General features: G+C 58.8%; 37 protein-coding genes, 4 tRNA genes and 1 riboswitch. Of the genes, 11 read left to right on the top strand and 30 right to left on the bottom strand.

What is annotated here, in order from left to right:
• Positions 1 to 86 precede the first annotated feature (86 nt).
• On the bottom strand, positions 87 to 914 hold the full coding sequence (cheR, locus tag AC1D2P_RS14865) for a protein-glutamate O-methyltransferase CheR (protein ID WP_010457158.1): 828 nt from the start codon (positions 912 to 914) through the stop codon (positions 87 to 89).
• A gap of 46 nt (positions 915 to 960) precedes the next feature.
• Positions 961 to 1,893, bottom strand: a complete 933-nt coding sequence (locus AC1D2P_RS14860; protein WP_077431459.1) for a chemotaxis protein CheV — start codon at positions 1,891 to 1,893, stop codon at positions 961 to 963.
• Positions 1,894 to 1,975: 82 nt separating this feature from the next.
• Between AC1D2P_RS14860 and flgA the strand changes: the two genes are divergently transcribed.
• The 4 genes from flgA to AC1D2P_RS14840 all read left to right on the top strand — a co-directional run bounded on the left by flgA (position 1,976) and on the right by AC1D2P_RS14840 (position 4,586).
• Positions 1,976 to 2,737: a flagellar basal body P-ring formation chaperone FlgA gene (gene flgA, locus AC1D2P_RS14855; protein ID WP_109785163.1), complete on the top strand. Its 762-nt coding sequence runs from the start codon at positions 1,976 to 1,978 to the stop codon at positions 2,735 to 2,737.
• 167 nt (positions 2,738 to 2,904) lie between these two features.
• Complete coding sequence (gene flgM, locus AC1D2P_RS14850) at positions 2,905 to 3,231, top strand: flagellar biosynthesis anti-sigma factor FlgM (protein WP_046031551.1); 327 nt, start codon at positions 2,905 to 2,907, stop codon at positions 3,229 to 3,231.
• A gap of 48 nt (positions 3,232 to 3,279) precedes the next feature.
• Positions 3,280 to 3,747 (top strand): flagella synthesis protein FlgN, encoded by a 468-nt coding sequence (locus AC1D2P_RS14845; RefSeq protein WP_046031550.1) that lies wholly within the window; start codon positions 3,280 to 3,282, stop codon positions 3,745 to 3,747.
• Between the two features lie 92 nt (positions 3,748 to 3,839).
• Positions 3,840 to 4,586 (top strand): flagellar brake protein, encoded by a 747-nt coding sequence (locus AC1D2P_RS14840; RefSeq protein WP_046031549.1) that lies wholly within the window; start codon positions 3,840 to 3,842, stop codon positions 4,584 to 4,586.
• Between the two features lie 65 nt (positions 4,587 to 4,651).
• Here AC1D2P_RS14840 and AC1D2P_RS14835 read toward each other — a convergent pair whose 3' ends face one another.
• From AC1D2P_RS14835 to AC1D2P_RS14820, 4 genes are all read right to left on the bottom strand, one after another.
• Positions 4,652 to 6,025 (bottom strand): MFS transporter, encoded by a 1,374-nt coding sequence (locus AC1D2P_RS14835; RefSeq protein ID WP_223522229.1) that lies wholly within the window; start codon positions 6,023 to 6,025, stop codon positions 4,652 to 4,654.
• Between the two features lie 69 nt (positions 6,026 to 6,094).
• A complete protein-coding gene (locus tag AC1D2P_RS14830) occupies positions 6,095 to 7,336 on the bottom strand; it encodes a glutamine synthetase family protein (RefSeq protein ID WP_477811486.1) in 1,242 nt (413 codons plus the stop codon).
• A gap of 199 nt (positions 7,337 to 7,535) precedes the next feature.
• Positions 7,536 to 8,228, bottom strand: a complete 693-nt coding sequence (locus AC1D2P_RS14825; protein WP_046031546.1) for a sensor histidine kinase — start codon at positions 8,226 to 8,228, stop codon at positions 7,536 to 7,538.
• Entirely contained in the window at positions 8,225 to 9,829 is a 1,605-nt protein-coding gene (locus tag AC1D2P_RS14820; protein ID WP_109785161.1) for a tetratricopeptide repeat-containing response regulator, read from the bottom strand. The genes AC1D2P_RS14825 and AC1D2P_RS14820 overlap by 4 nt, the downstream gene beginning before the upstream one ends.
• Before the next feature lie 605 nt (positions 9,830 to 10,434).
• Here AC1D2P_RS14820 and AC1D2P_RS14815 point away from each other — a divergent pair.
• A complete protein-coding gene (locus AC1D2P_RS14815; RefSeq protein WP_477757824.1) occupies positions 10,435 to 14,277 on the top strand; it encodes an autotransporter outer membrane beta-barrel domain-containing protein in 3,843 nt (1,280 codons plus the stop codon).
• A gap of 47 nt (positions 14,278 to 14,324) precedes the next feature.
• On the opposite strand, the gene AC1D2P_RS14810 is transcribed toward AC1D2P_RS14815, so the two are convergent.
• Positions 14,325 to 14,401: transfer RNA gene (locus AC1D2P_RS14810), tRNA-Arg, on the bottom strand.
• Positions 14,402 to 14,698: 297 nt separating this feature from the next.
• Here AC1D2P_RS14810 and AC1D2P_RS14805 point away from each other — a divergent pair.
• Complete coding sequence (locus AC1D2P_RS14805) at positions 14,699 to 14,929, top strand: hypothetical protein (protein ID WP_109785268.1); 231 nt, start codon at positions 14,699 to 14,701, stop codon at positions 14,927 to 14,929.
• Positions 14,930 to 14,952: 23 nt separating this feature from the next.
• Positions 14,953 to 15,132 (top strand): PA3371 family protein, encoded by a 180-nt coding sequence (locus AC1D2P_RS14800; RefSeq protein WP_109785142.1) that lies wholly within the window; start codon positions 14,953 to 14,955, stop codon positions 15,130 to 15,132.
• Here the strand turns inward: AC1D2P_RS14800 and phnN are convergent.
• The gene (phnN, locus tag AC1D2P_RS14795) at positions 15,107 to 15,679 is read right to left on the bottom strand and encodes a phosphonate metabolism protein/1,5-bisphosphokinase (PRPP-forming) PhnN (RefSeq protein WP_109785141.1); all 573 of its coding nucleotides are present in this window, start codon (positions 15,677 to 15,679) and stop codon (positions 15,107 to 15,109) included. The two genes, AC1D2P_RS14800 and phnN, sit on opposite strands and share 26 nt — an antisense overlap.
• A gap of 387 nt (positions 15,680 to 16,066) precedes the next feature.
• On the opposite strand from phnN, the gene AC1D2P_RS14790 reads away from it, so the two are divergent.
• The gene (locus tag AC1D2P_RS14790; protein ID WP_028620557.1) at positions 16,067 to 16,393 is read left to right on the top strand and encodes an Arc family DNA-binding protein; all 327 of its coding nucleotides are present in this window, start codon (positions 16,067 to 16,069) and stop codon (positions 16,391 to 16,393) included.
• Positions 16,394 to 16,495: 102 nt separating this feature from the next.
• Here the strand turns inward: AC1D2P_RS14790 and mgtE are convergent, their stop codons facing one another.
• On the bottom strand, positions 16,496 to 17,938 hold the full coding sequence (gene mgtE, locus AC1D2P_RS14785; protein WP_109785140.1) for a magnesium transporter: 1,443 nt from the start codon (positions 17,936 to 17,938) through the stop codon (positions 16,496 to 16,498).
• A 319-nt stretch (positions 17,939 to 18,257) separates the two neighbouring features.
• Between mgtE and AC1D2P_RS14780 the strand changes: the two genes are divergently transcribed.
• Positions 18,258 to 18,776 (top strand): cell envelope protein SmpA, encoded by a 519-nt coding sequence (locus AC1D2P_RS14780; RefSeq protein ID WP_223522225.1) that lies wholly within the window; start codon positions 18,258 to 18,260, stop codon positions 18,774 to 18,776.
• A gap of 19 nt (positions 18,777 to 18,795) precedes the next feature.
• Here the strand turns inward: AC1D2P_RS14780 and AC1D2P_RS14775 are convergent.
• From AC1D2P_RS14775 to ltaE, 7 genes are all read right to left on the bottom strand, one after another.
• Positions 18,796 to 18,872 (bottom strand) — tRNA-Arg (locus AC1D2P_RS14775).
• 71 nt (positions 18,873 to 18,943) lie between these two features.
• A tRNA-Arg gene (locus AC1D2P_RS14770) sits at positions 18,944 to 19,020 on the bottom strand.
• Between the two features lie 108 nt (positions 19,021 to 19,128).
• Positions 19,129 to 19,219 (bottom strand) — tRNA-Ser (locus tag AC1D2P_RS14765).
• A gap of 62 nt (positions 19,220 to 19,281) precedes the next feature.
• The gene (gene csrA / locus AC1D2P_RS14760; RefSeq protein ID WP_002554426.1) at positions 19,282 to 19,470 is read right to left on the bottom strand and encodes a carbon storage regulator CsrA; all 189 of its coding nucleotides are present in this window, start codon (positions 19,468 to 19,470) and stop codon (positions 19,282 to 19,284) included.
• Between the two features lie 188 nt (positions 19,471 to 19,658).
• A complete protein-coding gene (locus tag AC1D2P_RS14755) occupies positions 19,659 to 20,900 on the bottom strand; it encodes an aspartate kinase (protein ID WP_477811485.1) in 1,242 nt (413 codons plus the stop codon).
• A 91-nt stretch (positions 20,901 to 20,991) separates the two neighbouring features.
• The gene (gene alaS, locus AC1D2P_RS14750; protein ID WP_046031538.1) at positions 20,992 to 23,610 is read right to left on the bottom strand and encodes an alanine--tRNA ligase; all 2,619 of its coding nucleotides are present in this window, start codon (positions 23,608 to 23,610) and stop codon (positions 20,992 to 20,994) included.
• Positions 23,611 to 23,756: 146 nt separating this feature from the next.
• Positions 23,757 to 24,761 carry a low-specificity L-threonine aldolase gene (ltaE, locus tag AC1D2P_RS14745; protein WP_477811484.1) on the bottom strand — a complete coding sequence of 335 codons (1,005 nt, stop codon included), beginning with the start codon at positions 24,759 to 24,761 and terminating at the stop codon, positions 23,757 to 23,759.
• 196 nt (positions 24,762 to 24,957) lie between these two features.
• Positions 24,958 to 25,129, top strand: a riboswitch (FMN riboswitch).
• A 102-nt stretch (positions 25,130 to 25,231) separates the two neighbouring features.
• Here ltaE and AC1D2P_RS14740 point away from each other — a divergent pair.
• Positions 25,232 to 25,741, top strand: coding sequence for a 6,7-dimethyl-8-ribityllumazine synthase (locus AC1D2P_RS14740; protein ID WP_109785138.1), 510 nt, complete (start codon positions 25,232 to 25,234; stop codon positions 25,739 to 25,741).
• A 166-nt stretch (positions 25,742 to 25,907) separates the two neighbouring features.
• Here the strand turns inward: AC1D2P_RS14740 and astE are convergent, their stop codons facing one another.
• The 7 genes from astE to AC1D2P_RS14705 form a co-directional block, all read right to left on the bottom strand.
• Positions 25,908 to 26,918, bottom strand: coding sequence for a succinylglutamate desuccinylase (gene astE, locus AC1D2P_RS14735; RefSeq protein WP_046031535.1), 1,011 nt, complete (start codon positions 26,916 to 26,918; stop codon positions 25,908 to 25,910).
• Between the two features lie 11 nt (positions 26,919 to 26,929).
• On the bottom strand, positions 26,930 to 27,217 hold the full coding sequence (locus tag AC1D2P_RS14730) for a hypothetical protein (protein ID WP_046031534.1): 288 nt from the start codon (positions 27,215 to 27,217) through the stop codon (positions 26,930 to 26,932).
• A 26-nt stretch (positions 27,218 to 27,243) separates the two neighbouring features.
• On the bottom strand, positions 27,244 to 28,590 hold the full coding sequence (gene astB, locus AC1D2P_RS14725) for an N-succinylarginine dihydrolase (protein WP_460164302.1): 1,347 nt from the start codon (positions 28,588 to 28,590) through the stop codon (positions 27,244 to 27,246).
• 201 nt (positions 28,591 to 28,791) lie between these two features.
• The gene (gene astD, locus AC1D2P_RS14720) at positions 28,792 to 30,258 is read right to left on the bottom strand and encodes a succinylglutamate-semialdehyde dehydrogenase (RefSeq protein WP_109785137.1); all 1,467 of its coding nucleotides are present in this window, start codon (positions 30,256 to 30,258) and stop codon (positions 28,792 to 28,794) included.
• Positions 30,258 to 31,283 (bottom strand): arginine N-succinyltransferase, encoded by a 1,026-nt coding sequence (gene astA, locus AC1D2P_RS14715; protein ID WP_046031531.1) that lies wholly within the window; start codon positions 31,281 to 31,283, stop codon positions 30,258 to 30,260. Before astA ends, astD begins: the two co-directional genes overlap by 1 nt.
• Positions 31,284 to 31,367: 84 nt before the next feature.
• On the bottom strand, positions 31,368 to 32,387 hold the full coding sequence (gene aruF, locus AC1D2P_RS14710) for an arginine/ornithine succinyltransferase subunit alpha (protein WP_046031530.1): 1,020 nt from the start codon (positions 32,385 to 32,387) through the stop codon (positions 31,368 to 31,370).
• A 201-nt stretch (positions 32,388 to 32,588) separates the two neighbouring features.
• A complete protein-coding gene (locus tag AC1D2P_RS14705; protein WP_046031529.1) occupies positions 32,589 to 33,809 on the bottom strand; it encodes an aspartate aminotransferase family protein in 1,221 nt (406 codons plus the stop codon).
• Between the two features lie 286 nt (positions 33,810 to 34,095).
• Between AC1D2P_RS14705 and AC1D2P_RS14700 the strand changes: the two genes are divergently transcribed.
• A complete protein-coding gene (locus AC1D2P_RS14700; RefSeq protein WP_477757826.1) occupies positions 34,096 to 38,799 on the top strand; it encodes a dermonecrotic toxin domain-containing protein in 4,704 nt (1,567 codons plus the stop codon).
• A gap of 33 nt (positions 38,800 to 38,832) precedes the next feature.
• Here AC1D2P_RS14700 and argR read toward each other — a convergent pair whose 3' ends face one another.
• From argR to acs, 7 genes are all read right to left on the bottom strand, one after another.
• Positions 38,833 to 39,813, bottom strand: a complete 981-nt coding sequence (argR, locus tag AC1D2P_RS14695; RefSeq protein WP_477811483.1) for a transcriptional regulator ArgR — start codon at positions 39,811 to 39,813, stop codon at positions 38,833 to 38,835.
• A 246-nt stretch (positions 39,814 to 40,059) separates the two neighbouring features.
• On the bottom strand, positions 40,060 to 40,824 hold the full coding sequence (locus tag AC1D2P_RS14690; RefSeq protein ID WP_046031526.1) for an ABC transporter ATP-binding protein: 765 nt from the start codon (positions 40,822 to 40,824) through the stop codon (positions 40,060 to 40,062).
• Positions 40,825 to 40,851: 27 nt separating this feature from the next.
• Positions 40,852 to 41,964, bottom strand: coding sequence for a succinylglutamate desuccinylase/aspartoacylase family protein (locus AC1D2P_RS14685; protein WP_109785134.1), 1,113 nt, complete (start codon positions 41,962 to 41,964; stop codon positions 40,852 to 40,854).
• Position 41,965: 1 nt separating this feature from the next.
• Complete coding sequence (locus tag AC1D2P_RS14680; protein ID WP_077431439.1) at positions 41,966 to 42,664, bottom strand: ABC transporter permease; 699 nt, start codon at positions 42,662 to 42,664, stop codon at positions 41,966 to 41,968.
• Positions 42,661 to 43,350: an ABC transporter permease gene (locus AC1D2P_RS14675; protein ID WP_077431437.1), complete on the bottom strand. Its 690-nt coding sequence runs from the start codon at positions 43,348 to 43,350 to the stop codon at positions 42,661 to 42,663. The genes AC1D2P_RS14680 and AC1D2P_RS14675 overlap by 4 nt, the downstream gene beginning before the upstream one ends.
• 91 nt (positions 43,351 to 43,441) lie before the next feature.
• Positions 43,442 to 44,218, bottom strand: coding sequence for an ABC transporter substrate-binding protein (locus AC1D2P_RS14670; protein WP_077431435.1), 777 nt, complete (start codon positions 44,216 to 44,218; stop codon positions 43,442 to 43,444).
• 680 nt (positions 44,219 to 44,898) lie between these two features.
• A complete protein-coding gene (gene acs / locus AC1D2P_RS14665; RefSeq protein ID WP_109785133.1) occupies positions 44,899 to 46,854 on the bottom strand; it encodes an acetate--CoA ligase in 1,956 nt (651 codons plus the stop codon).
• Between the last annotated feature and the right edge of the window lie 244 nt (positions 46,855 to 47,098).

Genomic DNA, 47,098 nt, shown 5'->3' with positions numbered 1-47,098 from the left:
GGGGTTAGCGGTGTTGGTGGGAAATCATCAGGCAAAAAAAAACGGGAGCCCCTGAGGACTCCCGTTTTTGTATTGCCGGTGAACAATCACTTCGCCTGGTAAATGATCCCCGGGCTGCACTGGACCATCTGGTAATGATCCGGCAAACCGTTCAGCGCTTCGGACGCGCCGAGGAACAAATAGCCGCCCGGTTTGAGCGTGCTGTGAATGCGCAACAGGATGTCTTTCTTCACCTCTGCGGAGAAGTAGATCAGCACGTTGCGGCAGAACACGATGTCGAATTTGCCAAGGGCCGCGTAGCTGTCCAGCAGGTTGAACGAGCGAAACTCCACCCGGCTCTTGATCGGCGCCTTGATCGCCCAGCGTCCCGGCCCTTTTGGGTCGAAGTAACGCTGAAGACGCTCGGGCGACAGGCCTCGGCCGATGGCCAGGCTGTCGTACTCGCCGGTCTTGCAGTTGGTCAGCATGGTGCCGGACAAGTCGGTGGCTACAATCTGCGCACCCATCTTCAACTGACCCATGTTGACGCGCTCGAACTCATCGATGGACATCGACAGCGAGTACGGTTCCTGACCCGACGAGCACGCCGCCGACCAGATCCGCAGACGCTGACCGGGAGCGGCCTTGATCGCTTCAGGCAATACCTTGTTCTTCAAGACTTCAAACGGATAGGTGTCACGAAACCACAGGGTTTCGTTGGTGGTCATGGCATCCACCACCATTTCGCGCAAACCGCTGCGCGGCTGGGTCTGGATGCGCTGGACCAGCTCACCCAGGGATTTGATGCCTTGCTGTTCCATCAGTTTGTTGAGACGGCTCGAGACCAGGTACTGCTTGTTTTCACCGAGCAAAATGCCACAGGCTTTTTCCAGGAACACCCGGAACTGTTCGAAATCCAAATTACCCGTAGACAATGATGCCGCCTCTTAAATCGTGTTAACCACCAGGGGCAGAAGGCCCCTAGCTGATATCTGCTGCTTTGATCCGGTCGACTACCCGGGATGCCAGGTCATCAGGACGGAATTTGGCAAGGAAGTCATCGGCACCGACTTTCTTGACCATCGCCTGATTGAATACACCCGACAACGAAGTATGCAGGATGATATGAAGCTTTTGCATGCGCGGGTCGTTGCGGATCTCGGCCGTCAGGGTGTACCCGTCCATTTCCGGCATCTCGATGTCGGAAATCATCATCAGGAACTCTTCCTCCGGCTTTTTCCCTTCGTCGACCAGCTTTTTCAGATAGTCCAGCGCTTGCTTGCCGTCGTTCAACGCGACCACTTCGACACCGACGGTTTGCAGGCAACGGGTCACCTGCTTGCGTGCCACCGACGAGTCATCGACCGTCAGGACCTTCAAGGACAAGGCCTTGTGCTGGGTTTCGACATCCACCACGCCGACCGAAATCACTTCCGGTGTCGGGGCCACTTCCGCGAGGATTTTCTCGACGTCGATGATTTCGACTAACTGATTGTCGACCCGAGTCACAGCCGTCAGGTAATGATCGCGCCCCGTGCCCTTGGGCGGCGGGTGAATCTCTTCCCAGTTCATGTTGACGATGCGTTCCACCGAGCGCACCAGGAAACCCTGGGTCTTGGTGTTGTACTCCGTGATGATCACGAACGGATTGCTTTGATCTTTCAGCGCGCCGGAACCGGTCGCCATCGCCAGATCAAGAATCGGAATGGTCGCCCCCCGGATGTTTGCCACACCGCACACGACAGGACTGGATTTTGGCATCAGCGTGAGTTTGGGGCATTGCAGCACCTCCCGAACCTTGAACACGTTGATCCCGTAAAGCTGCTGGCCGTCGAGACGGAACAACAACAGCTCCAGGCGATTCTGCCCTACCAGTTGCGTGCGCTGGTTTACCGCATCCATTACACCAGCCATGCACAGACTCCTACACCAACGCTTAAGTGTGTTGCGACGCACGTTAATTGCTAAACGGCACGGCGCTTGCTTTTTAACTCTTATGAACACAGAACCGACATTTTTCCGACGCCTGACATCACACGCTCGCCAAGTGCTTTGCGCGGTGTCTGCCGTCTGCCTGTTCAACGCTGGCAGCCCTGCCCTTGCTGACGCAGTTACCTTGCCTGACATGCTTATCGGCGTCACTCAGGGCTTTCTTGAGTTCACCGTAGAAGACTATTTGGCGACCAGTCAAACCGAAGGTCGTTATGAGATTGAGGTCAAGCAGCTCGATCCACGCCTGCGCATGCCCATGTGCGACAAGGAATTGACAGCCACCCTGGAGAGCCCGGCGATCCCGATTGGTCGCGTCACGGTCAAGGTTCGTTGTGACAGCACTTCCCCCTGGACGGTCTTCGTGCCCGCTCAAGTCCGCCTGTTTCGAGACGTCGTCACCACCACTCGGCCACTCAAGCGAGCCGGCTTTATCGAGCCGGGCGACGTCATGCTGCGCGAACGAGACATCAGCCTGATCGGCCAGGGCTACTTCACCTCTACGGATCAAACGATCGGACAGAAACTTACCCGACCAACGGTCGCTGGTCAGGTCCTGACGCTGGTCCACCTCGAACAGGCCGAAGTCATCACCAAGGGCGACCAGGTGGTGATTACCGCTCGCAGCGGTACGCTCAGTGTGCGCATGCCGGGCGAAGCGCTGTCGAACGGCGGCTTGCGTGAACAGATCCGGGTGAAAAACCTTAACTCCCAACGGGTTATCAAGGCGCAGGTGATCGCGCCGGGCCAGGTGGAGGTCTCCATGTAAGGCGCTCTGCTTGGTAAAGCTATGGCGCGCTGCCTGGCTGTTCCCTAAACTGTGCCGCACGCAGAAAATGCGCTGGCGCATGCAAGCTCATTGATAAATGGGTCTAAAGTTTTTGCAGGGAGAGCCGAAAACATGGCAAGCGTCCAAATACCCAGAGGTTTTTTATCATGGTCATCGATTTCAGCCGTTTGAACAGTTCCTCGCCACTGCCCGGCAGTACGCGTACCAGCGCCAACAAGGAAGCTGCCGAAGCCGGCAAATCCGCGCCGCTGAATACGGCGGCTCAACAGGCCAGTACCGCCAATATCGGGGAATCGGTACACCTCAGCGATGAGGCTCAACAGTTGCAGAAGGTCACTGACAAGCTGCGCGATCAACCTGCCGTCGACAACGCCCGCGTGGCCGAGTTGAAAGCAGCGATTGCCGATGGCAGCTATAAAGTCGACAGCAACCGTGTAGCCAGCAAACTGCTCAACTTCGAAGCCCAGCGCTAGGCCACGGCCTGCGCCAGGCTTTTGGACGCTTAAACCCCAAGGCCAGTCATGCACGACACTAATTTACTGCAACTGATCATCGACGACTTTGCTCCAGCGCAACACTTGCTGGAGTTATTGCAAACCGAAGCCCTCGCCTTGCATGGTCGCGACATGCCGCTGCTCGAAGACATTCTGGCGCGCAAACAGGCAATGATCATTCTGCTCGAACAGCATGGCCGCAAGCGCAGCGAAATCCTCGCCAGCCTCAACCTGCCCACCAATCGCCAAGGCCTGGAGCAACTCGCCAGCCAGTCGAGCGTGGGTGAGCAATTGCTGGCGCAGAGCGATGCCCTGACAGACCTTTTGGCTCAGTGCCAGGCGATCAATGTCAATAATGGTCAGTCGATCCTGATACAACAGGCCGCCACGGCCAATCAGCTGAAGATCCTCACCGGCGGCGAACCACCTGCGCTTTACGATGCCCGCGGATCAACCTCCAAATTAGCGAAGCCGCGCCCGCTCAGTCAGGCTTGATTCTGTTGAATAGCTCGCTCTATCAAGACGCGTCACATGCTGGCAATATGCTGGCTATTCGCAGTCATATTTTGTCCGGAGAATGATGAACCGTGTCCAATGCCTTAACCGCGGAAGATGCTCCGCAGCCACCGAAGGTACTCTCCACACCCATGGAGATCGCGGGTAACCTGCGGCAACTGCAAGAAAGCCATGATCCGCTGATCATCACGTTCCACGAGCGTAACCAGCGCTTCCAGAGCTATCTGGTGGACGTTGACCGTGACAACAACATGATTGCCCTGGACGAGATGGTGCCTCGCGATGGCGAACGCTATCTGCTGGCGGGCGAGTCGTTTCGGATCGAAGGCTTCCATGAGGGCGTGCGCATCGCCTGGGAAAGCAACGGTCTGCTGAACATCGACGAATCCGGCAACACACGCTGCTATCGCGGCAAACTCCCCGACCAAGTGGTCTACCACCAGCGCCGCAATGCCTTCCGGGCTGCGTTGAAGCTGGCGCAACTGGTCAATGTCGAACTGAGCGGTGAAAAGCTCAAATCGCCGGTCAGTGGCAAGTTGCTGGATATTTCCGCCACCGGTTGCAAATTGCGTTTTGAGGGCGACATCACCAGCCGCCTGCAACTGGGCCAGGTCTACGAGCGCTTCGTTGCCGCCCTGCCCTTCGGCAGCATGACCACACCGGTGGAATTGCGTTACCTGCACTTCGAAGAAAAGATCTCCACCACCTTCGCCGGTCTCCGCTTTCACAATATGAGCGGGCTGGAGCAGCGCCAGGTCGAGCGCTTCGTGTACCAGCTTCAGCGTGAAGCCCGACGCTTCGACAAAGACGATATCTGATCCAGCGCTTCAACAAAAAACGGGCAGTCCCTTGCGGAACTGCCCGTTTTTTTTATGCATCAAGGTTAGGGCCTGGCCTCAGTAAAACTTGGCTCGCGACCTGAGTTCGGGTCTTCCGGTGGCGTCGATTCGGGCTCAGGAGTCGGATCCGGATCCGGCTCCGCTTCAGGATGAACCGGGCTGTGCATCTGCTCCTGCACCACCTGCTCATCGACACGCGGGTCAAGGCACGCCACCAGCGGCGAGCTCGACATGCTGTCCGGCATCGCCACGTGATGCAGCGGCGCATCGTCGACCTGATGCAGGTTGGTGACCGCTTTCGGGCGGATCCGCCACACCAGCACCAACGCGAAGAAACTGAAAAACGCATAAAGACTCTGGCTGCCGAACAGCTTCATCAGCACCCCGGCGACCAACGGCCCGATACTGGCGCCGACACCGTAGGTCACCAGCAACATCGCCGTCAGCGAAACCCGACGATCACCTTCGACGTGGTCATTGGAGAACGCCACCGCCAACGGATACAGGCAGAACTGCACCAGCGAGCAAAGGAAGCCGGAGATGAACAACACCTCCAACGGCACTTTCTGCAGGATCGCCAGCGGTAGCGCGGCCAGTGCCAGGCTGAAGGCAAAACAACGGATCAACAGCGCCCGGTCATAACGGTCAGACAGCCAACCCAGCGGCCACTGCACCAGCAGGCCGGCAAAAATGCAGCTACCCATGAACAGACCGACCTGCTCGGTGGACAGTCCCTGCTGGGACGCATACAGCGGCGCCAGACCGTAGAACGAGCCGACGATCAACCCCGCGCCCAATACCGTGCTCAGCGACTGCGGCACGCGTTTGATGAAGAAACGCGGCTCCATCGGGGCCGGGTGCAACGGCGCCGGGTGAATCCTTCGAGTGAGGGCCACCGGCACCAGGCACAAGGCGAAACACAAGGCGACCAGCATCAGCAGTTCCAGGCCCAGGCCGGGGTGCATGACCAGTATCAGTTGACCCAGCACCAAGCCCAGGTACGAGGCGATCATATAGCCGCTAAACACCATGCCGCGCTGCTTCGCGTCGGCCTGTTCGTTGAGCCAGCTCTCGATGACCATGTACTGGCACATCATGCCCAGGCCGACGATTACCCGCAGAAACAGCCAGGCCGGCAGCCAGTCGATCAAACCGTGGCCGAGCACCGCCGCCCCGACGATCCCGGCACACGCGGCATACGCACGAATGTGCCCGACACGGGCAATCAGTCGGTGACCGATCTTGCCACCCAGCACCAGGCCGAAATAGTTGGCCGCCATCAACGCACCCACCCACAGGCTGTCGACATGGTCGGCGGCCAGGCGCAAGGCCAGGTAAGTGCTTAACAGGCCCGAGCCGATCAACATCATCAGCGAGGCGAAATACAGCGCTCGAAAGGATTTCCAGATTTGGCGCATCGGCGTTCCGAGCGGCTCCTTGCAGTGAAGATCAGGCTAACCAAACGATAGCCCGAAGACGACGAAGCGTCAGGCCTGGGCGGCTAAAACACGCCGTTCCCAAGGGGTAATTTCATCAAAGAAGCTGGTCAGCTCCATGGACTTCGAAGCGACGTAGCCTTCGATGAACTCGGCGCCAAACAGTTCCTTCGCCAATCGGCTACGTTTCAGACGCTCAAGAGCCGCATGCAAGGTACACGGCAGCGAAAGATTATCCGGCACTTCGAATTCACCCTGGATCGCCTCACTCGGCTCCAGTTCTTTTTCAATACCATACAAGCCCGCGGCCAAGCTGGCGGCGATGGCCAGGTACGGATTCGCGTCAGCCCCCGGCAAACGGTTCTCGACCCGACGAGCGACCGGCGCACTGGCCGGAATGCGCAACCCGGCAGCCCGATTGTCGTGGGACCAGCAGGCATTATTTGGTGACGCATACGGATGGCACAAGCGCTGATAAGAGTTCACGTTGGGTGCGAACAGTGCCGTGAAATCAGCCATGCCGGCCTGTTGACCGCCGATGAAGTGACGGAAAGCGGCGGTCGGCTGACCGGCTTCGTCACTGAACACATTCTTTCCGGTGGCAATGTCGACGATGCTTTGGTGAATATGCATCGAACTGCCCGGCGTGTGCGCCAGCGGCTTGGCCATGCAGACCACGGTCAGGCCATGCTTTAGCGCGACTTCCTTGAGCAGGTGCTTGAACAGCAATGTCTGGTCGGCCAGCAGCAGCGCATCACCATGCAGCAGGTTGATCTCGAACTGACTGACACCCATTTCATGCATGAAGGTATCGCGCGGCAAACCCAGCGCCGCCATGCATTCGTAGACTTCACTGAAGAACGGCCGCAAGCCGCTATTGGAACTGACACTGAACGCCGACTGACCGTCCTCGCGACGACCGTCCAGGCCCACGGGCGGCTGGAACGGCTGTGTCGGATCGGGGTTGGGCGCGAAGACGAAGAATTCCAGCTCGGTCGCCACCACCGGCGCCAGGCCACGAGCCGCATAGCGCGCGATCACAGCCTTGAGCTGACCACGGGTCGACAGTCGCGAACCCTCGCCGCTCAATTCGTCCGCATCGCAAATGGCCAGCGCCCGAGGCTGCTGGCTCCAGGGCAACCGATAGATGTGCGCAACGTCCGGCACCAAGGCCAGGTCGCCATCATCGCTGCCGTAAAAACGTGCCGGCGGATAGCCGCCCATGATGCATTGCAGCAGCACACCTCGCGCCAACTGCAAGCGTCGTCCTTCGAGAAAACCCTCGGCCRTCATGACTTTGCCCCGGGGTACGCCATTCAAGTCCGGGGTGACACATTCAATCTCATCAATGCCCGCCAATCGCTGTGCGAGTGAACGATGGCCATCGGTTGTCATGACGCAATCCTTTGTTGTGCGAGCCGCGAACGGCGACCCGTACAAAATAGGCTCCGCCTGTTCAGAATTTCAAGCAGTGCCACACAATAAAGAACGGTCAGGGCAGATAAAGGGTGAACATACCGCCGCCCAATGGGCCGCCATTGCTGAGCAGGGTGCGTCCGCCGACGCCATTGCGCTGGTGCAGCGCGGCGATCCGCCCGGCAAAATACAGGCCCAGCCCGGTGCTACTGCTGCTGTAGTTGATGCCCTGCACATAATCCGCCTGACACTCGATCATCTCGGCCGGATAGCCGTTGCCATCGTCGTTGATGCTCAGCACCAGTTGACCGCCCTCGTCACTGACGCTGATCAGCAGCGACTCGCGCGCGTAACGAATGGCGTTGTTGATGATGTTGCCCAGCACCGAGGCGACCAGTTCCCGATCGAAGAAACCCAGCGGGCTCAACGGGTCGACTTCGTAGGTCGCGATGATGCCGCGACTGGCAAACACTTCTTGATGACTGGCCAGTTGCGCCTCAAGGAAATCATCCAGATCGTGGTAGGCCGGCTGCAGCGGCAGCTGATTGACGCCCAGTTTGTACAGGCCCAACAACTGCACCAACATGCCGTTGAGGTGCGCGAACTCATACTCGATGACGCCCTGCTCCGGGCAGTGCTGCTGCGGATCAGGCAAGCGCGCCAGCCAATGGCTGTGTGCCTGCATCACCATGGCCAGCGAGTTCTTCATGTCATGCACGGTGGAGGCAATCACCGTCGAGAAATCCAATGCCGGGCTGTCTTGGCTCATCCGTTGAACGCCTTGATTTTGAGTTTCTGATAGCGCGGATAACGCGCGTCGGTATCGGGCATCAAGCCGACCATTTTCAGGCAAACCCGACATTCTTCTATTTCCGCCGACGGCACACTGGTGTCAGTGCCGTGCAACAGCGACTGCGCCATGTTCAGGGCGATACTGATGTTTTTCGGCTGCATTGCCAGCGCTTTGCGGAACACCGCGCGGGCTTCCACCAGGTTGCCGGTCTTGTACACCCGCACGCCTTGGCGGTTCAGTTCGGCGGCGGCGTTGCTGGAACTGAGGATCGTCGGGTCGTCAGTCAGTTTGGCGATGCCCTTCATCACGACCGGATCGTCACCGTAGATTTCCGCGCAGTTTTTCAACATCGATGCGCCAGCACTCGCCTGACCGAGCATTTGCAATTGTTTGGCCACCAGCAGCGCGGCTTCGGCGCTCATGAACTGCTCCATGCCATCAAGGCGCATCATCGCTTGCTCGGTGAGCTTCTCGGCAGTTTCGGCATCGTTGAGCAACAGACTGGTGGCTTTCATCAGGCGCGCACGAATCTGCAGGCCAGGGTCGCTCGGATTTTCCTTGGCCACCAGGCTCAGGGTCGTGTTGATTTCCAGGCGGGTGCGAGTATCCAGGCCTTTCTCGCTGCCTTTGCTGATCAAGGCATGAGCCAGGCCCAGGTTGCTTTCCGCATCCTTGAAACGCGACTGAGCCCCTTGGTTCACCGCCTGGCGATAAGCTCGGGACGCGGTGTCGAAATCTTCGTTGGCCATCGCCAGTTTGCCCAGCAGCGCTTGTCGGCGAACCGCCAGCGGCGACAGACGAATGGCCTCTTCCAGTACTTTTTGGGCGCCCTTGTTGTCGCCTTCGACCACCAGCACGTCGGCCATGCCGTCATACAACGCAGGCATCAACGGAAACACTTTCAGCGCTTTTTCGTAGATGCCCTTGGCCTGGCTGACCTGGCCGCGCTTGAACAGCAACTGGCCCAACCCGGCAAACGCCCACGGCAACGGTCGATCAGCAATGATGCTGTCGTAGAGGCGCTCCAGCGCTTCGTTCTGATTCAAGTCGCGCAACGCATCCGCACGGTAGCGCAAGCACAGTGGCGAATAACGAATGTCTTTCTTGCACAGCTCGATGCAGGCATTGAGCACTTCAAGTGGCTTGCCACGGTCGAGTGCTTGCAGGATCGGCTTGAGCAGGTTCTTGCGTTGCTCCAGGCGCTCCAGGCGCTGAGCCAGGCCCGAGCGGTTGAACGGCTTGGTCAGGTAGGCATCCGGTTCGTGCTCCAACGCACTGAGGACCATGGCCTGGCTGGTTTCAGCAGTGACCATGACAAACACACTTTCATGGCTGATCAGCTTCTCGATCATCAAGTCTTCAAGCACTTGCTGACCGTTCTTCTTGCCGTCGCCGAGGTGGAAATCCTGCAGGATGAAATCGTAGGACTTCTGCGAACACATGCGCAGCGCCTGCTCGCCAGAATCTGCGGTATCCACGTCCTTGACGCCCAGCTCACGCAGCATGGACCTGACGGAACTGCGGAAATCCGAGAAATCATCGACGATCAGAAAACTCTTTTGGTGATACGACAGCATCGAAGATTTCCAGGCAATTTTAAGAAGAAGAGCGTGACCGTTCGGGTTATCGGCCAGCACTGGCGTTACCTTGAGAATTAGTAGGCCTCAAGTGTCGGCTAAATGTTTGCGCGAGTGGTCAGAACCCCTCCCACTCTGGATCCGAAACAGGACGAACCGCAGTGCAAAAGTTATCAATTGGTCTAAACATAACCACAGGTACGTCCCAAGCAGTCTCAAGTGTTTGCCCATGCTCAGACCGAATCGCGCCGCATGCCAGGGAATATGGACATTCTTGAGAGGGAACTCGACACGGTGCATTGAGGGATACGCAGAGGGAATTGACCGCCATGAAACGTCACTTGAACTCGACCTGCTTGCTCATTCCTGCCATCCATACATTGTCTGGCGATACTCGTGCCCTCCCCGGCCCGACGTTTATTAACGAAGACCTCCTCCCGGCGAAATCCGCCGACTCGAGCACTACTCCAGAGCTACGCCTACTAGGACAGTTCGCGACCGTAGTAACGCTGCTGGGTGGCCTGGTTGCGCCAGCATGGTCCGTTGATTGCCCGTCACCGGCGGTGGCCAATAACACGAACTGCACAGTACCAGCCGGCACAACCGTGACAGTCAACGCAGTCAATCCCGTCGGCCTGAACGACAGCGGTCTGTTGGGGCAAATCATCGGTGATGGCATTACCGTCAATCTGGCGGCCGCCACCACCACGGGCGCAATGGCGCTGCAAGGCGCGGCCATCAGCTTCAATGGGAGCACTGTCAGCACCACCTCCGTCGGGGCTGCCGCGAATGGGCAGGTCGGATTGTTCGCGTCTGGTGCTGGAAGCACTATTTCGGCAACCGGTGCCACGATCGACCTGACACCCGCTTCGGGCAACTCGCTGAACATGCGCGGCGCCGTGGCTGATCTTGGCGGTGTACTGACGCTGAGCAACACCACCGTGCTCGTCACTGGCGGTGCCAATGGCACGGGCAACTACGGCTTGGTGGCGACTGGGGCGGGAAGCCAGGTCAACTTTAGCGGGGGCTCGGTCAGCACCAATTCCCGCGGGGCTTTCGGGGTGTTGGCCGAGAACGGTGGAGTGGTCAATTTATCAAACGGAGCGCAGATCACTTCCGCCGGGACAACGAACGCAACCACGCTAGCAGGCAGCCATGCTCTGTACGCCACCGGTGCCGGTAGCCAAATCAACGCCACGGGCATCGCTGCGAGCGCATCCGGCCTTAACGCGTCAGCGGCGCTGGCCGAGGCCGGTGGCACCCTGGTGTTGACCAGTAGTTCGATCTCAAATTCGGGGTCCAGTAACAACGACAGTTTCCCGAATGCCGGGGTGCGAGCGCTCAATGGTGGCCACGTCGTGATGAGCGGAAGCGGCAGCGCGATCACGACCACCGGTCTGCGCGGCTTCGGGCTCTCGGTCGAGGGTGCCGGCTCGCAGGCTCAAGTGGCGGACACCGCCATACAGGTCGGAGGCAGCCGTTCCTTCGGGATTTCCATCAAGGCCGGTGGTGTGGCGCAGGTGAGTAACAGCAGCATCGCGCTAAACGGCGTCACCGGGCCTTTTTCACCGGCGGTGCAAGTTGAAGGGGCCGGCTCCAGCCTGACGCTGACTAACAGCAGCGTCAGCACCACGACACCCACCGTCGCCGTGGGCGTGACGGCCCGGGATGGCGCAAACATTATCATCAGCAATAGCTCGATCACGACCACGGGCGCCAACTCCGCGGCGCTGGCCGCCAGCAGTGCGACGGGCACGCCTGGCTCGGTGACGGCGAACAATGTAACCATCACCACCACCGGCGACGACAACGCAATGGGCGCGATTGCCGACCTCGGCGGCTCCGTCACGCTCAACGGCGGCACCATCACCACCAGTGGCAACCGGGTCAGACAATCATCGTTCGCCCACGCGCTTGGCGCGCGCAACCCAGGCGGCACCTTGATTGCCAACGGCACAGTGGTCAACACGTCGGGACTTTCCGCCATGGGCGCCTGGTCCGATGATGGCGGCACTTCGACCCTGAATGACGTCCGGATCACCACCTCCGGCGAGTTGGGCGTTGGGGTATATGCCGTCGCCGAGCAGGTCGGGGGGCAATTCAATGCAAATACCACGACTAATCGCACCACGGTGGTAACCACTGGCCTCAATGCCTTCGGCGCCGAGGCGCAATCTCGCAATGACCTGCCGGTTGATGTCGCCACGGTGACGTTGAACGACACATCAATTACCACCCGAGGCGTCGGTGCCGAGGGTCTGCGCGCTGTACTCGAGAACTACGGCTCGACGCCCACCGGTCGTGGGGAGGCCAATGTGGTGGCGAATCGCACGACCGTGCTGACTCAGGGCGCCGGCGCGCACGGCGCCTTGTCTCGGGACGCTCCCACCTCGGTAACGCTCAACCAGAGCTCGATCCAGACCTCTGGTGCAGCCGCCCATGGCGCGGTCGCGGTCATCGGTGGGCGTATTATCGGCACCGATTCCACGGTTTTCGCCAGCGGTGCCAACTCAATGGCGCTCTATGCCTTGGGCACACCCGGGGCGGTATCCACGGCCGACTTCACCCGAAGCACCCTGAACAACAGCAGCGGCCCGACTATTGGCGTTGCCGGCGATGCAAACGTCACCCTCACCCAGTCGACCGCAACCGGCGCCAGTGAGTGGCTGCGGGTGGGAACGCTCAGTGATTTCCCCCTCCTGAGCGCTTCGCCACCGCCCCTCACCGGCCCCGCCGATTTCCCGGATGAGATCACCGGAGACTTGCCGCCGCCGCAATCGCCGCCGATCACAGCGCCCGCACCGGCCGTCAGTCCGGGCCTGGCCAATATCAGCCTATCCGGCTCGACGGTGGTGGGCTCAGCCTTTACTGCGCCGGGAAGCGTTTCCAACCTGACCCTGAGCAACAACAGCCTGTGGCGCATGACCGGAGATTCCAATCTGACAAATCTGGTCAACGACCCCAGCCTGATTGAATTCTCTCCCCCGGTGGGTGGTGTATTCAAGACCCTGACGGTCAACACCTACAGCGGCGACGGTGCAATCGGGCTCAATACATTCCTCGGGGGGGATGGCTCGCCATCGGACAAACTCGTCATTGATGGGGGGACTGCCACAGCACTGGCTAGCGGCAACACTGCCCTACTGATCCGCAATGCCAGGGATGCCAGCGGCGTGTTGGGCAGAGGTGCGCTGACCACTGGCAACGGCATCCTGGTGGTGGATACGCTGAACGGTGGCACCACCGCTGCCAACGCTTTCCGACAAGGCAATCGGGTGATCGCTGGCCCCTATGAGCACACATTGCATCGCTCGAGCGTGGATGCCAGCAACAGCGAGGCCTGGTACCTGCGCTCCAGTGCCGAGCCCGTTCCACCGGATGATCCGAATCCGCCGACGCCGACACCGACGCCCGCCGTGCCGAACTTCCGTCCGGAAACCTCGCTCTATGGCGCCATCCCGGCCATGGCGCTGGTCTACAGCCGGGGCATGATCGATACCCTGCACGAGCGGGTTGCCGAGGAGCGCCGCATGCCCACCGATCCGTTGCCCAAGGAGCATGAAGAAACCTACGGCCCGTCACTCGGTTGGGGGCGGATGATTTTCCGCAATGGTGAACGGGAGAGCGGCCATGACGGTCCGTTTGGCAACTCCCCGGCGTACAACTATGACATGCAGGCGTTTCAGGTCGGTCTTGACCTGTATCGCGGCGAGGACACCGATGGCAGCCACGATCAGGCTGGCGTATCGCTGGCGGTCGGCAACATTGAAGGGGGGGTCGAGCACTACACGGGATTTGGTGCCGGCAATGATGTGTTGCGCGCCTACAGCCTGGGGGGCTACTGGACGCACTTCGGTCCCGACGGCGGCTATGTGGACGGGGTGCTGCAAGTGCACCGCTTCGACATTGAGGCCAAGCCGGGCGACATCGGTGAACTGGACACCCAGGGTTGGGGTTACACGGCTTCGCTGGAGACCGGCTACCCGTTCTTGATCGATGAGGGCGAAGGTGAGGACAAATACGAAAACCTCTACCTCGAACCGCAGGCCCAATTGATCTATTCGCACATCGACCTCGATGACAGCAATGACATTGCTGCCGACGTACGTTTCAGGGATGTCGACTCGCTGATTGGCCGCCTGGGCGTGCGCCTTGCCAAAGACTGGTTCCGCGAAAATGACAAAGGAGAAACATTGCGCACCAATGGCTGGCTGCGTCCCAGTGTCTGGCATGAGTTCAAGGGGCAACCCAAAACCGAATTCTCCTCGGCCGACGGCTTCGTGCCCTTCGAGGCGGATATTGGCGGGAGTTGGTGGGAGGCCAACCTGGGTGTCGATTATCAGGCCGACAAGAAAGTCACGTTCTATATTTCAGCCGGCTATCAGAAGGCCTTTGATGGCGACAGCCATAGCTATGAGGGCATGCTGGGGGTGAAATACGATTTCTGACCTTGGCCGGAGCGGCAAAAGGAACGTCATCGGTGTGGAAAGGAAGGTGGTGTCCCAGGGCAGGTTCGAACTGCCAGCCTTCCCCTTAGGAGGGGGATGCTCTATCCAATTGAGCTACTGGGACACAAGTCGCACGCATTGCGGTGCGATGGAGGGCCTGCATGTTAACGGGCAGGCCTGCGTTTGTCATGTCGTCCGTAGGGCTTTTTAACTGTAGGCAGACGCCCGCATGAGGGTGGGTTCGTTTACCGTGCAAATTGCATCCTCTCAAAATGCCATCATTGCAATTTGCAACGCAGGCCGTTTTCAAAGATAAGTTAATTCTTTGTTTTTAAAGGATTTAATAGCCGTTAAACTCCTGGCACGCGGGCTGCTTCAGCTGTTCTCAAGAATGTTCTCCAGAACAGCTGAGGTGAGCCTCATGAACCGCGCCCTTTTACTCTCGAATGCAATCGCTCTTGCAGTCCTGGCGAGTTTTCATTTTGCCCCCGAGAGCAGTGCGACGCAGGTTGCTCAGCGCATGCCGCATTACCTGCAACTGCAAAAAGCCCCGCAGTTAGCGGTGATGAATGATCAGCACGGTTTTAATCGCCAGGATGTGAGCCAGGAAGGTACACCCGTGTCGCAGGCTTCAGAACGCTTTGTATTTTGAATCATCCCTATCAGGAGCACAGCATGTCCAAATCAGCTGCAGGATTTTTGATCCTTGCCTTACTGAGCGGCATTCTTCATCTGGCATTGGTTCAGGAATCAGTGGTCACCCCGCCCCTGATTGCCTGCGGCGTTTTTGGTGGCTTATTTGTGCTGGCATTGATTGCCGGTCGAAAAATCAAATTCGATCCGGTTCTGCGTTGAGTGTCAGTAGATGCAGCAGGTTGGCAACGGTGACAGAGAGCTCCCCGGAATTATCCAGTCGATGGACCTGCGTATTACCGAGTAAATCGTTAGCGGCGAATTGTTCATTACGCCGCAGTCTCGCTTCGATCTCATCAAGACTCTCGCGGCCACGCCGCACCAGGCGCTTACGCAACACTTCATCCGTTACGGTCAGCACTACCGGCAACAGCGCGGGATAGCGTTGTAGCGCCTCGGCAAAATGACCGCGAGAACCGTTGATCAGTACGTGACGACCGCCCTTGAGCCAATCATTAATCTGAATCGGAATGCCATAACCCAGGCCATTGGCATGCCACGACAAGGCAAAGTCCCCTGCGTCTTTGCGACGCTCGAATTCTTCGCGGGATACGCCGATGGCGTCCTCACCCACAGACTCGGCCGAGCGTGTGATGACCCGACGCACCACTTCGCAGTTCATCGAGCGCAACGGTATTCGAGCCGCTTCAATGAGGCTGTCTTTGCCGGATCCGGAAGGCCCCATCAGATAAATCAGCCTGCCATCCATCCTGAATCATCCCCCACGACACTTGAGCCCCTAGTAAATCGGCAATTTGCCACTATTCTGTATTAGACAAGGATCAAGGATCGAATCCTTATAGCATGCACCTTCAGGCGTTTTCGGACATCACCTGCGGAGGCAAAGGATGCATTCAGCGATGCGGCGCTGGGCAAATTTTTTCCAACCAGTCCGCATTTCTGAAAATGGGTGCTGGCAGAACGCCTTTACCCAGATCAATATTTGTCACAGAATTGACGCCAATGATCTGGCTGCTTTGAGGCATGATGCGCGCCTCTATCAATTCAGGTTGAACATTTGGCCATAACGCTTGTCCTACCAGACATCCTGCGGCCAATCCCGAGAACCGCTCCCCTGAACTAACCGGTTAAATATATGCGCCCATTGAAACAGGCAATTTATTCCAGCCGTACGGCTGACAAGTTCGTCGTACGTCTGCCAGACGGAATGCGTGAACGCATTGCCGAGGTGGCTCGCAATCATCATCGCAGCATGAACTCCGAAATCATTGCGCGCCTTGAGCAGAGCCTTATTCAGGAAGGCGCACTGGGCGAAGAATTGAGCATGCGCCTGGACAGCCCCGAACTGTCATTGCACGAACGCGAGTTACTGCAACGCTTTCGTCAACTCTCTCACCGCCAACAAAACGCTCTCGTGTCGCTGATTGCCCACGACGCCGAATTGGCCGCCGACGCTTCCTGATTCATCCCGAAAGCTCAAGCCAGCATAATTGCTGGCTTTTTTTTGCCTGAAATCTGGCAAAAAAAACCCGCCGGGTTGGGCGGGTTTTCAAAAGCGTACACGTCAGAGCAGAAAGATCGTCGCCAGCCCGAGGAAGATGAAGAATCCGCCGCTGTCGGTCATGGCAGTAATCATTACACTCGCGCCCATCGCCGGGTCGCGCCCAAGTCGCGCCAGGGTCATTGGAATCAAAACCCCCATCAATGCTGCCAGCAACAGATTGAGCGTCATGGCGGCAGTCATGACCACGCCAAGGGACCAACTGCCGTAAAGCATATAGGCCACTACCCCAATCACCCCGCCCCAGACCAGGCCATTGATCAAACCGACCGCCAGCTCCTTGCGCATCAGTCGCGAGGTATTGCCGGTACTGACCTGATCCAGAGCCATGGCCCGCACGATCATGGTGATGGTCTGGTTACCGGAGTTGCCACCGATACCGGCGACGATCGGCATCAGTGCCGCCAGCGCGACCAGTTTTTCGATGGAGCCTTCAAACAGGCCAATTACCCGGGAAGCAATAAACGCAGTAATCAGGTTCACCGCCAGCCAGGCCCAACGGTTACGCAGGGATTTCCAGACTGACGCAAAAATGTCTTCTTCTTCGCGCAGACCCGCCATGTTGAGAACTTCGTTTTCGCTCTCTTCACGAATCAGGTCGACCATTTCGTCGATGGTCAGACGGCCGATCAGCTTGCCGTTCTTGTCGACCACGGGGGCAGAGATCAAGTCATAACGTTCAAACGCCTGAGCAGCGTCGTAGGCGTCTTCGTCCGGGTGAAAACTCACCGGATCGCTGGCCATGACTTCCGAAACCTGTTTTTCCGGATCGTTGACCAGCAAACGCTTGATCGGCAGCACGCCCTTGAGCACGCCGTCATAGTCGACCACAAACAATTTGTCGGTATGACCCGGCAGCTCCTTGAGACGGCGCAGGTAACGCAGGACCACTTCGAGACTGACATCCTCACGGATGGTCACCATCTCGAAGTCCATCAGTGCACCGACCTGCTCCTCGTCATAGGACAACGCGGAGCGAACGCGCTCACGCTGCTGGCCGTCGAGGGTTTCCATCAGCTCGTGGACGACGTCTCGCGGCAGCTCGGAAGCCAGGTCAGCAAGTTCGTCGGCGTCCATGTCCTTGGCCGCCGCCAGGAGCTCGTGATCGTCCATGTCGGCGATCAGGGTTTCACGGACCGAGTCGGATACTTCGAGCAGGATGTCGCCGTCACGATCCGCCTTGACCAGCTGCCAAAGCGTCAGACGATCGCCCAGCGGCAGTGCTTCAAGGATGTAGGCGACGTCGGCGGAGTGCAGATCATCGAGCTTGCGTTGCAGCTCGACGAGATTCTGCCGGTGAACCAGGTTCTCGACCCGGTCGTGGTGCGGACCTTCCTGGCGATGAGTCAGGTCTTCGACAACCCGCTGACGCTGCAACAGCTCAACAACTTGAGCGAGGCGGTCCTGCAGGCTTTCTTGCGTTTTCTTTACTTCAACTTCGGACATAGGCGAACTCCACTCCCAGCAGCGGGGCACGCCGGAAGGATCAATCAGTCAATTCATGATTGGTAAAACGGGGTATTGAGTAACTACTGGGTAAGTCCATGGATGTATTCCACAAGCCCCGGCGGGGCTGACGGGCGCAATGATACACCGCCCAACGGTTTTAAACGTTAAAAAATCGTGGCTGAAACAAGCGCTTGCAAGCCAAACCTGAGCGCCACCTTATCTATCAAACTGCGACGACTCATTCTGAAAAGAAAACACACCGCTCTCAAAAAATGTAGCAGCTACCCTTGATATCGACCGTCATGGAGGACGCCAAATGTCACCTTATTCCTACTATTTTTTGCTGAGCGCGCTGCTTTGCCTGTCGCCTTGGTTGCATGCGGCGGCTGTCCACCGGTGCGAGGCACCCAACGGGCACCTGACCTTCACCACTATGAGCTGCACGGACGCAGAGAGCCTGTCAGTGCAGGAGGTGCGCCCCTTCACCCCCGGCAGCGTGATGGCGCTCATGCCGAACGCCGACAGCACTGAAAAATCAGGCAGGAATAGCAAAAGCAGAGCGCCGACCATTGTGGGTCAAGCCGAGGACAAATGTGGAAATCTGATCGACGCCAGAAAACGGCGCGAAGCGATCATCAATCAACGAGTCGTTGCCGGCATGAGCCAACAGGATGTCGAGAGCGCTCTCGGCAAGCCAGACAAGATCAGTATCAGGAATTCATCAACGAGTTACCGTTACGACACCCAGCGAGGTCGCAGCGCACATGTCGAGTTCGACGAGAAAGGATGTACGAAAGGAAAAGCCAAATCCCAGACGGCAAAAAGCCCGCATTAAATGCGGGCTTTCTGTTGTATGGTGCACTCGACAGGATTCGAACCTGTGACCGCTCGGTTCGTAGCCGAGTACTCTATCCAGCTGAGCTACGAGTGCATTTGTGTTTTTAGACCAGATCACAACTGGTTGAAGCCAAGTCATTCACATTGCTGCAGATGACTCTTAAATGGTGCACTCGACAGGATTCGAACCTGTGACCGCTCGGTTCGTAGCCGAGTACTCTATCCAGCTGAGCTACGAGTGCATTTGTTGCCGCGCATTATAGGCCGTTGAATCTTTTTGTAAAGCGCTTTTTTCTAGTAATTTCAACAACTTACCGAAGAAGCCAGATTACAACGTACTACGCAAATAATGGCGGAGAACGGGGGATTCGAACCCCCGACACCCTTTTGAGGTGTACTCCCTTAGCAGGGGAGCGCCTTCGRCCACTCGGCCAGCTCTCCGCAACACGGGGCGTATCTTAACCAACCTTTTCCCCGTTTGCAAACATAAAAAACGATAAAAATTAATGGCTTGGTTCTTCGTCCTTCTCTTTCTTTATACGCAGGTAAATTTCCTCACGATGCACAGCAACCTCTTTCGGGGCGTTGACACCGATACGCACTTGATTTCCTTTGACGCCGAGCACGGTCACGGTGATTTCGCCATCACCAATAATCAGGCTTTCTGCGCACCGACGGGTCAGAATCAGCATACCTTTCTCCTAACGCATTTCATTTCAGGGACAACAGTCTGCAAAAAAAAGGCACTCGACCCACAACCAGAATGATCGCAGCCCTACATGCCTGAGTATTGACCAGCGCGAGCAAAAGAACAGTTCCAGGTCGCGCCACTCAAAAAAAAACGAAGGGCGCGGTCAGACCGCGCCCTTCGTCAAACGCATCACTCGCCCTGACGGGCTGGCGCGTCCAGTTCGAAAGCTGTGTGCAGAGCGCGCACAGCCAGTTCCAGGTACTTCTCTTCGATCACAACGGAGACTTTGATTTCCGAGGTCGAGATCATCTGGATATTGATGCTTTCTTTCGCCAGCGATTCGAACATGCGGCTAGCCACGCCTGCGTGCGAACGCATGCCAACGCCCACGATCGACACCTTGGCGATCTTGGTGTCACCCACGACTTCACGGGCACCCAGTTCGCTAGCAGTTTTTTCCAGCACGGTTTGCGCCGCCTGGTAGTCGTTGCGGTGCACAGTGAAGGTGAAGTCGGTGGTGTTATCGTGCGCAACGTTCTGCACGATCATGTCGACTTCAATGTTCGCGGCACTGATCGGGCCGAGAATCTTGAATGCAACGCCCGGGATGTCTGGCACGCCACGGATGGTCAGCTTGGCTTCATCGCGGTTGAAAGCGATACCGGAAATGATCGGCTGTTCCATGGTTTCCTCTTCATCAATAGTAATRAGGGTGCCCGGACCCTCCTTGAAGCTGTGCAGAACGCGCAGCGGAACGTTGTACTTGCCGGCGAACTCGACCGCACGGATCTGCAAAACCTTGGAACCGAGGCTGGCCATTTCCAGCATCTCTTCGAAGGTAATCTTTTCCAGGCGCTGGGCCACGGACACCACGCGCGGGTCAGTGGTGTAGACACCATCGACATCGGTGTAGATCTGGCATTCATCAGCCTTCAAGGCTGCTGCCAGCGCCACGCCGGTGGTATCGGAACCGCCACGACCGAGGGTGGTGATGTTGCCGTGCTCGTCGACGCCCTGGAAACCGGCGACAACCACCACGCGACCGGCCTTCAGGTCGCCGCGAATCTTCTGGTCATCAATCTGCAAGATACGCGCTTTATTGTGCGCGCTATCGGTCAGAATCCGTACCTRATTGCCGGTGTACGACACCGCTGGCACGCCACGCTTCATCAGCGCCATGGCCAACAGCGCAATCGTCACCTGCTCACCGGTGGAGACGATCACATCCAGTTCACGCGGAACCGGTTGGTCATCACCACTGATTTGCTTGGCCAGATCGATCAGACGGTTGGTTTCGCCGCTCATTGCAGACAGCACAACCACCAGGTCATCGCCGGCATCGCGGAATTTCTTAACCTTGTCGGCGACCTGCTCGATTCTCTCGACAGTGCCGACTGAGGTGCCTCCAAATTTCTGTACGATCAAAGCCATTTCAAAGCCGCCTCTGCCCATGAAGGGCGCCCAAATAATCACTCAAACAGCGTTCTGGCCCGCCACTAGACCGCGGGCCAGACACACTGCCTTATAAACCCTGCTCTACAAATGGAACGGTCAGGGCCAATGCTGCATCCAGTGCGCCAGCGTCTGTACCGCCGCCCTGCGCCATGTCCGGACGACCACCGCCCTTCCCGCCCACTGCCGCAGCGGCTTGCTTCATCAAATCACCGGCTTTGAGTTGGCCAGTCAGGTCTTTGGTTACGCCTGCAACCAGAACGACCTTTTCCTCATGGACACTGCCGAGCAGGATCACTGCGCGGCCGAGTTTGTTTTTCAGTTGATCGACCAGCGCCAGCAGCGCTTTGCCGTCCTGACCGTCCAGACGCACGGCCAACACCTTCACGCCTTTGACGTCCAGTGCAGAGGCCGACAGATCGTCGCCCGCCGCGCTGGCAGCCTTGGCCTGCAACTGCTCGAGTTGCTTCTCCAGCAGACGGTTGCGCTCCAGCACAGCCGACAGCTTGTCGATCAGGTTGTCGCGGCTACCCTTGACCAGGTTCGCCGCTTCCTTGAGTTGTTCTTCAGCCGCGTTCAAGTAGGCCAGTGCCGCAGCACCAGTGACTGCCTCGATACGACGTACGCCCGATGCCACACCGCCTTCGCTGATGATTTTCAGCAGGCCGATATCGCCAGTACGGTTGGCGTGGATACCGCCGCACAGCTCGACGGAGAAATCACCGCCCATGCTCAGTACGCGCACGTTGTCGCCGTACTTCTCGCCGAACAGCGCCATGGCGCCCTTCTTCTTGGCGGTTTCGATGTCGGTTTCTTCGGTTTCAACGGCGGAGTTCTTGCGAATCTCGGCGTTGACGATGTCTTCCAGCGCTTTCAACTGCTCAGGCTTGATCGCCTCGAAGTGACTGAAGTCAAAGCGCAGGCGCTGACTGTCGACCAACGAGCCTTTTTGCTGAACGTGATCGCCCAGCACCTGACGCAATGCCGCGTGCAGCAAGTGGGTCGCCGAGTGGTTCAGCGAAGTGGCGTGACGCACATCAGCCTCAACGTGGGCTTCCACGGGAGCGCCGATGATCAGGCTGCCGCTTGCCAGCACGCCGTGGTGCAGGAACGCTCCGCCGGTCTTGGTGGTGTCACGCACGTCGAAACGCGAAGCGCCGGCTTGCAGATAACCACAATCGCCGATCTGGCCACCGGATTCGGCGTAGAACGGCGTCTTGTCGAGAACGATCACGCCCTCGTCGCCTTCGCTCAATACGTCGACCGACTGGCCGTCCTTGTACAGGGCAACGATTTTTGCCGAACCGCTGGTATCGGTGTAGCCAGTGAATTCGGTGGCCACGTCAACCTTGACCAGGGTGTTGTAGTCCAGGCCGAACGAGCTGGCCGAACGCGCACGCACGCGCTGGGCTTCCATCTCGCGCTCGAATCCGGCTTCGTCGATGGTCAGCTCTCGCTCACGGGCAATGTCGGCGGTCAGGTCCATTGGGAAACCGTAGGTGTCATACAGCTTGAACACCACGTCGCCCGGCACCACAGTGCCTTTGAGTTCGGCCAGATCCTGCTCGAGAATCTTCAAGCCGTGTTCCAGGGTCTTGGAGAACTGCTCTTCCTCGGCCTTGAGCACGCGCTCAATGTTGGTCTGTTGCTGCTTGAGTTCCGGGAAGGCTTCGCCCATCTCGGCCACCAGCGCCGCGACGATCTTGTAGAAGAAGCTACCGGTTGCGCCCAACTTGTTGCCGTGACGGCAGGCGCGACGAATGATCCGGCGCAGTACATAACCGCGACCTTCGTTGGACGGCAGAACGCCGTCAGCGATCAGGAAACCGCACGAACGGATGTGGTCGGAAACCACTTTCAGCGAAGACTGATCGCCATTTTCGCAGCCGATCGCATCGGCCGACGCGCTCAGCAGGTTCTTGAACAGGTCGATTTCGTAGTTGGAATTTACGTGCTGCATTACCGCACTGATCCGCTCCAGGCCCATGCCGGTGTCGACCGACGGCGCTGGCAGCGGATGCAATACGCCATCGGCGGTGCGGTTGAACTGCATGAATACGTTGTTCCAGATCTCGATGTAGCGGTCACCGTCTTCTTCCGGCGAGCCCGGTGGGCCGCCCCAGATGTGGTCGCCGTGATCGTAGAAAATCTCGGTGCATGGGCCACACGGGCCAGTATCGCCCATGGTCCAGAAGTTGTCGGAGGCGTAAGGCGCGCCCTTGTTGTCGCCGATGCGAATCATGCGCTCGACCGGCACACCGATTTCTTTGGTCCAGATGTCATACGCTTCGTCGTCCGAGGCATAGACGGTGACCCAGAGTTTTTCCTTCGGCAGCTTCAAAACGCCGGTCAGGAAAGTCCAGGCGAAGGTAATCGCGTCGTGCTTGAAATAGTCACCGAAGCTGAAGTTACCGAGCATTTCGAAGAATGTGTGGTGACGAGCGGTATAACCGACGTTTTCCAGGTCGCTGTTCTTGCCGCCGGCGCGTACGCATTTCTGGCTGCTGGTGGCGCGGGTGTACGCGCGTTTTTCCTGGCCCAGGAAGCAGTCCTTGAACTGGTTCATCCCCGCGTTAGTGAACAGCAGGGTTGGGTCGTTGCCCGGAATCAAAGAGCTGGAGGCTACACGGGTGTGGCCTTGCTCTTCGAAGAAGCGAAGGAAGGCTTCACGGATTTCTGCGCTTTTCATTAGGTTCTTCCACGGAGGCTGCGGCCAAAGGCCTGTTCGAAACGTCAACAGACGAAGCGACGGCAAAGGGCCGCATTATATCGGCCCTGCGCGCGGGGTACAGCGTGTTTATACGATAGAAACGGTCAAATGGAACGCTAACGCTATCACTTGCGCGAAAAGTCGACGAATGCCGCGACGACTTGTTCGATTTGAGCACGGCTGACATCCATGTGCGTGACCATTCTCAGCCGACCGGCAGCGCTGAGCTTGATGCCACGATCAGTGGCGAAGCGCTTGATCGCCTCGGCGTTGTCACCCATGGCCACGTAAACCATGTTGGTCTGCACCGGTTCAACCTCATAGCCCGCCGCACGCAGGCCTTCGGCCAGCAACTGTGCGTTGGCATGGTCGTCGGCCAGACGCTGGACGTTGTTGTCCAGCGCGTACAGGCCCGCCGCGGCCAGAATCCCGGCCTGACGCATGCCACCGCCGACCATTTTGCGTAACCGGCGTGCCTTGCCGGTCAACTCGACCGAACCGCACAGCACCGAACCGACTGGCGCTCCCAGGCCTTTGGACAAGCAGACCGAAACGGAATCGAAGTGCTGAGTGATTTCCCGGGCATCAACCCCCAGTTTGACTGCCGCGTTGTATAACCGCGCGCCGTCCAGGTGCAGCTGCAACCCGTGCTCACGGGTAAAACCGCGGGCCCGCGCCAGATACTCAAGCGGCAGCACCTTGCCTTGCATGGTGTTTTCCAGCGCCAGCAAACGGGTGMGGGCGAAATGGAAATCGTCCGGTTTGATCGCGGCCGCCACGTGGGCCAGGTCCAGCGAGCCATCGGCCTGCACTTCCAGCGGCTGCGGCTGAATCGAACCGAGCACCGCCGCACCGCCACCTTCGTACTTATAGGTGTGCGCCTGCTGGCCAACGATGTACTCCTCGCCACGCTCGCAATGTGCCATCAGGCCCAGCAAGTTGCTCATGGTGCCTGTCGGAACGAACAGCGCCGCCGCGAAACCCAGGCRCTTGGCCAATTCGGTTTCCAGACGATTGACCGTCGGATCTTCACCATAAACATCGTCACCGGTGGTGGCTGTGGCCATCGCGTCGAGCATGCTGGCGCAAGGTTGGGTGACGGTGTCGCTGCGAAGATCGATAACACTCATGAATCTGGCCTCGGTAAGCAGGGGAAATCCCTTTCAGGAAAGAATTACTGCGGGCATGGCGACGATTAATCAACCCTTGCGCAGGAAAAGGTCGATTAAACCAACGGAAAAGTCGATGACAATCATCCAAAAGGGGCCATGCGCATACCGCAAATATGTGATAAAAACGCTGCGCCGCCAAACATTCCGGCGGCAAAAACGTTCTCAGGGCGGGGTGCAACTCCCCACCGGCGGTAATTGCGCGCAATGCGCATAGCCCGCGAGCGCTTGGCGACAGGCACGGCATTGGCTGTGTATGACGACAAGGTCAGCAGACCCGGTGTGATCCCGGGGCCGACGGTCATAGTCCGGATGAAGAGAGAACGGGATTGACACCATAGGGCCGTCCGCAGGCATTCGTGCGAGCGTGCGCACCCTCAAATCCCATTCGATTCATATGCCCTGTTTTAACCATAAACAGGAGTCAGAACATGCAACCCACCGCAATCGACAGCAAAAGCAAACACTCTCATGGCGAGCGCGTTGCGTTCATCCAGGCCTGCTGGCACAAGGAAATCGTCGATCAGAGCCGTAAAGGCTTCGTGACCGAAATGATTGCCCAGGGTTATCAGGAGTCAGAAATCGATTTCTTCGAAGTCGGCGGCGCCTTTGAAATGCCCCTGCACGCCAAGTTGCTGGCCAAGACCGGTCGTTATGCCGGCATCGTCGCCGCAGCCCTGGTGGTTGATGGCGGGATCTACCGTCACGAGTTCGTCGCCCAGTCGGTGGTCAGCGGCCTGATGCAGGTGCAACTGGAAACCGAAGTGCCAGTGTTCTCGGTATCCCTGACCCCGCACCACTTCCATGCCGGTGAAGAGCACCAGAAATTCTTCTTCGAGCATTTCCTGCATAAAGGCCAGGAAGCGGCGAAAACGTGCGCGGATACGCTGCAGAAGATGCGTGCGCTGCGCCGCACCGAGCCGCGTGCAATGGCTGTCTAATCCAAAATCTTTGGTCCGGGTGAAGTCTCTGCCTTCACCCAAACCAACTGTGGGAGCGAGCTTGCTCGCGATAGCGGTTTAACATTCAACGGTGATGTTGTTTGTTATACCGCTATCGCGAGCAAGCTCGCTCCCACAGGGGGGTTGCGTATCGCTTAAGTTGTGGTCAGGCCAGGTTTTCGTCAGTCGTCGGCACGACCAGAATGCCGGCACGCAAGCCATTCTTCACCTTGGGGTTCGGAAAGATGATCCGGGCGCCCTCTTCTTCGATGATCCAGCGGGTATTGGCGATGTCTTCCGCCAACAGATAACCCACCTCCAGCTGCGAAAAATTCTCGATGTCCACTGGAAGGTTCAAGCGGAAGCTATCGCTGTGCTTGATGATTTCCCGCGCCACGCTGTACARCTGCAAACCGTCCAGCGCTGCGTCGGTCAGTTCCGGCTCGGTGCCTTCGATGATCTGTTTCAGGCGGTTTTCCAGCAGGGAAACGTTGACCCCGTCGTTCTGCCCGAACGGTCGTGCCTTGCCCAGTTCAAGGGTGAAGGACTCGGCGCCCAGCTTGTCGTAGGTGTAGGAACTGAAGACGATGGACGGCTTGTTCTGCAACAGCACGGCCTCCATCCCGGCAGCACGCAGGCGCGCCAGTTCAAGACGCGAATGCTGGCGGCCTTCCTTCCAGGGGTACAAGGCGAACTGTTCGATTTTCGAGCCGCGAATCGCAGTGTGCAGATCGTAGTGCAGGCGCTGGCGATCCGGCAGGCTGAAGAAACTCGCCGCCAGCCGCTCCAGCTCACAAGCGCGCAAGGCTTCTGAGCCGCTGCTTTGTTCGTGACGGCCATTGAACAGCCGATTGACGTCCTGCTCGATAAAACGCTCGCCTTTACGGATCGCGTCGGGGTTACCGAACAGGAACAGAATACGTGCGCGTGGCTTGAGGTCGCCACGGGCGATGTCATGCAACAGGCGATCGAGCAATTCGATCGGCGCTGTTTCGTTGCCATGGATACCGGCCGACAGCAGCAGGTCCAGGCCGTTGTCGCGAGCCTCAGGTGGCCGGACTTCCAGCGCACCTTCGCTCAACCAGCGCATCCGCACGCCTTCGACTGTCAGTTGAGTCTTCTCCGCCGGTTCGCGGCCGGCGAGGGTTAGTTCAAGCAGTTTGCCGAGGGCGAGCATAGAGCGTTTCCTTAGTGGTCGTGTGCGCAATCCGGGCCATGCACGTGGTCTTCGTCGCCGACTTCAGCCGGTTCCATTTCCAGTTGCAGACTTACCAGATTAGTCGCCAATGGGCGCAGCAGCAGGTTGGCGTATTCAGCGTCGCCTTCTTCAACGTCCACACCGATCAGCAGTTGGCCGCGGCCATCGTGCTGGATCCACAGCTCTTTGCCTTGCCACATGACCGCGACGCGGGTGCAGGAAGTTTCCAGTTGCGTGCCGTCGGTGTCTTCAAGGATCAGCTGCAGGGTATCGCTCATGTTTTTTACGCTCTCGGTTGAGACTTTCAATTGATCTGGAATGGATAAACCGCGCCCAGTTTAAGGATTTGCGTCAGTTCATCCAGTGCCGTCCGGCACTCAAGCAACAATTGCGGGTCCGCGAGATCGGTTTCGGTCATGCGGTCGCGGTAGTGCTTGTCGACCCATTCGGTCAGCGTGCCGTACAACGGGGCCGTCATGATAACCCCTGGATTGACGGCCGCCAGCTCGGTTTCATTCAGTGCGACGCGCAGCCGCAGGCAAGCCGGGCCACCGCCGTTCTGCATGCTTTGCTTGAGATCGAACACCTTCACTTCACGGATCAGGCCGCCGGAGCTGGTCAAACCTTGCAGGTATTGCCAGACACGCTCGTTGCCACGGCACTCTTCCGGCACGATCAACAGCATCGAACCGTCAGGACGCGACAGCAGTTGGCTGTTGAACAAGTAGGAACGAACGGCGTCTTCGACGGTAACTGCCGAACGCGGTACGCAGACTGACTGGAATTTCCCACCGACCTTGGCGAGTTTGCTTTGCAGTTCCGCCAGCATCTGCTCGGTGTCGAGGAACGCGTCCTCGTGATAGAACAACACCTCACCGTTACCCACGGCGATCACGTCGTTGTGAAACACGCCCTGATCGATCACCGACGGGTTCTGCTGCGCGTAGACCACGCCGTCTTCACTCAAGCCGTGCAGGCGGGCAACGGCTTGGGACGCTTCCAGTGTCTGGCGCGCCGGGTATTTCTGCGGCGCCGGGTAACGGGTATCGAAAGCGCTGCGACCGAACACGAAGAACTCGACGCCTGCTTCACCGTATTCACGGCAGAAACGGGTGTGGTTGGCGGCGCCTTCGTCACCGAACTGCGCCACGGCCGGCAACGCGGCGTGGTGAGCAAAGTGCTTCTGATCGGCGAACATTGCCCCCAGAACGCGACTGGTGGTCGGGTGTTCGATGCTGCGGTGATATTTGCAGTTGAGGTTGGCGGCAGTGAAATGCACGCGGCCATCGGCCGTGTCGGCACTTGGGCTGACCGTGGCGGCGTTGGCCACCCACATGCTCGACGCCGAGCAACTGGCGACCAGCAACGGCATCGCTTCTTTGGCGGCGCGCTCGATCACTTGAGCATCGGTGCCGCTGAAGCCAAGACGACGCAGCGCGGCGATGTCCGGGCGTTCTTGCGGCGCCAGCACGCCCTGCTGGAAGCCCATCTCCATCAGCGATTTCATTTTCGCCAGGCCTTGCAGCGCGGCTTCCTTCGGGTTCGAAGATTGCTGGCTGTTGCTCTGGGACGCGACGTTGCCGTAGGACAGGCCGCCGTAGTTATGGGTCGGCCCCACTAGACCGTCAAAATTGACTTCATAGGATTTCATCAGCGAGGCTCCACGAGAATCTGTTGTTATAGGCTTCAATAAATATGACTGGATGCGAATCCTGTAGCAGCTGCCGAAGGCTGCGTTCGGCTGCTTAGCAGTCGTTAATCGGTACACCGTGTTTCCAGATCAGAATCATGGATACCGCAATCGCGACTGCTTCGCAGCCGAACGCAGCCTTCGGCAGCTGCTACATAAGCCCTAAGAAAGCTTCACGCCAGGCGTGAGAGCGGCAGGCAACACCAGGCTCGGCGTTTCCAGCGAGGCCACCGGATACGCGCAGTAATCGGCGGCGTAGTAGGCGCTGGCGCGATGGTTGCCCGAGGCACCGACGCCGCCAAATGGCGCGCTGCTCGCCGCACCGGTCAATTGCTTGTTCCAGTTGACGATACCGGCGCGGCTTTCCAGCCAGAACTGCTGATAACGTGCCTCGGAGTCCGACAGCAGGCCCGCCGCCAGGCCATAGTCGGTGTCGTTGGCTTCAGCGATCGCCGCTTCAAAATCAGCGTAGCGGATCACTTGCAGCAACGGGCCGAACAGCTCTTCGTCAGGACGATCGGCAACGGCAGTGACATCCAGAATACCCGGGGTCAGCAAGGCCGCTTGAGCCTGAGGCTGAGTCATCTCCAGCAAGGCTACCGCACCATTGGCCAGCAAATGTTCCTGCGCATCCATCAGCGCTTTCGCAGCACCGAGGGAAATCACCGAACCCATGAACGGTGCCGGCTGCTGATCAAACGCACCGACTTCAATCGTCGAGCTGACTGCCACCAGACGCGCCAGCAGCGTGTCGCCCCATGCGCCTTGCGGCACCAGCAAACGACGTGCACAGGTGCAACGCTGGCCGGCAGAAATGAAGGCCGACTGGATGATGGTGTAAACGGCGGCATCGAGGTCCGCCACTTCGTCGACCACCAGTGGGTTGTTACCGCCCATTTCCAGCGCAAGGATTTTGTCCGGACGACCGGCAAATTGCTGATGCAAGTGGTTGCCCGTGCGGCTGGAGCCGGTGAAGAACAAGCCGTCGATGCCCGGGTTCGCCGCCAGGGCAATACCGGTTTCGCGAGCGCCTTGCAGCAGGTTCAGCACGCCCGCCGGCAGGCCAGCTTCGATCCAGCACTTGACCGTCAGCTCGGCGACTTTCGGAGTCAACTCGCTCGGTTTGAACAACACGCTGTTACCGGCCAGCAGCGCCGGCACGATATGACCGTTCGGCAAGTGGCCAGGGAAATTGTAAGGACCGAACACGGCCACCACGCCGTGCGGTTTGTGACGCAACACAGCGGTGGCGTCGCCCAGCGGGCCGCTCTTCTCGCCGGTACGTTCACGGTAGCTCTGCACCGAAATCGCAATCTTGTTGACCATGCTGGTCACTTCGGTCGCCGATTCCCACAGCGGCTTGCCGGTTTCCTCACCGATGCAGCGCGCCAGTTCGTCAGCCTTGTTTTTCAGCGCAGCGGCAAAGGCCTCAAGCACGGCAATGCGCTCATCCAGCGTACGACGGGCCCAACCGGGGAATGCCTGACGAGCGGCTTGCACGGCGGATTCAACCTGAGCGGCCGTGGCGCCTTCGCCGGCCCACAGCACTTGCTGGGTCACCGGGTTCAGCGACTGGAAGGTTTCGCCCTGGCCAGCCAGCCATTCACCTGCGATGTATAGCGAATTCATTACTTCGACTCCCGAGCAGCAGACAACGGAACGGCGCGCACTTGATCGCCGGCGTTGAGTTGAAGACGTTTGGCGGTCAGCGGATCAACCACCAGCGTGCCGGCGGCGAAGCGTGCTGGCGCGGCAGTGATCCGGCAGTCTTCGCGCTTGCGGTTGTGAATCAGGAAAGGCGTCGCGTCGTCACCCGGCGTGCCGATGGCCAACACCAGTGCCTCGCTGTCGCGCACGGCGCGGATCTTGCCGGTTTCGCACTCCACGGCCGGGCCGGCGTCGAAGATGTCGACGTAACCCTGGTAGCTGAACCCTTCACTCTTGAGCATGGCCAGTGCCGGCTCGGTGTCCGGGTGGACCTGACCGATAACATTGCGCGCATCTGGCGACAGGAAGCAGGTGTACAGCGGAAACTTCGGCATCAGTTCGGCGATGAACGCCTTGTTGCCCACGCCGGTCAGGTAATCGGCCTGGCTGAATTCCATCTTGAAGAAGTGGCGGCCCAGGCTTTCCCAGAACGGCGAACGCCCGGCTTCGTCGGACACACCGCGCATCTCGGCGATGATCTTGTTGCCGAACAGTTGCGGGAACTCGGCAATGAACAGCATCCGCGCCTTGGCCAGCATGCGGCCATTGAGCCCGGTGCGGTAATCGGCGTGCAGGAACAACGAGCACAGCTCAGAGTTACCGGTCAGGTCATTGGCCAGGAACAGCGTCGGGATCTCGCGGTAGATGTTCAGCTCTTGCGAAGCGCTGACCGTCAGGCCGACCCGGAAGTTGTACCAGGGCTCACGCAGGCCGACGGCGCCGGCGATGGCAGAAATGCCCACCACGCGCCCCGTGTCGTCTTCGAGTACGAACAGGTAGTCCGCATCAGCGCGCCCGGCTTCGCCGCGAAAGGTCTTCTCGGCCCAGCCGACCCGATGGGCCAGCCGCTCTTCGTTGGCCGGCAAAGTGGTCAGGCCGGTGCCAGTGCTGCGGGCCAGGTCGATCAGAGCGGGTAAATCGCTGCTGCGTACGGGACGAACGATCATGCTATCTCCTCAAACGGGCCGCTTGCGCCACCCGTGAAATTTCGCTGCTTTCCAGGCATTTCTTTCTGGAAATCAAAGCCGGCGTTAAACCGCCACCAGGCGCACGCTGGCACCTTCGCCGACGCCCAGGGCTTCGGCCGCTTCCAGGTCCAGGGTTACCGGTTTGCCTGGCGCATAATCGAGCTCAAGCAACACGGCGCGGTAATCCTGCAATTGGGCATTGGCCACCAGATACTGACGACCGGCACCTTTGACCGGCTCGCCGATTTTCACCGGCACGACGCGGCTCTGGGCGATCGAACGGATCCCCGTCACACGTGCGTGCAAGGTCGGGCCACCGTCGAAAATATCGATGTAGTGATCGGTCTCGAAACCTTCGCGCATCAGGATGTCGAAAGTGATCTGAGCCCGTGGATGCACCTGGCCCATCGCCTCTTGAGCGGAGTCCGGCAGCAGCGGCACATAGATCGGGTAATGCGGCATCAGCTCGGCCAGGAACGTACGGCTCTTGAGGCCACACAGACGTTCGGCTTCAGCGTAGTTGAGGTCGAAGAAGTTACGGCCGATGGCATCCCAGAATGGCGAGTCACCGTTTTCATCGCTGTAGCCAACGATCTCGGTCACCACGGAGTCGGCGAAGCGCTCCGGATGGCTGGCCACGAACAGCAGGCGGCCACGGGAATTGAGTTCGGCCCAAGGCGACCCCACCAGCTCGCGCTGTACGTAGAAACTGGTCAGCAAACTGTTGCCGGTCAGGTCGTGGCATTGGGAGAGCACGTGGATCTTGTTATGAATCTTCAGCTCGCGGGAAGCGTGCACGAAGGTTTCATTACGGAAGCTGTAGAACGGCTCGGAATAACCCGCCGAAGCAACGATGGCCGAACAACCGACCAGTTTGCCGGTGGCGGTGTCTTCGAGGACGAAGAAATAGCTCTCTTCACCGTTGAAGCTGACTTCGGCAGAAAACGAGGCTTCGCTTGCCGCGATCTTGTCGCTCAGGCGTTCAACGTCATCCGGCAAGGAAGTGACACCAATCGGGCTATCCGCAGCCAGACGCTGTACCTCGCCCAGATCAGCCATTTGCGCGGGGCGCATCACCAGCATGGTGTCACTCCTTTCTCTAAAAACTTTCATAAGTAAAATGCCCGGCTCATGTGGGAGCGGGCTTGCCCGCGATAGCGTCCTGTCAGATAACAATGAAGTCGGCTGTCAGGCCCTCATCGCGGGCAAGCCCGCTCCCACACTTACTAAGCCCGGCACAAAAAATTGATTCGACGCCTGAATAGTCAGGCGCCGAAGGGTCTATCAGGCTTGAGTCAACTTCGCAGCAGCACGTTCGAAGCGGTCCAGACCGGCATCGATATCGGCGTCTTCAACCACCAGGCTCGGGGCGAAACGAATCACGTCCGGGCCGGCTTGCAGAATCATCAGGCCTTCACGCTCGGCGGCGTTGAAGATGTCCTTGGCCTTGCCCTTCCAGGCATCGCTCAGCACGCAACCGATCAGCAGACCCAGACCACGGACCTGAGTGAACAGGCCGTACTTCTCGCCAATCTGCTCCAGGCGTGCCTTGAACTTGTCGTGCTTGGCGTTGACGCCGGCCAGCACTTCAGGGGTGTTGATCACGTCGATCACCGCTTCAGCAACCGCACACGCCAGCGGGTTACCGCCATAGGTGGTGCCGTGAGTGCCGACGACCAGGTGTTTGGCCAGGTCTTCGGTGGTCAGCATGGCTGCGATCGGGAAACCGCCGCCCAGGCTCTTGGCACTGGTCAGGATGTCCGGGGTCACGCCGTAGTGCTGGTAGGCGAACAGCTTGCCGCTGCGGCCCATACCGGTTTGCACTTCGTCGAACACCAGCAGCGCATTGTGCTCGGTGCACAGTTCGCGGGCGCCTTGCAGGTAAGCCAGTTCGGCCGGCAATACGCCGCCCTCACCCTGGATCGGTTCCAGCACAACGGCGCAGGTCTTGTCGGAAATGGCCGCTTTCAAAGCCGCCAGATCGTTGTAAGGCACGTGGGTGATGCCGGTGATTTTCGGACCGAAGCCGTCGGAGTACTTCGACTGGCCACCGACGTTCACAGTGAACAGGGTACGGCCGTGGAAACTGTTCAGCGCGGCGATGATTTCGTACTTCTCGCTGCCGTAGCGATCGAAGGCGACCCGACGGGCCAGCTTGAAAGCGGCCTCGTTGGCTTCGGCGCCGGAGTTGCAGAAGAACACGCGCTCAGCAAAGGTAGCGTCGATCAGCTTATGCGCCAGGCGCAGGGCCGGCTCATTGGTGAACACGTTGGACACGTGCCACAGCTTGTTCGCCTGCTCGGTCAAGGCACCGACCAGCGCAGGGTGTGCGTGGCCCAATACGTTAACGGCAATTCCGCCGGCGAAGTCGATCAGCTCGCGGCCAGACTGGTCCCAGACGCGGGAACCGGCACCACGCACGGGGATGAAAGCGGCAGGCGCGTAGTTGGGAACCATTACCTGGTCGAAATCGGCGCGTTGTACCGCAGCGTGCTCAACGGACATCGGAGTCTCCTGAAGAGGAACACTCGCCTGAAACTGGCGAGCGATGAGGGGATTGTAAGGACAGTTTTCAGCCCGGCCTTGCCGCCAAGCGACAACTTCTTATAGCGCAAACCCCGGATTCAGCCGGGTTTACGGCAATGCGACATATAGCGTCGCAAAGGCGCAGTTTAAACTGCCGGCGCAGGTTATAGGCAGGCCTGATGAACGGTGCGGTAAATATGTACCGCACGCCACTCATCATCATCTGTTTTGCTGGCGGCTAATCCAAACGCTAAAGGAATAGCGCATGAATCAAGACGATTTTGAGCCCGCCTCGCAACCGGACTCTCACTTTCATCACGTTTACCAAAACCTGCCCGCATGGCTATTAGAGGCATCGACCGAAACGCGCGGCGCGCTGAAGAGCGCCAGCCTTGTAGCGCCTCCCTGGCATCGCACCGCTTCGCGTCTGCAACACCTGGTGCTGAAAAGCTCAAGCCAGACGCACTGGACCGAACGAAACCGGTTGGGATCGATGTTGGCGAAGGTGCAAAACGCTCAGGATTACGCAGAGCCGATTCTGGCCTCAGCGCTGAAAACCCGCTTCGACCTGGAGCTGGATGTCAAAACCACCTTCCTGCGTCTGTACATCCCGCTGACCACACCCTGGTTTGCGATCAAGACCGGTGCCGCCCGCACCTGGACGGTGTCGATGCTCGACGCGGCGCTGCACAACTTTCAGCCATCAGAGGCCGAGGCCGGCGCTTATGAGGCTGACTCCACCTTCATCAGCGCACCGTCGCCCACAGGGCAGTTCGATACGTTGCCCGAGGTCTCTCGCAAACTCACGATCCAGGCCTTCACCCAGCTGTGCCGCGAACTGGATATTGGCGGCCAATACAACGACTATCTCAAAGACAATCTGGGGCTGACCAACCGGGTAGCCGGGGCTGTTTTGAAATCGAAGGTCGGCCAAACAAACCAGGCAGCACTTCGCTCTGCGCTGAAGCTGGCTCATGCCCGCCGGGATATCGAGGACGATGCCTATAACGCAATCGAGCGATTGCTCGAGGGGCGCGCGCCCATGCCACTGGACGGTTATCCCCTGCACTGTCACGACCTGAGAATGATGTCGTCATCGCTGACCGGCATCATCGTGTTCAGCGCCAAATCGAGCCACACAACCAAGGCCACCCGGATCATCGCCTACATCCCCGATGATCCGGAGCATCCGCTCAAGCAATACCCCGACACCGTGGCGTTCATGAATGAACTGACCCACAAGCTGCGCTCACCCACTTATCAAGCGTTTTTCAGTCGATTCGTCGATCACCACGAACGGGGCTATTTCTTTGCTGATCTCAATCGTCGCCTGCAGGCCGTCACCTGGCATCGGCATACCCGTGGTGACCCACTGCCGAGCTGGCGGGAAACCCCGATCGATCATCCCAATCTACGGTTTTCGATGACCCCGTTCAGGGCGGGACTGTGGAACCACCTCTATCAGCGGCAGCTGAACAAGATCCTCAATGATGCAAGCACCGTTGCCGTCTCCACCGCTCGCGCCGACCAGAACGCACGCTGGGCACAGTGGGACGCCTTCAGCAAAGTGGCCTCGGCGGTCCTGGAAGTCGCAACGTTCGTCGCCTTGCCGTTCGTGCCCTTCCTCGGCGAATTGATGCTGGCCTACATGGCCTATCAGGTCCTCGACGAAACCTTCGAAGGTATCGTGGACTGGGCCGAAGACCAAAAAACAGAAGCGTTCAGGCAACTGTTGAGCGTCGTCGAAACCGTGGTTCAAACGGGAACATTTGTGATCGGCAGCGCCATTGCCGCCCGCACCTTCCAGCGCCTGCTTTCCCCTGAATCAGTGGCGCTGATCGAGCCGCTCAAGCCGGTGCCGGGCCCGGACGGAAAAACCCGTTACTGGAATCCGGACCTCACCCGCTACGAACAAACCATCGACTTGCCCGCTGGCTTGCAACCCGATGACCTTGGCCTGTACCGACACGAGAACAAGACGCTGCTGCCCCTCGAGGGAAAGCTGTACGCCGTGCAATCGAATGCCAGGACAGGTGCGTTCAAGATCGAGCATCCCGACCGGGTCGACGCCTATCAGCCCACCTTGCGCCACAACGGCCACGGTGCCTGGACGACCGAGCTGGAACAGCCGCTGAGCTGGGACCGCGATACCGTAATGCATCGCCTCGGGCATAGCGTCGAATCCTTCAGCCGCGCCGAACGCGAAGCGATCCTGCGCATCAGTGGCTATCACGACAATGTGCTACGGGAGATTCATGTCGAGAACCATCGCCCGCCCTCACTTCTGACCGACACGATCAAGCGCTTCAAAATCGATCGTGACATTCAAAACCTGATTGACCAGAACCACACCGAACACCCCGATTACGATCGGGCACTCAGCCATCGCAAATCGCTATTCGAATCACGCTATCGGGCGCTGGAGAAAACCACGGATCGGCCAGTTCAAGTACTTCAGGCCAACACCCAAGGGCTGCCGACAGACATCGCACAAGAACTGGCCAGCAACGCATCGGGCACCGAGCTGACGCAACTGCATAACGGGACAGTGCCTCAACGCCTGAAGGACGTCGCATTGAAAGCCATGGAGGCGGTGCGTATTACCCGGGCCTACGAAGGACTTTTTCGTGACGCACTGGAAACCGCAGACACTCATCAATTGGCGCTGCACAGCCTGAACACACTGCCCGACTGGCCCACTGACCTGCGCCTTGAAGTCAGGGATTTTTCACAGGAGGGCGCCCTGCGCGACAGCATGGGCCGCGTCGACGCGCCAAACCTCAAAACACTGGTGCGCACCGTAGACGGTAGCTATCGACTTCACGATAACAATGCCACTCCCGGCGACTTTTACCACACCCTGCTTCAGGCACTGCCAGACGCAGAGCGCGCCGCGATGGGGGGCAGCCGTAGATTCAAACAGCGCCTTGCAGAACACGCACTGGAACAACCGGGCCTGCGCACTCTGTTTGCGAAAAACCCTCATCGAAAACCCTTTTACGACCCCACCACCATGCGCCTGCCCGGCGGCACCGAGGGTTACACCCGCCGCGTCGGCATGGCGCCAACGCTCGACGACCGGGTTCGTGAGGTTTATCCCTCGCTCAACGAGGAAGAGCTCCGGTCCATGGTTCTGAGGTTACAACGTCACCCTGATGGCGCTCGCTTCGAACTTTCGCGCCTGGCCAGCGAATTGGCCCGGCTTCGTCAAGATTTGAATGGCTGGGTACTCGACGCGCCCACCACCGACGCCGAAACAGGGCTCGCGCTGAACGATATGGATCGCCAGATCGCCCAGCGTAATCGCAAGTTGCTGGCCCGGGAAATCCAGCGAGCGTGGTGCCGGCAAACTGATCGGGAATTGGACTCCGAGGATGGCGTCGAACGCTATGTGCTCACCTTTGTGGATCCGGTCCCGGGCGATCTGCCGACCTTGAATGCCGATTTCAACCACGTGTCCACACTGTCGCTCGAGGGTCATTTCGCCCCCCAGGGCATCCCGGCTTTTTTAGAACACTTCAAAGGGCTGCGCCGTCTCGAACTGCGCCGCTTCCATCTGAGCACACTGCCCGACGCCATCCCCCGGATGACCAGCCTCGACGCGTTGGTGCTGAGCGACTGCGGGATCAACTTTGACGCCGCCAATTGGTCGAAGCTGCAATCGCTGAACAAACTGACTTCACTGGACCTCTATCGCAATTCGATTGATGGAGTCCCGAGCCTCGAATCGATGCCCGATCTGGTCCAGGTGGACCTGAGTGACACGGGCCTGTCCAAATTCCCTCGCGGCGCGTTCCGAAGCCCGCACCTTGAATCGCTGATGTTGCTGGACAATAAAATCACTGATCTACCCACTGAATTGTTCGACAGTGCGGTGTATGAAAAACAAGGCGTTTATCTCACACACAATCCCCTGTCCAACGCCGCGCGACAGCTGATCAAACAGCAATACTTCAGCACTTCCTTTGATTTGGGTGCCTACGCCCCTGAGGCAGATATTGTCCGCGTCAGAGCGCTGTATCCGGGCATGGAGGTCGAGCAGGCGAGCGAATTTGTGTATGACTTGCCCGGTACGCTGGAAGACGGCCGGATCGAATTGACCCGTCTTGAGCAGGAACTGAGTCAGCTCCAAGTCGATCTGTCCACCTGGACCGCCAACTTGCCACCCTATCACCCCCTGACAGGTGAACCCTTCACCGCATTGCAAGAGTTTTTCGAACATTCAAGCCGCGACGAACTCAAGCACCTACTGGAGCAGTGCTGGCGCAAGGAAACGGAACTGGATGAGTTTGATTCGTCACTTGAACCCGGCTACGAGCTGGTCATCCGATCGCCTGTCCATGGAGAACTGCCAACCCTGAGCGCCAACTTTGATCATGTTTCGTCGGTGGAACTGCAGAGTGCCGATGGCGTAACGCGCATCGGGCGCTTCCTGGAGTCTTTCCCCAAGCTCAAAAACCTCAGATTGCGCTACTGCAATCTCGGAGAAATACCGGAAGCCGTGTTCAAGATGGGTCAACTCCGGTCGTTATCGCTGCCACATTGCCGCGTCCGCTTGACCACTGATTCAGTCAGTGCATTGGCGGCAATGGAACAATTGGAGTATCTGGACCTGGGCTACAACAGGCTGGAGCAAGCACCCGACCTGAGCCAAATGAGCAGCCTGGAGACCATCCTGCTCAATGACACCGGCATCACCGAACTACCGCACGGGCTGATGCAAATGAGTGAACTGGAATGGGCAGACCTAAGCGCAAACGCAATCACCGAAGTGCCCAGCGAAATTCTGGAGTTGCCACTGAAAATCGCAGAGAACATCAATTTCAGAGGCAACCGGTTTTCCGTGGAGAGCCTGTCACGGCTGGTCAGTTACTTCGAGCGCACTGGAGTGGATTTCGGTGTGGAAGATGTCATCAACCAAGGCCAGATGGAGATATCGACGTCTGGTGGTTCCGAAGTAGACGAGTAAAGCAGCCTGCATGTCCGGGCGCGGCGCGCACTGTCAGCCGCGCTCGGACGGCACTGACGACAATTCGAACGGACTGCTGCTACGCCGCTGGTTGCGATCTTCGCGCGGCGTGGCACCAAAGAAGTTGCGGTAGGCGCTAGAGAAATGCGGCCCCGAGGAAAAGCCACACGACAGGCCGATCTGGATGATCGACTTGCTGGTTTGCATCAACATCTGCCGCGCCTTGTTCAAGCGCAACTCCAGGTAATACTGGCTCGGCACACGGTTGAGGTACTGCTTGAAGATGYGCTCCAACTGTCGACGGGACACACACACGTGCTGGGCGATTTCGTCGGTGGTCAACGGCTCTTCGATGTTGGCCTCCATCAGCAACACCGCTTGGGTGAGCTTCGGATGGCTGGAGCCGAGACGGTTTTGCAAAGGAATGCGTTGACGCTCGCCGCCTTCGCGAATGCGCTCGACCACCAGTTCTTCCGACACGGCACCCGCCAGTTCGGCGCCGTGATCACGGGCCAGCACGGCCAGCAACAGGTCGAGTACCGACAGGCCGCCGCACGCGGTCAGACGATCGCGATCCCAATCGAACAGGTGGCTGGTGGCGATGACTTTCGGAAAACGTTCGGCGAAATCGTCCTGCCAGCGCCAATGCACGGCAGCACGATAGCCGTCGAGCAAACCCAATTGCGCCAACGGGTAAACACCGGCCGACAAACCGCCAATCACGCAACCGGCCCGCACCAGCTGTTTCAACGCACTGCTGAGCGCCGGTGCGAGTGCAGTCGGCGGCTCATCGGCGAGTAGAAACAGCTTCTGGAAGTTTTCGAGCTTGCCGGCCCAGGGCTCACCCGGCAATTGCCAGGCGCCTTCGGTCGGCGGTTCAGCCTGCAAAAACGACAGTTCGTAAACCACGTCCGGGTGCACACGCTGGGCAACACGCAAGGCCTCCTCAGCCAGCGCAAGCGTCAGGGCTTTAGTGCTGGGCCAAATCAGGAAACCAATTCGATGGGCAGTCATGGCGGGCAATCCGAAACGAAGAACGGTGATGAAGGCATGGGCCAATGCTAGCCCGGAAATGAACACAAATCTCAAAGCCAGCAAAGATCAAATGTGGGAGCTGGCTTGCCTGCGATAGCGGTGTATCAGTGCCAAAGATGCTAACTGGCCCACCGCCATCGCAGGCAAGCCAGCTCCCACAGTAAATCGGGGCCAGCTTTCAGACTGCGAAGCATGCACTATCGCGGTGCACAACGGCAGCCCTGATTACTTCAGGCTGCCCGAGAGGAATTGTTGCAGGCGCTCGGACTGGGGATTGACCAGTACCTCACGCGGGTTGCCACTTTCTTCAACAACACCTTTGTGCAGGAACACCAACTGGTTCGACACTTCACGGGCAAAGCCCATTTCGTGCGTCACCACCACCATGGTCCGGCCTTCCTGGGCCAGGGCCTGCATGACTTTCAGCACGTCGCCGACCAGTTCCGGGTCGAGTGCCGAGGTCGGTTCGTCAAACAGCATCACCTCAGGTTCCATCGCCAGCGCACGGGCAATCGCCACGCGCTGTTGCTCGCCGCCGGACATGTGGCCCGGGTAAGCGTCCTTGCGATGACCTACGCCCACCTTGTTCAGGTAGTGCTCGGCTTTTTCGCGGGCTTCGGCCTTGGACATGCCCAGCACGTGAACCGGCGCTTCCATGATGTTTTCCAGCGCGGTCATGTGCGACCACAAGTTGAAATGCTGGAACACCATCGACAGGCGCGAACGCATGCGTTGCAGCTGTTTCGGGTCGGCCGCTTTCAGCGCGCCGTCCTTGTTGGCGACCAGTTTCAGCTCTTCGTTGTTGAGCAGAATCCTGCCCGCGTGCGGCTGCTCCAGCAGGTTGATGCAGCGCAGGAAGGTACTTTTGCCGGAGCCACTGGAGCCGATGATGCTGATCACATCGCCAGCCGCCGCTTTCAGGGACACGCCCTTGAGCACTTCGTGACTGCCATAGCGTTTATGCAGGTCTTGGACTTCAAGTTTGTACATGCGGTCGGTTCTCACAAAAACAGTCAGTCAGTCGTTGAGCAAGCGCCCGTGACGCAGCGCTTCGCGCCCCGCCACCTTGGCCAGCCAGAAACCGGGTTGGGCATAACGCAGCCGTTCAATGGCAAACAGCACCCCGGACGTACCAGCACACACCGTGCTGACCCGATCCGACAACGGATCGATCACTTCAAAAATCTCGTCACCGGTTTCGATCCACTCACCGGGTTTACGCAGAAAACTCACCACACCAGGGTGCGGTGCAAACAACAATTCAGTGCCTTCGAACGGCATGCCTTCGCAAGGCTCTTGCGCAGGTTTCGGCCATTCACCGCTGATCAAGCCCTGTTCGGCGAGGAACGCCAGAATGCCTTCAGCGTGAGCCTCAGACTCAGCGCGACCGGTATCAGCCTGACCACCTAATTCAATGGTAGTCGCCAGACACGCCAGTGGAATCTGCGCCTCCGGGAACAGGCGCGACAAACGCAACCATGGCAGCGAGCAGGCTTCGTCGAACGAACTGCCACCGGAATCTTCCGCCAGCAGGCCGACCCGCACATTCAGGTGCGCGGCCAACGAACGCCAATGCGGCCAGTGTTGTGGCAGCGCGTACATATGCAGCGCCGCTTCCGAATCGCAATGCAAATCCAGCACCACGTCAGCCGTGCAGGCGTGGCTGAGCAAGATGCGTTGCATGCCTTGCAACTGGCTACTCGCCTCTGGCAATACGGCCAGATGATCAGCCATCGCCTGACGGATCAAGCGAATGTTGGCATGCGCATCATCACCAAGACTTCCAGCCAACGCAGCCGCAACCGGCGCACTCAACTCGACGAAATCACGGTTGAAGTTCTTGCCGCTGCCCGCTTCGAAACGCCCTTGATGATTGCCTTGAACCAATTGGCCGAGGCCCATCGGATTAGCCACTGGCACCAGTTCGATCACGCCGTTGAGCAAGCCCTGGGCTTCGAGTTCGGCCAGGCGCTTTTTCAGCTCCCAGGCCGTGCGCATCCCCGGCAGTTCATCGGCGTGCAGGCTGGCCTGAATGTAGGCCTTGCGCTCGCCGCGGCCGAAGCGGAACACCGAAATCTGGCGTTCGCTGCCCAGGTGGCTCCACGGCAATGCATGATCGATGCGTTCCATATCAGTGCTTCCGCGGGGCCAGGTAGCCCAACCAGCGGCGCTCGGCCAGTTTGAACAGCTTCACCAGAATGAAGGTCAGGCACAGGTAGAACACGCCGGCGGTGATGTAGGCTTCGAACGGCAGGTAGAACTGGGCGTTGACCGTGCGCGCGGCACCGGTGATGTCGATCAGGGTCACGATGGACGCCAGACTGGTGGTCTGCAGCATCATGATCACTTCGTTGCTGTACTGCGGCAACGCCCGGCGCAGGGCCGATGGCAACAGGATTCGCTTGTACATTTTGTAGCGCGACATGCCCATGGCCTTGGCCGCTTCGATCTCGCCGTTCGGCGTAGCACGCAGGCTGCCGGCGATGATTTCAGCGGTGTAGGCGCTGGTGTTGATCGCAAAAGCCAGGCACGCACAGAACGTTGCGCTGGACAGCCACGGCCAGAGGAAGCTCTCACGGACTGCTTCGAATTGCGCCAACCCGTAGTAGATCAAAAACAGCTGCACCAGCATCGGCGTGCCGCGGATCACGTAGGTGTAGAGCCAGGCGCTCATGTTGACGGCGGCGTTTTTCGAGACGCGCATCAAGCCCAGCGGCAAGGCGCACAGCAGGCCGAAAAACAGCGACAGCGCGAGCAATTTGAGGGTAGTCACCAAGCCGCCGAGGTACAGCGGCAAGGACTCCCAAATGACGTTGTAGTCGAAGATCATAGATCAGCCGCCCTTACGCCTACCGAGTAGCGCTTCTCAAGGTGACGCAATGCCAGCAACGAGACGCTGGTGATCACCAGGTACATCGCCGCCACTGCGAGGAAGAAGGTGAAAGGCTCGCGGGTGGCATCTGCCGCCTGCTTGGCCTTGAACATCATGTCTTGCAGGCCCACCACCGAAATCAACGCGGTGGCCTTGGTCAAGACCAGCCAGTTATTGGTAAAGCCCGGAATCGCCAGGCGAATCATCTGTGGCACCAAGACCCGGAAGAACACCTGAAAACTGCTCATGCCGTACGCCATGCCAGCTTCTGCCTGCCCCTTCGGGATCGCCATGAAGGCGCCACGGAAGGTTTCCGACAGGTACGCACCGAAGATGAAACCCAGGGTGCCGATACCGGCGGCCAACGGGTTCAGGTCGATGTAGTCGTTAAAGCCCAGCAGCGGTGCGACGCGGTTGAGCAGGTCCTGACCGCCGTAGAAAATCAGCAGGATCAACACCAGATCGGGAATACCGCGGATCACCGTGGAGTACAGATCGCCCAGCCAGGCCAGCCAGCGAACCGGCGACAGACGCAGCGCAACGCCGATCAGACCCAGAACGATGGCCAGGGCCATGGACGACAAGGCGAGCTGAAGCGTCAGCCATGCGCCATCGAGGATGACAGCCCCGTAGCCTTTCAACATGATTCAGGTCCTCGAAAGTTGGGATGAAAAAATGGCGCAAACCTCAGAGATCCTGTTGCTTGCGCCATTTCGGACTTGTCGCTTGGACGTATTACTTGCCGTAGATATCGAAGGCGAAGTACTTGTCCTGGATTTGCTTGTACTTGCCGTTCTCACGAATGGCAGCGATGGCAGCGTTGAGCTTGTCCAGATCAGCCTTGTCGTCCTTGCGAACAGCGATACCTACGCCGTCGCCGAAGTATTTGACGTCGGTGAAGGCCGGGCCAACGAAGGCGAAGCCTTTGCCAGCGTCGGTTTTCAGGAAACCGTCATCCAGCAGCGTAGCGTCTGCCACGGTGCCGTCGAGGCGACCGGCGGCCACGTCGAGGTAGATTTCGTTCTGCGAACCGTAAGGCTTGACCTCGGCACCCAGCGGGGCCAGGACTTCACGGGCGAAACGCTCGTGGATCGAACCACGCTGCACGCCAATGTTCTTGCCCTTCAATTCAGTCAGGCCGTCGCTGACTTGAGTGCCGGCCTTCATGACCAGGCGAGCCGGGGTGTTGTAGTACTTGTTGGTGAAGTCGACAGACTTCTTGCGGTCTTCAGTGATCGACATGGACGACAGGATCGCGTCGATCTTGCGCACTTTGAGGGCCGGGATCAGACCGTCGAACTCTTGCTCGACCCACACGCACTTGACCTTCATCTCTTCGCACAGGGCGTTGCCGATGTCGTAGTCGAAACCAACGATGCTGCCGTCCGGTGCTTTGGAAGCGAACGGAGGGTAAGCCGCTTCGATACCAATTTTGAGAGGCTTTTCATCGGCGAAGGTTGGCAGGGACAGCACGGACAGTGCCAGGGCGCCAAGCAGCACGAGTTTCTTCATCTTGGGACTCCATCGGTAAAGGGCAAAAACGGCAGAGTGAGCGACAGCCCAATATGCGAGTGAGTAGAACCACAAAAGCGATTGCTGCGCCCTGGGAATCGCGTGTTGATTTTCAACACGGACACTGACGAGCGAGTGACCGGCATTCTAACGACAGGCCCGAAGCCGATATTTCTTCAATGCGACAACTAATTACAGAAGCACCGAGAAAGCCGCCTGAGCGCGTTGACAGCCCTGCAAAATCATGCAAGAGCAAAAGACAGTGAACCGATCTATGTAGCAAATTGCGGGCCTATTATTGGCAAACCCTTCTAATCCGGCAAGCTTGGCGTTAGTTCTTATTTTCCAGGGGGGCTAAAGAGGTCCAGGAATGGGGCTTGGCGTTTCCCTATGCCTCGAATTGGCGCGAGCGGTTACACATTCAGTTACTTGAAGGGGGATGGGTAACAGTGGGAAATGACTGACGTGGTAGGCCGATAATTATTGGCTGGTGTTTATGTGGCGCTGATCGTTCCTACGCTCTGCGTGGGAATGCATCCAGTGACGCTCCGCGTCACGCACCTCAAGGAACGCGGAGCGTCCCGGGCGGCATTCCCACGCGGAGCATGGGAACGATCGGCACAAAAAAGCCCCGCCAGGCTCAACACCTGGCGGGGCTTCGATGACGCTACCGCCGGCGCTTACGCGACGTGCATGGTCTTGTGCGTATCAATCAAATGCTGCACCACACCCGGATCCGCCAGGGTAGAGATATCCCCCAACCCGTCGTACTCGGCCGTGGCAATCTTGCGCAGAATCCGGCGCATGATCTTGCCCGAACGAGTCTTCGGCAGCCCCGGTGCCCACTGAATCACATCCGGCGAAGCGATCGGACCAATCTCCTTACGCACCCAATTTTTCAGCTCCAGGCGCAGTTGCTCGCTCGGCTCTTCGCCACCGTTCAGGGTGACGTAGACATAAATGCCCTGCCCCTTGATGTCGTGCGGCACCCCGACCACCGCCGCTTCGGCGACTTTCGGGTGAGCAACCATCGCACTTTCGATTTCGGCGGTGCCCATGCGGTGCCCGGACACGTTGAGCACATCGTCCACGCGACCGGTGATCCAGTAGTAACCATCGGCATCGCGACGGGCACCGTCACCAGTGAAATACATGCCGCGGAAGGTCTTGAAGTAAGTGTCGACGAAACGGTCATGATCGCCAAACAGCGTACGTGCCTGGCCTGGCCACGAATCGAGAATCACCAGGTTGCCCTCGGCAACGCCGTCGATGATGTTGCCCAGGTTATCCACCAGGGCCGGCACCACACCGAAGAACGGACGTGCCGCCGAACCCGGCTTGAGGCCGTGAGCGCCCGGCAACGGGCTCATCATGTTGCCGCCGGTTTCGGTCTGCCACCAGGTATCGACGATCGGGCAACGGGACTTGCCGACGTTCTTGTAGTACCAGTCCCAGGCTTCCGGGTTGATCGGCTCGCCGACCGAACCCAGCAGACGCAGGCTGCTGCCATCGGCGCCTTCAACAGCGGCGGTGCCCGAGGCCATCATCGCGCGGATCGCCGTTGGTGCGGTGTAGAGGATGTTGACCTTGTGCTTGTCGACGATCTTCGCCACACGGGTGATGTCCGGGTAGTTCGGCACGCCTTCGAACAGCAACGTGGTCGCGCCGTTGGCCAGCGGGCCGTAGACGATGTAACTGTGGCCCGTGACCCAGCCGACGTCGGCGGTGCACCAGAAGATTTCGCCCGGACGATAGTCGAACACACGCTCATGGGTCATGGCCGCATACAGCAGATAACCGCCGGTGGTGTGCTGCACGCCCTTCGGCTTGCCGGTGGAGCCAGAGGTGTAAAGGATGAACAGCGCTTCTTCGGCACCCATCTCTTTAGGCGCGCACACGGTGCCCGCCACTTTCATCAGGTCTTCGTACCAGATGTCGCGATGCTGGTTCCACTTGATCTCGCCACCGGTGCGCTGGCACACGATGACCTTCTGGATGCTGCTGGTTTCCGGGTTGGTCAGCGCGTCGTCGACGTTGGCCTTGAGCGGGATTTTCTTGCCGGCACGAACGCCTTCGTCAGCGGTGATCACCACTTTGGATTTGCAGTCGATGATGCGACCGGCCAGGGCTTCCGGGGAGAAACCGCCGAACACAACCGAGTGAATCGCGCCGATCCGGGTACAGGCCAGCATGGCGACCACGGCTTCAGGGATCATCGGCATATAGATAGTCACCACGTCGCCGCGGTGTACGTCCTGACCACGCAGGGCGTTGGCGAACTTGCAGACTTGTTCGTGCAGCTCGCGGTAAGTGATGTTGCGGCTTTCGGCAGGATCATCCCCTTCCCAAATGATCGCGATCTGATCACCGCGCTCGGCCAGGTGACGGTCGAGGCAGTTGTAGGAAACGTTCAGCGTGCCGTCGGCGAACCATTTGATGTCGACATGGTGATCGTCGAAGGAGGTCTGCTTCACCGTGGTGAAAGGCTTGATCCAGTCGAGGCGCTTGGCCTGTTCACGCCAGAAACCGTCCGGGTTGACGACCGATTGCTGGTACATGGCCTTGTAGGTCGCCTCGTCAGTCAGCGTATTAGCCAGAACCTCGGGACGAACGGGATACAGGGAAGCCGCACTCATCTTTCTTACCTCGGTGGAATAGTTGTTTTTGTATGGCACCGTTTTAGCCGTGCCGGGCCTATAGAACCATTCGACGATGGTAGTAACAAGCCCCTACAAAATGTCGTGAATAGCCCGCAACCCCAACTACCACGCCTCTTTCAGGGTGTTTCAACCCCCCGCCACAATGCGGTCTGTAGCAGCTGGCGAAGCCTGCGTCCGGCTGCGCAGCAGTCGTAAAATCAGCAATTGCGGTGTATCAGGC

The sequence above is a fragment of the Pseudomonas sp. P1_F1_2 genome, assembly GCF_056405815.1.
The sequence above is the reverse complement of the archived record's forward strand: the minus strand, read 5'-3'. Positions and strand labels throughout refer to the sequence as shown.

What these genes read in the sequence shown, in the direction of transcription:
- AC1D2P_RS14740 (WP_109785138.1), top strand. Translation starts at nt 25,232, where the DNA reads ATGCAACCCACCGCAATCGACAGCAAAAGCAAACACTCTCATGGCGAG.
- AC1D2P_RS14690 (WP_046031526.1), bottom strand. Translation starts at nt 40,824, where the DNA reads ATGTACAAACTTGAAGTCCAAGACCTGCATAAACGCTATGGCAGTCAC.
- AC1D2P_RS14685 (WP_109785134.1), bottom strand. Translation starts at nt 41,964, where the DNA reads ATGGAACGCATCGATCATGCATTGCCGTGGAGCCACCTGGGCAGCGAA.
- astB (WP_460164302.1), bottom strand. Translation starts at nt 28,590, where the DNA reads ATGAAATCCTATGAAGTCAATTTTGACGGTCTAGTGGGGCCGACCCAT.
- AC1D2P_RS14845 (WP_046031550.1), top strand. Translation starts at nt 3,280, where the DNA reads ATGCACGACACTAATTTACTGCAACTGATCATCGACGACTTTGCTCCA.
- AC1D2P_RS14680 (WP_077431439.1), bottom strand. Translation starts at nt 42,664, where the DNA reads ATGATCTTCGACTACAACGTCATTTGGGAGTCCTTGCCGCTGTACCTC.
- AC1D2P_RS14670 (WP_077431435.1), bottom strand. Translation starts at nt 44,218, where the DNA reads ATGAAGAAACTCGTGCTGCTTGGCGCCCTGGCACTGTCCGTGCTGTCC.
- AC1D2P_RS14730 (WP_046031534.1), bottom strand. Translation starts at nt 27,217, where the DNA reads ATGAGCGATACCCTGCAGCTGATCCTTGAAGACACCGACGGCACGCAA.
- AC1D2P_RS14790 (WP_028620557.1), top strand. Translation starts at nt 16,067, where the DNA reads ATGCGCCCATTGAAACAGGCAATTTATTCCAGCCGTACGGCTGACAAG.
- AC1D2P_RS14835 (WP_223522229.1), bottom strand. Translation starts at nt 6,025, where the DNA reads ATGCGCCAAATCTGGAAATCCTTTCGAGCGCTGTATTTCGCCTCGCTG.
- phnN (WP_109785141.1), bottom strand. Translation starts at nt 15,679, where the DNA reads ATGGATGGCAGGCTGATTTATCTGATGGGGCCTTCCGGATCCGGCAAA.
- AC1D2P_RS14700 (WP_477757826.1), top strand. Translation starts at nt 34,096, where the DNA reads ATGAATCAAGACGATTTTGAGCCCGCCTCGCAACCGGACTCTCACTTT.
- AC1D2P_RS14860 (WP_077431459.1), bottom strand. Translation starts at nt 1,893, where the DNA reads ATGGCTGGTGTAATGGATGCGGTAAACCAGCGCACGCAACTGGTAGGG.
- astA (WP_046031531.1), bottom strand. Translation starts at nt 31,283, where the DNA reads ATGATCGTTCGTCCCGTACGCAGCAGCGATTTACCCGCTCTGATCGAC.
- AC1D2P_RS14800 (WP_109785142.1), top strand. Translation starts at nt 14,953, where the DNA reads ATGTCCAAATCAGCTGCAGGATTTTTGATCCTTGCCTTACTGAGCGGC.
- acs (WP_109785133.1), bottom strand. Translation starts at nt 46,854, where the DNA reads ATGAGTGCGGCTTCCCTGTATCCCGTTCGTCCCGAGGTTCTGGCTAAT.
- AC1D2P_RS14780 (WP_223522225.1), top strand. Translation starts at nt 18,258, where the DNA reads ATGTCACCTTATTCCTACTATTTTTTGCTGAGCGCGCTGCTTTGCCTG.
- aruF (WP_046031530.1), bottom strand. Translation starts at nt 32,387, where the DNA reads ATGCTGGTGATGCGCCCCGCGCAAATGGCTGATCTGGGCGAGGTACAG.
- flgA (WP_109785163.1), top strand. Translation starts at nt 1,976, where the DNA reads ATGAACACAGAACCGACATTTTTCCGACGCCTGACATCACACGCTCGC.
- AC1D2P_RS14825 (WP_046031546.1), bottom strand. Translation starts at nt 8,228, where the DNA reads ATGAGCCAAGACAGCCCGGCATTGGATTTCTCGACGGTGATTGCCTCC.
- astD (WP_109785137.1), bottom strand. Translation starts at nt 30,258, where the DNA reads ATGAATTCGCTATACATCGCAGGTGAATGGCTGGCTGGCCAGGGCGAA.
- flgM (WP_046031551.1), top strand. Translation starts at nt 2,905, where the DNA reads ATGGTCATCGATTTCAGCCGTTTGAACAGTTCCTCGCCACTGCCCGGC.
- AC1D2P_RS14820 (WP_109785161.1), bottom strand. Translation starts at nt 9,829, where the DNA reads ATGCTGTCGTATCACCAAAAGAGTTTTCTGATCGTCGATGATTTCTCG.
- AC1D2P_RS14805 (WP_109785268.1), top strand. Translation starts at nt 14,699, where the DNA reads ATGAACCGCGCCCTTTTACTCTCGAATGCAATCGCTCTTGCAGTCCTG.
- csrA (WP_002554426.1), bottom strand. Translation starts at nt 19,470, where the DNA reads ATGCTGATTCTGACCCGTCGGTGCGCAGAAAGCCTGATTATTGGTGAT.
- mgtE (WP_109785140.1), bottom strand. Translation starts at nt 17,938, where the DNA reads ATGTCCGAAGTTGAAGTAAAGAAAACGCAAGAAAGCCTGCAGGACCGC.
- alaS (WP_046031538.1), bottom strand. Translation starts at nt 23,610, where the DNA reads ATGAAAAGCGCAGAAATCCGTGAAGCCTTCCTTCGCTTCTTCGAAGAG.
- AC1D2P_RS14675 (WP_077431437.1), bottom strand. Translation starts at nt 43,350, where the DNA reads ATGTTGAAAGGCTACGGGGCTGTCATCCTCGATGGCGCATGGCTGACG.
- AC1D2P_RS14705 (WP_046031529.1), bottom strand. Translation starts at nt 33,809, where the DNA reads ATGTCCGTTGAGCACGCTGCGGTACAACGCGCCGATTTCGACCAGGTA.